Below are 48,790 nucleotides of genomic sequence, written 5' to 3'. Positions count from 1 at the left end.
GCTTGTAAGGCAGATGCTCTCCCAGCTGAGCTAAGACCCCATTGCTTCCGTCTGACGTTTCCGTCAAGCGCGATTGCTTTGACAGTTTAACCTATTTTTTCGAAATTGTCAACAGTTTTTTGAAATTTTTTTGTAATGGATTTTTCCTGTTCTATCTACACGATTTAAAAAAAAGACTGACATCTCCTATTTTTCTCTTGCATTCCCAATACATCTTGTTTATAGTATAGTGTATAAGAATCCGATTCGCGGATTCCAATAATATGAACCTGCACAGGAGGGATTGTAATTATGCCAAGAGGAAGAAAGAAGACTGACGTTGCTCCGCAGGATCTTTTAAATGAGGTCCTTGCTTCTATCGAAGAGACAGAGCAGAAATTAAAAGCATTAAGAACTCAGAAAAAGGACATTGAAAAACAGATCGAGGCCAAAGAAATGGCTGAATTATACGCGATCGTAAAAGAGAAGAACATGTCCATCGAGGATGTAAAAACGAAACTCGGCGCAGAATAAGTCTCGCACTTCTGTCTGAACATAAAAGGAAGATCCACATTTCCCGGATACCGGGGATGCGGATCTTCCTTTTTTATTCTATTTTACCTGTTCCACGAAACCAGCAGCCCACGCTGCTTTCAGGTACGTCCCGATCATTCTAATTCTTTAAAGATCGACTCCCCGATCATATTCTCCGCTTTCTTAAGTCCGAAGTTATCGAGCACCGTCGCGCCGATGACACCGAAGGTCTTCTGTTCCTCAAACATTCCCTTCTCTTTCATAGACGGGGAGTAGGCAATAAACGGAACCTTTTCTCTCGTATGGTCTGTTCCCGTGTAAGTCGGATCATTTCCATGATCCGCCGTGATCATCAAAAGATCACCTTCCCGGAGGTTTTCAAGGAGTTCGCCAAGCTTCGCATCAAAGCGCTCCAGCTCTTCCCCATATCCCACCGGATTTCTCCTGTGGCCCCACAGGGCATCGAAATCCACGAGATTCACAAAGCAGAGTCCCTTGAAATCCTTATCTTTGCAGATCTCGATGGTCTGTTCCATTCCATGGACGGAGCTCTTGGATCGGAATGCCTCCGTGATGCCCTGTCCGTCGAAGATATCACGGATCTTTCCGACGGAAATCACATCGTACCCGTTGTCCTTTAAGATATCGAGCGCCGTCGTTCCTGTCGGCTTTAACGCGTAGTCATGGCGATTGCTGGTGCGGACAAACTCTCCCTTTTTCTTTCCAACATACGGCCTCGCGATGACGCGGCCCACGCGCCACTCTTCCTTCATCGTAATCTCTCTTGCAATCTCGCAGCATCGATACAGCTCGTCGAGACCAAATGTTTCCTCATTTCCGCAGATCTGGAGAACTGAATCCGCGGAGGTGTAGACGATCATGTGGCCTGTGGCGATCTCCTCCTCGCCGAGTTCGTCAAGGATCGCAGTTCCGCTGGCGCTCTTATTTCCTATTACTTTGTGTCCGGTGCGTTTTTCCAGCTCTTCGATCAGCTCCTTCGGGAAACCGTGATCTGTGAAGGTCTTGAACGGTTTCGTCGTGTAGATCCCCATCATCTCCCAGTGTCCGGTCATGGTGTCCTTGCCGTTGCTGGCCTCGGATAACTTTGTGAAGCGGCCCGTCGGCTTTTCCACCGGGGCAACCCCCTTTAATGGTCTTAAGTTTGCGATTCCAAGCTTCTGGAGATTCGGGATATGAAACCCCTTCATGTGTTCCGCGATATGTCCCAAGGTATCCACGCCCACGTCACCAAACTTTTCGGAATCCGGCATAGCGCCGGTTCCCAAGGAATCTATGACGATCGTAAAAATCCGATTATATTTCGGCATCTAAATCTCCCCCTTTCTTTTTCGCCTGTTCCACAAGGCGGCTCGTTCCGAGACGGTCAGCGCCGAGGAGGACAAACTCCCTCGCGTCGTTGAAATCGGCGATTCCTCCTGCTGCCTTGATCTTCTTTCCGGCAGTCATATGGGCCTTCATAAGCGCCACATCCGGCTTTGTAGCCCCTGCGGCAGAAAATCCAGTGGACGTCTTGATAAAGTCCGCTCCAGAAGCAGCTACAGTCTCACACATCTTTATCTTCTCCTCATCCGTGAGAAGGCAGGTCTCGATGATGACCTTTAAAATGTGATCTCCGCAGGCCTCTTTTAAGGCATTGATCTCCGCCAGGACCTTATCGTACTGTCCCATCCTGACCCAGCCGATGTTGATCACCATGTCAATCTCTTCCGCTCCGTCTTTTAATGCCTCTTTCGTCTCAAAGACTTTCACAGCCGTCGTGTTGTACCCGTTCGGGAATCCGATGACGGTACAGACGGGCATCTTCCCATCCAGATATTCTGCCGCCTGCTTTACGTAGGACGGCGGGATGCAGACGGATGCGGTTCCATATTTTACCGCGTCATCGCAGATCTCCCTGATCTGTTCCCAGGTGGACGGCTGTTTTAACAGTGTATGATCAACTTTCTTCAATATATCTCTGTATGTCATATTTTCTCTGATACATCCTTTCCAGTGTGCCTTCTATTTTTCCAGTGCTTTCCCCGTAAAGCCTAACGGTAGCAGCTCTTTCAGGAGGTAATCCCGGATCTCCCCGTCCCCATTCATAAGGACGATCCGAAAGGTCTCCGGGTCGCAAAACTCTGCCATCACCTGGCGGCAGACGCCGCAGGGCGCGCAGAAATCCTTCGGTTCTTTTCCCTTCGGACCGCCCACGATGGCGATCGCCCGAAAGTCCGTATTTCCCTCGCTGACAGCCTTAAACATCGCCGTCCGCTCCGCACAGTTTGTCGCCGGATACGCCGCGTTTTCAATATTGCAGCCGCGAAAAACTGTTCCGTCCCCGCATAGAAGCGCTGCTCCCACCGCAAAGCCGGAATATGGGCAGTAGGACTGTTTTCTTGCTTCCAAAGCTTCCCTTACCAGTTCCTTATTTCTCATGAATTTCCTCCCTCCCGGTTTGAAAATCCGAATATATTTTCTTCCTTTAACATACCATAAAGCCGAAACAATGTCAAAAGTCTTACCGCCTTCTTACATTTCTAACGTCTTCCTTACTTTTCGATAAAAATTTACCACTGGGGGTTGAAACCCCACTTTTAAAGTGATATAATTTGGCAACGCAAGGGAAATGTGACAAAAGTATTACAAAGCAGGACTTTAATGATGATGCCTGTTCAGAAAGGAAAGGAGGTCATCCTTTTGAAAAAGCTGATAAGAAAATATGGGCACGTATGGATGCTATCCTATGCATTCATCTATATCCCCTGGTTTACAAGACTTCAGGAGAACATAAACAAACCTTACCACGTCATGCACACGGCACTCGATGATATGATTCCTTTCGAAGAGATCTTTATCGTACCTTATCTGATGTGGTTTTTATATGTAGCAGCCACCATCGCATTTTTCTTCTTTCGGAATCGTGATGACTATTACAGGCTCTGCACCTTCCTTTTCACAGGAATGACGATCAGTCTTCTCGTCTGCACCCTGTTCCCGAACGGAACGGACTTCCGTCCAGCGATCGATCCGGATAAAAATATTTTCTGCTACCTGGTATCGAGACTCTGGAGCATTGATCCGTGCATCAACGTCTTCCCGAGCATCCATGTATACAACTCCGTCGGTGTCCACATCGCGGTCTGCCACAGCGAAGAATTAAAGAAACATCCGATGATCATCGGGGCATCCGGCGTTCTGATGGTTCTGATCTGCCTGGCAACAATGTTCTTAAAGCAGCACTCCGTGATCGATGTGGTCGGCGCGCTCCTCATGGCATCCGTCATCTACCCGATTGCTTATGCACCGGAGGCGGAAAAGAAGAAAAAATACGAGACGAGCTTCTAAAATATAATAACTTCAAACCTGTGCAGGATAGTTTTTACGGCTGTCCTGCATTTTTTGTTGCTGTTTTTGCTGTTTTTCTAACTTTCATATTCACAGGAGACCTCTACCTCCTGCCTCTTTCGAATGCATGACAGCAAAAACAGCCGTCCTCTTTACCCGCCATATAAGCACACAAAAGAACAGCTGTCTTTACTTTTTATCTGACTATTGCTTTCTATATCCCGTCGTAAAATCCACCACATTCCGGTACGGCGTTCCGTTCGCCCAGGCCGCGAGATTTTCTCCCGCGATCCGGATGATCCGCTCAAATGTCTCCGGGAGGAAAAAATTACCTGCCACATGAGGCGTGATCACAAGGTTCTCAAGCTCCCACAACGGGCTGTCCGCCGGAAGCGGTTCCGGCTCCGTAACATCGAGACCACAGCCGCCGAGATGTCCATCTTTTAAAACTTTATAAAGTCCATCCGGATCGATGGCGTTTCCGCGACCCACATTGATGAGGTATGCGCCCTTTTTCATCAGGCGGAGTCTTCTCTCATCCATGATGTGGTTTGTAGCGCTTCCGCCCGGAAGGACCATGGCAACAATATCTGCCCGGCCTAAGAGCATATCCAGATCATCCATCGTGTGCTGCTCATCCAGGTAATCCGGCTTATTCTGGTTCGTGCGGCGGACACCGATCACATGGGCGCCCAGCGCGTGGACCTTTCTCGCGTAATCCCCGCCGATATCGCCCAGACCCAGGACAAGGATCGTGGAACCTTCCACGGAAATGATATTTCCCATGGCTTTCCATACATGCTCTGCCTGATTGGCATGATACTGGTTTAAACGTCTGATCAGGTCGAACGTAAGACCCAGCATATGCTCGGAGACCGCGAGTCCGTAAGCGCCTGTGGCGTTTGCGAGCACTGCTCCCTCCGGCATCACACCGGCCTTGATATAGAGATCTGCCCCAGCAGAATTTAACTGGAGCAGCTCCAGGTTCTTCGTGCCGGAGAGCAGGGATGGATCTACGTTTCCGATGATAACATTTGCCCGTTCCGCGTCCTCCTTTGTGACTTCCTCGCCGCTCACATATCGGATGCAGCAGTTCTTGTCACCTGAGGCAGCTTTTTCTTCAAGGAACTTTTTATGAGCCTCGTTTACCGGGATCACCACCAGAATGTTTTTCTCTAAATCCGCCATGTGTAATCCTCTCCAATCGGTCTTGTCGCTTCTTTTAACCACTCGTTCTCTTCCTCAGTCATATACGGGGAAAGCTTCTCGCAGACTTCTTTATGGTACGCGTTCAGCATTCTCACATCAGACGGCTCCATCACGGAAATATCCACCGCATCGAGATCGATGGGCGCGAATGTCATGTTCTCGAAGCACATGAACTGACCGTACTCATTCTTCTCCGCCTTTCTGCAGAGGGACAGGTTCTCAGTACGGATTCCGTGGCTGCCTTCGATGTAAAGACCCGGCTCGTCGGATGTCAGCATGCCCTCCTCCAGAACGCAGGAATCCTGACGCTCCGGAACGATGCGCCAGCGGATGCCGTTCGGTCGCTCATGGACAGCGGATAAGAAGCCAACGCCATGTCCGGTACCGTGGTTGAAGTCGAACCCCCGCTCCCAGAGCGGTCCTCTCGCAAGGTAATCCACATTGAGACCCCGGCAGCCGTATAAAAATTTCGCGTTCATCAGGCGGAGCATTCCCATCATGACAAGTGTAAAGTGTTCCTTCATCTCGTCTGTCACATGACCGACCGCGATGGTTCTTGTGACGTCCGTGGTTCCCTCATAGTACTGTCCGCCAGAGTCTACCAGATAGAAGCCATCTGTTCCCACCGGGCTCTCCTGCTCCTTTGTCGCATGGTAGTGGCACATCGCCGCGTTGGAGCCGAATGCGGAGATCGTCGTGAAGCTCGGTCCGAGGTAACCTTCCTGGGCCTTGCGGTAATCCTCCAGGCGCTCTGCGGCCTCTGTCTCTGTGAGTTCCACTTTTCCCGCGTTCTTCTTCATCCAGTACAGGAATTTCGTCAACGCCACGCCGTCCTTTAAATGAGCTTTGCGAAGGTTTTCCATCTCCACCGGGTTCTTCACTGCCTTCATCCGGGAAGTCGGGTTCATAGCCTCCACAATGCGGTTGGAGGCATCGATTTTCTTATAGAGGGCAAAGTTTACCTTACCCGGCTCTAAGAGGACCGTCTCGTTTCTGATCCCTGCCACCGCGTCGTAGATCGCGTCGTATTTTTCGATGGCGACATGATTCTCCTCAAAATAAGCGCGGAGCTCCGGGGAGAATTTGCGGCTGTTAATAAAAAGTCTCGCCTCATCCTCTGTGATCAGGGTGAATGCCGGTGCCAGTACATTTCCGTCGTCGGAATTTTTGCGGATATTAAAGAGCCATGCCACATCGTCAAGGCTTGACAGGATGTGCACGGTCGCGTGTTCCTTCTTCATCGCGGTTCTGAGGCGGGCAAGCTTCTCCGCAACGGTCTCGCCTGCGTACTTCACGTCGAGGACCCACACCTCCGGTGCCGGAAGGATCGGGCGTTCTTCCCAGACCTCACCCGCAAGGTCATCGCCGACGGAAAGTGTGGCATGTTTCTCTGCCATCATGGTCTCAAATTTTCTTCCCTGGGCAGCATTTACCACGCGGCCGTCAAAGCCTAAAACGCCGCCTTCCGGCATATGGTCCATCAGGTATTCCTCAATGGTCGGGACGCCCTCCTCGCCCATCGCCATCAGACGTGTGTCCTGGCCTTCCAGCTCTTTCTTCGCCTGGACAAAATATCTTCCGTCTGTCCACATGCCGGAAAAAGCCTGGGTGATCACCATGGTCCCCGCGGAACCTGTGAAGCCGGACAGGAATGCGCGGCATTTGAAATAATCCTCCACATACTCAGAATCGTGGAAATCAGAAGACGGAACATAGTACGCGTCCACATTTCTCACTTTCATCAGGGTCCTGAGTTCCCTCAAACGTTCATTTGCCATTTTTTTACCTCCATAAGCAGGAAAAGTTACCGCACACATCTTTGTGGACCGTAACTGTTTTCCTGAATATTTAATACCGGTCAGGCTTGCGCCGCCGGGTCGTTCTCATAATAAGTCTGTGCAGATCCGCATCCGCCTGCTGCTTACAGCAGCGGAATTCCCGCCTTATTCGCCTCCTCGCGGACCTCATCCGGCCACAAGGAAGACTGGATCTCACCGATATGGGCTTTTCTTAAGAAGAACATACAGATACGGGACTGTCCGATACCTCCGCCGATGGTGTATGGAAGCTCTCCGTTTAACAATGCCTTCTGGAATGCAAGCTTCTCGCGCTCCTCACAGCCTGCCGCCTTTAACTGCTCGTGCAGGGAGATCTCGTCCACACGGATACCCATGGAGCTTAACTCAAGGGCAATGTCGAGAACCGGATAGTAGACGATAATATCGCCGTTTAATTTCCAGTCATCATAGTCCGGAGCACGTCCATCGTGCGGCTCTCCGGATTTTAACTTTCCGCCGATCTGCTCGATAAACACAGCGCCGTGAAGCTTCACGATCTCATACTCTCTCTGCTTCGGGGTGAGATCCGGGTAGAGGTCCTCAAGCTCCTGGGATGTGATAAACTCGATGTGCTCCGGGAGAACACGGCCGATATAGTCGTACTCGTATGCCATATAGTCCTCTGTGATCTTTAATGCCTTATATACGGCACGGACAGTCTCTTCCAGTGTCTCGCGGGTTCTCTCCTCCTTCGTGATCACCTTTTCCCAGTCCCACTGGTCCACATAGATGGAGTGGATGTTATCGGTGTCCTCATCGCGGCGGATAGCGTTCATATCGGTGTATAAACCTTCACCCGGCTGGAAGCCGTACTGTTTCAACGCGTAACGTTTCCATTTTGCCAGGGAGTGGACAATCTCTGCCTTTCTTCCGCCTTCCTTAATATCGAAGGCAACCGGGCGCTCCACACCGTTCAAGTTATCATTTAATCCGGATTCCGGCGTTACAAATAACGGAGCGGAAACTCGGGTCAGATTTAACTGTTTTGTAAGTTCCTTCTGGAAGAAATCCTTCACGACCTTGATAGCGATCTGGGTCTCTTTTAAGTCAATATCCGGAGTATAACCGGCTGGTACAATAAAATTCATTGTCGTGCTCACCTTTCTATGCAGCATCCAATTTTCTGTCTTTTCCGCCGCCATAAAATGCCAAAACAGCGGCATTTTTCCTTTGCGCTTTATGCTGCCGGTATCCATCATATCATTATTTGGCGGAAAATGGAAGAAAAGTTTCATTCTTCCACACATTTCCCCAAAAACATGTTAAAATAGCTTTAACAGTTTAACATCAAAGGAGCGACCGAACATGAACATTGCGATCGTCGATGACCGAAAGACGGATTCTGACCGGCTTGTCGGATTTATTGATACATATGCGGAACAGCATAGGCTTCAGTGGGGGGCAATGGACCGTTTTTCCAGCGGGGAAGAGTTTTTGGGCGCGTTTACGGCCGGAAAGTATGATCTCATCTTCCTTGATATCTACATGGATGGCATCACCGGGATGGAGACGGCGAAGCGGATCCGGCGGGCGGATCATGGCTGCAGGATCATCTTTATCACCACCTCCCCTGAATTTGCCGTGGAGAGCTACGACGTGAGCGCATCCTTCTATCTCCTGAAACCTATTGAAAAGAACGGTGTGTTCGCTGCCCTCGACCGGTGCGGGCTCCAGGATGCTGAACGCACCAGGGCGGTGGAGGTTGCAACACATTTTGGAAAGACAGTTCTCCCGGTCCACGATATCTCCTACACCGAGTATGTCAGACGGCAGGTTCTCATACACCTTAAGAACGGGCAGGATATGGAAGTCTCCATGAGCCAGAAGGATTTCTCCGCCCTTCTGCTCCAGTATCCGTGGTTCTGCGACTGCATCAAGGGGATCCTCGTAAACTTTGAGGACGTGGATAAGCTTTTAGAAGACCGTTTTCTCTTAAAAAGCGGGATCCAGATCCCTATCAGCCGTCTGAAATACCGGAATGTGCGGGAGCAATTTCTTGAGTATTCCTATTCGAAAGTCCGGGGAGGTCAGTATGGCGGAACTGCTTATTAATGAATTTTTCAGCACTTATCCGTTCCACATGTTCGCGTATCTTCCGTTTCACACGAATCTGCGTTATCCGGGAAAAATAACGATCCTGCTCTCTGCCCTTGCGGAGATCATATATCTGGCAGTCTTCGCGATACTGGTCCATGCGGGGTTTCCAGCCGTATCTGTACAGTATCTTGCGATTCCCATTCTGGGATTTTTTCTCTACCATCTGGTTCAGGCAAACATCGGAATCGTCACGTTCCAGTACACCTTTGTCCTTGACTACCTCATGGTGATCCGCGCCTCCTCCTTTTTTATCTGCAGACAGTTTCTGCACTGCGGATTCTACACCTGGCAGTCCGGCGTCACTACGTTACTCCTGGTGCTCCTCACCACCCGGTTTATGATAAAGCGGCTCACAGAGATCATCGACAGTCTCTCCGCGATCCAGGCGCCTGCAATCTGGAAAACCGCATGGCTTCTTCCATTTTCCGCCACGATGATCATCTTCCTTCTCACCGGCAATATCCGGGATGGGAATTTTGATCAGGCAGACCTTTTCGCCAGAGTCCTGCTGCTCGTCTGCATGTTCCTCATCAGCCACACGCTGATCATGCTCCTGCGCTTCTTTAAGGACCAGGCAGAAGCCGCGGCAAAATCGGAGACCATGGAAAAGCTCCTGGAGATCCAGTCAGACCAATACAGCCTTCTCACCGCCAGGATCCAGGACAACCGCCGGGCAAGGCACGATTTCCGCCAGCATCTGGCCGTCATCAGGGACTGCGCCGACCGCGGGGATCTCGCCTCCCTGAAAAATTATCTGAACAATTACGAAAACATGTTCCCGATCCAGGAGGTCCGCACCTACTGCAAAAACTACGCAGTCAACGCGATCCTCTCCTTCTACGCGGAAAAGGCAGAAAAAAACGGGATCTCCATGCAGGTCACCATCCAGATGGCTGACCCGCCGGTGATCCCGGAAACGGAATTCTGTGTTCTAGTCGGAAATTTACTGGAAAACGCAGTGGACGCCTGCGCGGATACCGATGCGGAGATCCAGTCTTTCATCCGACTCCATGTAGTCCAGACCGGCTCCTCCATGCTCTCCATCACCGCCGACAACACCAGCTCCGGAAGTCCGAACTGGTCCGGAGATAAGCTGCTTTCCACAAAGCACTCCGGCTACGGCATTGGAACGGAGTCTATCCGCATGATCGCAGAGCGGTACAGCGGGGACGCGAGATTTAGGTGGAAAGACGGAATATTCTACGCGTCTGTGATGTTAAATCCGCAGGTTTGACCGCTGAGACCGGATTTTCGACCTCTGTTATCTCCTGATGACAATTTCATATCAGTACCTTCAGCTTTTATATGCCCTGAACGAATCATCCCGATTTTGGTCTTACATCCCCGGCACATACACGCCGCTCTCATTCACATAGAGCCCGTCCGGCGTCCTCCCGCTCTTATACATGGCTCCGCTCACCGGATCCAGATAGTAGGACTTGTTGTACAGGGTGATCCATCCTGTGGCCATATATCCGTCCTCCCGGAAATAGTACCACTTTCCGCTGATGTAGAGCCACTCTGCCGCCGCCCATGTGCCATCACCGTAGTCCCACCACCATCTGCCGTCAGCGCTCTGCTTCCAGGAGCCTGCGGCGTAGGATCCGATCTCCCCTGAGCGGACCCAGGCGCTCTTCGTGTTGTTTGTGGACTTCACGGAGCGGACCTCAAAGCTGTAGGATCCAGAGGTTCCCATCAGTCTCGAAAAATCGTACTTCGTTCCGTAGATCGTAAACTCGTCCCCCGTGAGACTGCCGTCCTTTAAGAGGCGGAGCTGGTAATATTTCGCCCCGCTGACCGCTGACCATATTCCCGTTCCGTAGGCGTTCGGAGACCAGGCCACACCTGTGGGCGCCTTGACGGTACTTGTGGTGGATGCGGTGGTTTTCTTATCGAATGTCAGGCGGAACGTCAGCTCGACGGTACTTCTGTCATTTTTCTTTACCGCCTTCACGTACTCCGCTTTTCCGTATCCGTTTTTTGCGGAATCGGACAGTGTCAGGCGAAAGTCCTTTGAGGCTGTCCCGGAGAAATAATAATGATCCTCGTCCGCTACCTCCAGCGTCACCGTGATCTTCGGTGGATTGGACTCCGTATAGCCGTTTCCGTCGTTATTTTCGATATAAATGTTATCTACATAGTAAAGATCTGTATTATCCCCGTAGGGCGTCACTGTGACGTCCTCAGAGTCATTTTTAAGTCCCACAGTGCTGTCGATGGTCAGGTATATCTTTCCGACCGCTGTCTTGCTGGCTGCAAAAGCCGGAAACGCCGCAGTCACTGCCAGAACCGCCGCCAGCAGAAATCCCGCAATCTTCTTTCCAAATTTTTTCATGTCTTCTCCTCCCCGTAAGAAGTTCTTCCACTCGCTTCTCTTTATCCCCTCATATACCAGTTTGTGCAGAAAAACGTCCATGCAGAACAATTCTGCCGTACATCCTCCTGCACAAATCCGTCAGATATTCTTTCATTATCTGTTCTTAAAGATCTCAATGATCGCCCTGACCATCTGGACCAGCATGTTCCACATTCTCTCAAGCGGGTTCACATCCGCCTTCGCTGTCTCCGCATCGAGAAGCTCCGCGTCATCGTCCACGCTGATCTCCTCGGTTCTCATGATGATCTGCAGGGTGTTCGGCTCCGCGTTCTCATCGGAAGTGAAGGAGACCTTCTCCGCGTTTGGATCCATATTTAAGAAATTGTTGTCGTCCTCCATGTCGTTCCACTCATTGTCCATGGTGTCCTTCATAGTCCGGCCGGCCTTTCTCATGGAGCTGGTGCTGTCGAGGACGCTTAAACTCTTGTCGAGGACATTCAAACTTCCCTTGATGGAGTCCTTCGCCGCCGCGTCAAGGCTGTCCGCGCTGGCACGGACGGTATTCTGTACCAGAGTCAGGGAATCCGTGCTCTTATTAAGGGCATCCGTGGTTCGGTTTACGAGCTCCCCGGAATCATCCAGGGCTGACTGGAGATCCGGGTAATACACATCCAGGGAGTCCTTTAACGCCTTCACATCCTCGATCAGATAGTCCATCTGGTCTGTGGTCTGTGCCAGGTATTTTGATGTATTGGATACATCGTCGAGCATATCTGCTGTATCTGCCACAAGGGCATTGCTGGAGGAAGCCACCTGGCGGAGCGCTTTCTCCTTCTGCTTTAAGATTCCGATAAGTTCCTGGGCATTCAGCATTCCCGCATGTCCGGCGGAGGTGTCTGCTCCCGCTGCTGCCGCTGCCAGTGCCTGGGTATCTTCATCCCCTGCCTCACCGTTGCAGTAATCTGCGATCGCGTCCTGCATGGACTCCTGGGCAGAAGCCAGGTTTTTGATAAACTCCAGAACGCTCTGCTGAAGCTGTGTGTCAAGCTTTTTGATCAGCTGAACGGAAGCGACTACGTTTCCAATACTGCCGGACGCGCCCTCAGAGCTATCCCTTAAGCCCCGTAAGCTCGTGTCCAGTCTGCGGATCGGCTCCTGCATGTTTCCGAGTGTGTTGACAACGTCTGTCATGCTGTTGTGGGCAACCTCGGAGGCATCCTTTGCAGTCTGGATATACGGAACGATGGTTCCAAGCTGCTCGGAGAGCGCCGTCAGGGAAGCCAGTGTCTGGTCATTGCTGTCCAGGATCTCGTCCTTGGAACCGCTGATGACGCCTCTCGCGCTCTCCGCCTCATTTAAGCCCTGGCGCAGCTCGTTGACGCCGCTTCTCATGGCCTCGACGGAAGCCGCCATCTGGTCCATGCTGTCGTATAACTGGTCACCGGCATCCTTCCAGGTGTCCTTGGCGTCCTTCAGGTCAACGATGTGCTCTAAGTCTTTCACCGTTCCCGGAACCATCGCCATGATGACACCGGAGGTCTCAAACTTGTCGCTGCCAATGCGGATCGTGTAATCGCCCTCCTCGCCCGGAAGCGCCGTGTACATGATCGCGGTCTGGGAACCGAGGCTCTGGGTCTGGGAATCTTCCGCTTCCACACTGTAGCACTTGCTCATATCAACAAGCATCGCTACCACTAACATCATATTGTTCTTATAGTAATCTCTCGCCGCCTCATTCGGTGTCGCTGTCACATGTACCTCCACCAGACCGGAAGCACCCGCAAGCTTCTCAGCGTCCGTCGGGACGCCGTTTAATTTGTAGGACACATCCATGGTCCACGGAAGTGTCACCGCGTCCTTATCGATCGCTCCCTTATAGTAGAAATATCCCTTGGTGTCCGCCGGGAGATTCCATGTGACCTTTCCGTCACTGATCTCCGGAGCTGTGTTGTTGGTCATATTTGTCACATCAAGATAATTTCCATAATCCGTAAAGCTTGTGAGACCATTTAAGCTCACACCCTTCACGACATTCACCTTATCAACGGAACCATAGTAATCCAGGTTCACGTACATCGCTTCATCGACGCTCACAGACGCCTCTGCCGCATAGACCGGCGCAGAAACAAGGCTGGTGCAGAGTGTGACAGCCGCCATGCCCGCTGCCATGATCCTTCTATTTTTCTGTCTCATCACCGTTCTCCTCCATTTCTTCTCTATCTGTCAATTCCGGCTCCGATTCCCTGCTGGCCGCCGCCTCGTTCTCATCGTCCTCGTAGGGATCTCCGCCTTCATCTGTACTCTCTTCTGTCTCGTCCCCGTTCTTTCCGGAACGTCTCTTCTCTCTCTGGTTCTTCACACGGCGGTGCAGGCGTCTCGCAAGAGCTGCCGCCGGTTTCTCGCCGACGATAAAATTGTCAAATAATGTTAACAGCAGCGGAAGCACCGTCAGTACCAGCACAAGGCTGAACAGTCCGCCTCGTCCGATCAGGTGTCCCAGGTCCGCGATGGCCGTTGTGGACGAGATCATATACACGATATATCCGGCCAGCGTGATGATGGATCCGGAAGTAAAAATCGAGGAACAGGACGCTGCGACGGCCTCCACACATGCCTTTTTCTTCGGCAGCGTCTTTCTCTTCGCCAGGTAGTTGTTTGCAAGCAGGATCGAGTAATCGACCGTGGCACCCAGCTGGATACTGCTGACGATGATATAACCCATGTACACCATCTCGACACCCTGGAAATACGGCATCGCCATGTTGATGAAGATCGCCACCTCGATGGGAATGATGACGAGGATCGGCATGACAGCCGACTTGAAGCTCATCATGACGACGAGGAATACGCCCGCCAGGGACAGAACATTTACATTCTCATAGTCCTTTACGATGAAGGACTTGATATCCTGGGTGGACGGAGTCTCACCGACGAGATAGCTTCCTTCCGGGTAATACTTCTTTACGATCTCCTGGATCGCGTCGGAGTCCTTGAATGCCTCGGCACTCTCGGTCTTCGTTCTCGTGTAGATCAGCATCCGGCAATAGCCGTCTTTATGTAAGAGCTCCACCGTGGACTTCGGGAGAAACTCTTCCGGGATCCCCTCCGGCAACGTATCCGCTAAAGCTGTAACGTTCTTTACATAGGATAGATCCTTGATCTCCTTCGCCATGGCCCGCTCATTGACCTCCGATGTGTTCGGATAGAGGGCGAGCAGCATGTTGCTTCGGCCGAAGATCTTCGTGATCTGCTGGTCATCTTCATAAACCTGTGTTCCCTCCGAGGCACCCATGGAGTCGTTTCCGTAAAGGAAATCGTTCAGGCCCTGGGCCGTGTATGCAAGCGGTGTCACGAGGACGATCACCGCGAACACGATGGGACGGATCCGGTAGATCGCTTTTCCAAGTCCGTGGAAATCCGGCATAAAGGAACGGTGCTTTGTCTTCTCATTGAGCTTCGCGAACTTCAGGATCATCGCCGGCATGAAGAAGACGACTGTCAGCAAGCTGAATACGATACCTTTCGCCAGGACAAGACCCAAGTCAAATCCGATGGAGAACTTCATCGTCACAAGGGCCAAGAAGCCGACGACTGTCGTCAGGCTGCTGGCGAAGATGGAATTGATCGCCTCCTGAACGGCGTTGATGATCGCGTCCTCCTCGTTCATTCCCTGCTTTCTGTAGTTCATGAACGCGTCAAGCAGGAAGATCGAGTAGTCCATGGATGTTGCCAGCTGCAGGATGATCGACACGTTTTCCGTCAGGAACGAGACGGTTCCGATAAAGATGTTCGTTCCCTTATTAAGCAGGACAGCGACGCCCATAACCAACAGGAATAATATCGGTTCCGTCCATGCCGTTGTCGTCACGGAAAGCACAGCGAAGATCATGATCACCGCCACAACGAGGATCCTGCTCATCTCGCTTGCCATGGACTCTGTCATGGATTTGTTCTGGACCGCCATGCCGACGTAGCATCCTTTGTCCCCTAAGAGATCCTTGATCTCGTCGATGGCAGTGGAGGTTCGGGTGGAATCACTCTCCTCCACAAATGTGATATCGTAGACCGCATTCCGGTCTTTGTAATAATCCTTGATCTCACTCTCATCAATGAAGTCTTCACCGGCATAGATATTTACCGTGCTGTCGCACCATAAGACCTGGTCCACGCCATCGATATCGGCGATCTCATCTTTATATTGCTTCGCCTCGTACAGCGAGACGTCCTTCACCATGACCCGCGCCGTTCCGGGATAACCGAACTTATCACGCATAACGTCAAGTCCGATAGCGGATTCCGCCGTTTCCGGAAGATATTTCGTCAGGTCATAGTTTACATTTACAAAGTTCATCGTCAAAAGCGAGAGCAGGCAGCCGATCACGAAGACCGACTCGATCCAGCCGCGTTTATGGATGATAAATGACGCGAGCATGTAGGAAAAGCCGCCGTTCTGGTTCTTTTTCTTTTCTTTATGCCCGCGGAACATGTTTTTTATTTTCTCTCCCATGTCTTCTCTCCTTATATTCCCTGTCCGTAACTGTTCAGTACCCACACAGGTCATTTTCCGTCACCGTCCACATTCCTACCGTTCCAGAACCACCATGTAATAGTCCTTTCCATTCTGGTTTTCATGGGCAATTCCCATTCTGCGGTAGTATTCCAGGGAATATTTTTTATCGTCCTTCCGGTCGAATTTTTCCTGCATCCGGATCATAACAGAATCATACGGATCGTATGTCTCCTCAGGGCCCCAGAGGTACATCTCAAAAAATGTGGCACTCTTTCGCTCCGGAAATGCTGTCTTTACGTAATCGCTTACGGTTCCCTCTCCCGGGATCGTATTTTTGCTCTTGGAATATCCCTTTTCCATAGCGGAAGAAAGTCTTGCCTTTGCGATATCGCAGAGATTCATGTCGAGGACAAATGTGGCGCGTCCATCGTAAAACTCCACATCCCCGTTGTCGTAATCATCCTCCGCCTCCGGATAAGTGTCAAAAAACAGGTCGCTCTTCTCATCATTCATATCATCAAAGAGTTCCTGTTCCTTCTGATCCAGCACGTATACAGGATACGCGCCGCCCTGCGTATTCGGGGTTTTCCGCGCATAGGACAGCGCCCCGTCCTTTGTAAACGTGTAGCATGTATTCTCATCTTCTATAAAATCTGTGCTCCAGGCACCGTTTTCCATAAGGTAGTACCACTTTCCCGAGATCTGATTCCATCCCGGTACCGCTCCGAATGGCTCCGGAGCTGCCGCATATGCGGGAACTGCTGTCATTCCCGTGATCATGCAGAGGATCGCTGCCATTCTTCGTACTTCTCTTCTTCGGATCATATGATCGCCTCCGCTTTTTTCTTTCCTTTTCACTTGCAATATTATCTATGTTTATGCTAAAATACTCAAGAACCAATTTTTGAAAAGTGTACCAAATGAGACAAATTATCACTTTTTGTCCAATTTGGAATGGATAGAGGAGTTTTGTAGTTTATGATAAAATTACCGATCCGGGAAGAACATGTTTCTGTCCGCAGGACCTACCTGCTTTTGATGAAGGCGCTCCTGGACCTTCTGGCGGAAATGCCTTTTGAGAAGATCTCCCTCACTGATCTCTGCCGAGTCTCCATGATCTCCCGGTCCACGTTCTACCGGTATTTTGAGGACAAATATGATCTTCTGCACTACTGCGTGAAAATGTATATCGAGGGACTCCGCCCGGTGGAGGATCTGATCTACTTTAAAAGCACCGATTCCCTGCGTCAGTTTTTAGAATATCTGATCGCTCAGGTGGATGAGAATATCACTCTCTACCGCCGGATCTACCAGACGAACAAAAACGGCTCCCTGATGTTCACGATCCAGGGAGACCTGGCGAAGATCCTCACGGAGAGCGGCTGGCAGGGCGAGAACCAGGGCGTTCGGTTAAAGATCCCGCTCCCACTCTATGTTTCGTTTATGTCAAGCTTTTATCTGACGACGCTAAGATCTTATTTAGAGCTGGCGGATGAATATGACGCGAAGACCTTCGTGGAAAGCGTCTGCCGCTTTGCGCTCAGGGATTTCTGGGAGAAGGCTGACGGCTGATCCGGCAGCCTCTTTTTCCACTGTCCGGAATCCGTTTCTACTTAATATAATATGGAAGCTTCCCGCAGGTCTTTTAACTGCCCTGCTTCCTGTACTTTGGTTCTGTTATTATCCGCATAGTAATGCCGCTCTGCGTTTCTTTCTGAATCCACCGGGCGGCATCTTTTTTCTCTTATTTCATCTTTGCCCGCTCATCCCACACCGTAACATCGATTCCGGCGATCTTTGATGTGAATGCGGTTCCATCGTTCTTTTCGAAGTGTTCCCATGCCCGGAGCACATACTTAAAGCCTATGTACTGTAATGGCAGGTTGCAGTATACCATGAGGATATTCGCGAAATCGCTGAGATCCCACAGGGCACTTAAGTCCATGCCCGCAATGTTCGTGATAACGCCGAAGGAGATGACTACCAGGCAGAGCACGCGGATCGTGTTAATAAAGGCAGGTCTCGTGGAGATCCGGTTCGCGCACATTTCCGTGAAGGACATGAATCCCACAAGGCAGGTAAACGCGAACAGACCGAAGCAGACGCTGACGAGCATCGTCACGAGGTGATAGATCGTTCCGTTCCCGGTGAGCGCTCCGCAGGATGCTAAGAACCTGTCAAGTTTTCCGAGTTCAAACCATGCTGCGCTGTCCTCCGTGAGCCACACTCTTCCCATGACAACGACGAATCCTGTCAGGGTGCAGATCACGATGGTATCTAAGAAAACGCCAAGCGCCTGGACACAGCCCTGGTCACAGGGATGCTTTGCGTCCGCCGCCGCTGCCGGCATGGTGATCGTTCCCTGTCCAGCCTCATTTGACATAAGGCCTCTCTTGATTCCCTGGCTCAGCGCGATACCGAAGGCACCGCCGAAGACTGCTTCCGGCCGGAAAGCCTCGGAGAATACTGCTCCGAAGAACCACGGGATTCTCGGGATATTAAATACGATGAGAAGAATGACTGTCAGGATATAGATCACTGCCATCACAGGAACTAAGAGGTCTGTAACCTTTGTCACCTTCTTGATTCCACCAAAGCTGATGACCGCCGTCGCCGCGATGAGGACCGCGAAGGAGATCCAGTACAGGGCGGAGTTTGTCTCGATGACGGTTCCCGTAAATACGCCCGCGATCGCTCCCACCGCGGAGATCGTGTTGAAGCCCTGGGCCGGGAAGCAGAGGAACGCATAGATAATGTAGAGGACACTGAGCGCCGCTCCTGCCCATGCCGCATTCTTTAAGAGTCTTCTTCCGTAATACGGCAGGCCGCCCACATACTCATCATCTTTTCTCTCCTTAAAGATCTGGGAGAGTGTCGCCTCAACGAAAGCTGTGGACATACCAAAGAAGGCGGAGATCCACATCCAGAGCAGGGCGCCCGGACCGCCGGTGGAGATCGCGCCGGTGACGCCTAAGATATTTCCGGGGCCGACACGCATGGCCGTCGACAGGAGGAATGACGCCAGGGATGAGATTCCTGTGCCGCTGCTCTTCTGTCTCATCAGGACATGGAGTCCGTGGCGGAATTTCCGCACCTGGATAAACCGGAGTCTGAATGTAAAATAGATTCCTGTTCCCACTAAAAGGATGATCGCCAGACTGAAGTTTCCGAGGATCGGGATATTCGCGTACCAGTCAAAGTTCGTCGGGAAATCCCAGAACAGGTTCGAGACGATCTGGATCTTTCCGCATATGACATTTACGGTCTGAAACAACGCTTCCATAGCTTTTTCCTCCTCATGATTCAATTTTTCTGTACTGTCGGAAATTTTTCTGGGATGATTCTCCGCAATGATCCCCGGCATCCCTCATTTGAATTCAGATTTCCATTAAGATTTAAAAGTATTTATGCCTCATCTCTTAAAAATCCAAGTTCTATTTTGTATATGTTTCTATAATATATCTCTTATTAGAAATTTTCAAGAAAATTTACATATTATTTCGGCAGACTGTCCGCCACGCAGAGCGCTCCATATCCCAGCCTCGGATTCGGATAGACCAGCTCAGAAGGAAGTCTTCTCGCTCCTTTTCTTAAGTACGCCTTCACCTTCTCCCCATAAAGATACGGATCATTCTCCCTGACGATCCCCCACTCCATGAGAAGCGCCGCGGCCCCGGTGACAAGGGGCGCCGCGAAGGATGTTCCGGTGACAGGGGAATAGCCGCCGTCCCGGTCCGGGGCCATGATTCCCACCCCTGGGGCGGCGAGGTCCGGCTTCTGGGCGCGATAGACCCTGGTGTCCCCACGGCCAGAAAACGGGGCATAGATTCCGGTCCCGCTGTCATAGGCGCCCACCGTCACCGGTCGGAACGCCGTGGAGGGAATCGTCAGGGTCGTATCCGGCGACGATTCCAAAAATTCCGTGTCCCGCCCGACTGCCGCCGCGGAGGGAAGCCAGAGATCCGCTGCCGTCTCCTCATCCCCTGTCCCGAGGAATCGGAATGTCCAGATCCCGCTCTCCACATAAGTTCTTTCCGGCACAAACTCAATATAGATCTCCTGGGCCGCATTAAAAGGGGACGGTTCCCCGTAATAGATCAAAAGTTCCGTCTCTCCGACCCGGATCCGGTCCGTTCCCCTCACCGGGACAAGCTCGATCTCCGCACCGCCAAAGGGATCCCTCAGAAAGATCCGCATCCCGTCCTCATAGTTTTTCCAAATCTGCATGCCGAATCCCGTCTCGTATGTCCCAACAGAGAGCCGGATCTCCGTGATCTTCCCGGGTTCGATCACAGGTCTCGCATGTCCCCCGGAGTCCCCCTCATTTCCCGATCCGGTGACGAAGACAAACTGCCCCATCTGTGCAAGAGAATCGAGGTACCGCTCTAAAAGTCCGCCGCCGTCGTGGGATCCATATGTATTTCCAAAGCTCAGATTCACTGCCATGGGGCGTCCCAGTTCCAGAGCTTTCCGCACCGCGAGATCCATCCCCCGCATGAGTTCCGTGGTTCTCGGAAATCCAACTGAATCCGGGATTCCGAGACGGACAATGATAAGTTCACTCTCATAGGCCGCCCCGCGGTACAGTCCGCCGCTTGTTCTCCCGTTTCCAGCCGCGATCCCCGCCACCGCCGTGCCATGGCCGCTGGTATCCAGGGAAAGACCGCCTGTTCCGCCGGATTTATTCTCTCCCCGCAGGATCTCATTGATCTCCCGCCTTTCATATGTTTTCCCACTGATCTGGTCATCCAAATACAGGATTCTCGTGGTTCCGTCCTCATTCCGGAAGTCTTCATGAAAGATGTCGATTCCCGAGTCGATCACCGCCACCAGGACACCTTTTCCCGTAAGCCCATCGGTCCCTGTCTGCACCGGAAGAAAACAGGAGGCCGCCCTCGCCCGGTTCAGGGCAAAAAACAGCCTCTTTGGTTTTTCCGCGTATTCAATTTCAGGAAGTGCGATCACCCCCGGGACATCCCGCTCCGGGACACGCAGGATCGCAAAGCTGCTTAAAAGGTATGTTCCGGAGACACCCGGAAACTGCTCATTCAAAGTGCTCTCCAGGTTCCCATGGTATTTCACGATGATCTCCCATGTCCGCTCCACCCTGTCATATCCCACGTTCAGCTCTTCTGTCCGCTCCCTCGTCTCCTCAGGGACAGAAAGTGCCAGATTCAATAGATTTTCCGCCTTCTGATCTTCCATCTCTGCCGCGCCACATCCATTCTATATTCTGTCTGTCCCGCATTTTTCCATGCCGTTTCTGAAAGACAGATCCCATTCTGAATATTTTATGCGGCATGCTTTATTTAAGACTTTCGTTTTCTCAAAAACAATATTAAAAAGCCCCCAGAGCCATCGGGGCCGGGGGCAAATGTCACGTCTTATTTAATTACTGTGCTGTTGTCATACTCATAACGATGCTGTTGAGAGAAGCTACATCTTTGGTTCTTCCAGTTGTCTGGACAACTACCATATAGCCGTCCTGCTTGCGGCAGTAGTACGTTCTTGATGTCTTCTTTCCGCTTACTGTTACCTTGGAGTACTGCTGGTTTGCGATCGTCACAGTCTCAGCTGTTGTAGCCTGACCTTTCTGACCTTTCTCGATTCCTGCAAGAGTATTTGCGAATGTCTGGGCATCCATATCCTGCTTGTCCTTCATATTAAGATAGTAGACTTCCACATCACCGAAGTCTGTGCTCATATAAAGATCATGTGTCAGGGACGGTCTTCCGATTGCCGCATACTCGCCGCCTGTGTACTGGTCAGCTGCCTCGAAATCAGCCTCTGTTGTTCCAATGATCTGCGGGATGCAGAGGTTAGACCATGTGTTGTAGTATCTTCCGCCTGTAACGTGTCCCTTCGGTGCTGTCTGGACCGGAGCAACCCAGCTTCCATCATCGCTGAATGTGTAGGATACGCCGTCGATGGTTCTTGTTGTATTATAGATCATAAGGTTTGTGGACGGATCGATATAATACCACACATCATTTCCGCGTCCATCACCATCTTCAGCCTTGATCCAGCCGCTCTTTAAGTTTCCGTTGGAATCATAGTAGCGCCAGGTATTTCCGTTGCCTTCCCAACCGTACTTTGCCTCTGTCTCGTTCTCATCCGCAAGAGCAGTCACCATATTTACACTGCCAATTGCTGCAGCGAGAGCTGCCATGAGCATAACTTTCTTTAATTTCATTTGAAATCCACTCCTTTATGGGTTTTTATCAGCTAAAGTCATTATACAGGGGTTTTCAGGATAACGCAAGCGCTAAGGGCTGGAAAAAGCACGGCTTCATGAAAACTTAAGAAAGAAGGCTTTTTAATAATCATTTGCTTTTCAGCTCCCGTTTTAAAAATGCCAAAAGATTCATTTTCGCCCGCTCTTCGGTATCTCTTCGCCTCGTCTTCACCTTTTTTACGACCTTTCCCTCCTGGTCGCGGCGGATGTGGTAGACGATGCGCAGGTATTCTCCGACTTCTTCCCAGGCTTCGCGGCTCTCCGGGATCAGGTCGAGGCCCATCTGGAAGACGTGGAACATTCCGTCATAGACGGAGCAGCGGACCTTTACTCCCTCTGCCCTCGCCTTCTTTGCGGCGGCCCTCGTGTCATCTAAGAGGACCTCGTAGGCGCCGACCTGCATCAGCATCGGCGGGAATCCCTCGAAGTTTCCGAAAAGTGGGGAAAGATAAGGGTCCTTCTTGTCCGCGTTCCCGATATAGCTGCACTGGTAGAGCATGTTTTCCTTCGAATTTCCGAACAGGGGATCGATCGTGTAATTCTCCTCATAGGACGCTCCGCTGAGGGTCACATCCGTCCACGGGGACATGGTGATGATGCCCGCAGGGAGCGGCAGGGCGTGGTCCTTCGCGTAGAGGCAGAGCGCCAGGGCAAGTCCGCCGCCCGCGGAGTCTCCCGCGATGACGATCTGTTCCGGGTCGTATTTCTTCTCGTTTAAAAGCCATTTGTAAGCGTAAACAGCGTCCTCAAGCGCCGCAGGGAACGGATGTTCCGGCGCGACGCGGTAGTCCGGTGTCAGGACATCCGCACCGAGACCCAGTTCCGAGTATTTTACCGCAAACCGGCGATAAATGTTTTTCATCGGACCAATATAGCCGCCGCCGTGGAGCTGTAAGACCACACGGCCTGTGACCGCCTGCTTCGGCTTTAAATATTCCATCACAAATTTCCCTGTGGGAACCAGTTCATAAATATAGTCACCCGGACATCTCCAGGCCGGTTCCACCGGATTTTTCCGGAACTCTCCCGTCTGGATCGGCTTCTTTAAGGATGTCTCCATCACATCCCTCATCATGTCCCGGGTCAGATTCCCGATCATGCTGACTTCTTTCCGGCTCATAGTTCATCTCCTTCTTTATTCTGCGTGTTTCTGGAACTGTTCTTTTTCGCTCTGTTCTTTCTCAAACATGAAACCGCCGGCGCAGTTCTCTCTTCACACTTCTATCTCCCAATAGAATCGTAAGCACCAGCGCGCTCACCGAGATTACCACCGATATCACCGTGAGCATCGGATGCTTCGTCCATCCGATTTTCAAGAACACCAGCGGCACAAAGCTTAAAAACGTGATCGCGATCTGGTACATGAAATAGCATTGCCAGTTCATGCGGTTTACAAGCAGCATGAGCAGGATCGCCGCCACCTCAAACAGCACCACACAAGGGATCGCGTAGTCCACGGACCAGCCGTGCAGCCCCGTCATCGTGTCGACCAGCAGCAGGATCGCCTGGATTCCCAGGCATTGCCGCACCAGGATCCCGGACATACTGGCGTGACGCATGACGGAAAACCGCAGCGTCATCGCCACATAGGCCGCCGCTCCCCAGGTGAGAAATGCCCATTTGAACGGGATCTGCCGGTAAGTGGCTAGATTTATGGCCCCCGCAAGAACCGAGACGACAGCCAGGGAAATATAGAAGAGCCTGACAGCCCTCTTTATCTTATTCTTATCGCCGCCGACCACCGGATACCGCCCTTTGTCATGTTCCCGGTCGGAAATCCCGTTGCTCTCGAGTTCCACAGGGATCCCCTGCTTTTCCAGAAACCGGAAGAAATACTCCGGCAGCCGGTTCTCCGCCATAGCGCTGGCAAAGGAGAGGCAGAGTTTTCCATCATAGGCAACCGCCCCGCACTTCATCCTCTGCTTCGGGGACGCGCCCACGAGGAGCTGGAAAGATTCCACTTGATCCCGCAGCTCCTCCCGGACATCCATCCGCCCGATATTTGAAAATGTCATTGTATGGGCGCGGGTGCTGTGCAGAAAGATCATCTGCATCGCCAGGTGCTTCACAAACAGTGGGATCGCCCGCACATACCATTTTTTCTCGTTCCCCACATTGTAGGAGATCGTCTTCTCCAGGCGCTCCTTCACGATCTGTTCGTCCATCTGGCGGCTCACCGCCTCCAGGACCTCCGAAAAGCTTTCCGGTGCCCGCCGCTCCGACCAGGAGATATTGATGACCGCAAAGAAATTTGCTAACGTCTCCGACTCGAAAAAACTTCTCAGATTCACCGGAAGATTTAACGCTGCCGGACGCTTCATCTCTTTTCCGTCTGTCTCGGTCTGGATGATGGACCACAAAAGGGCTGCCGCCAGGTATTTCGTGATACTGACTCCCACCTCTTTGCTGCGTTTCTTAAGGTCATCCACATGGAACGTCCCATGGAGCACCGCCATCTGGTCAAAGGGAAGAAACTCCCCGCTCACCTGGATCGCAGGCCGGCTCTCGTAGCGCTTGTGGGGCAGTTTTTTATAATAACGGAGATAATCATCCGCCCTCATCGGAGAAAACTCACGTTTCCTTATCTCCGTTGGAAGACCATTCTTTAATTCCAGATAATGTTCCGTGAGCCGCGAGACAAACCCCACCGCCCCAAGACCGTCTGTAAGGCCATGGAACACCTCAAAGTTGATCCGGCAGCCATAGTAACTCACGCGGAATGGAAACCTCCCGCCCCGGTGGGGATCGATAAAGCGGCAGGGCGCACTCTGCTCCTCCTCCACCACCGGATCCCGGTTATTTGTCTCAAAATAGTACCAGAAAAAGCCCTTTCGAAGCTTTACTCGAAAGTTTTCAAATTCCGGAAGCGTCAGAAGGAGCGCCTTATGCAGAAGCTCCGGCTCCACCGGCTCCTTTAAGACCGCCGCGATCCGGAACACACTGCTCAAGTCCTCCCCGGACACCGCCGCGAAGAGCTTCGCCGTGTTGTCCAGCCGCCGCCATGCGGCACCCTGGATCCGCGGACGCTTTTTCATCAATCCATTAGATAATTTCTTCAAACTGATCTGCCTCTTTCCCGGTATAAAAAAATAACCGGAAAATCGAAATTTTCCGGTACATCAGAAGCAGGGGAAGAGGGGCTCGAACCCCCATCTACGGTTTTGGAGACCGCTGCTCTACCATTGAACTATTCCCCTATATTTTGTTGCTCATCACTTAATGCTCCATTATAATAGCATGAAATGTTTTAATTGTCAACACTAATTTGAAAATTTATTTTGCCAGTTTGAACAGGCGGCATATGCTTCTTGTTTTCATTGCAAATGAAAACAAGAAGATCGCACCACCCAGCCAACATCAGATCAACTGTATCGCCTCTCTCACATTCTCCACCCCGATCAGCCTGATCCGTTTCTCATCCTTCAGCTTCTCCAGATTCGATTTTGGCAGCAGGCAGCTTGTAAAGCCCATCTTGATAGCCTCGGACACTCTCTGGGCTGCCTGGGAGACGCCTCTTACTTCGCCGGAGAGACCTACCTCTCCGAAGATCAGCATTCCAGGATCCACTTCCCGGTTTTTGAAGCTCGACACGAGTGCCATCACCACCGCCAGGTCCAGGGCCGGTTCATTCATCTTCATTCCACCTGCGATATTCACGTAAGCATCATACCGGCTCATGGCGAAGCCGCAGCGTTTCTCCAGGATCGCAAGCAGAATATTGATCCGGTTGTAATCCACTCCGTTCGCTGTCCGTCTCGCCATACCAAAATTTGTTGCGGTCACGAGCGCCTGGACCTCCAGAAGGATCGGCCTCGTTCCCTCTAAGGAGCAGGCAACAACCGCCCCCGACGCCTCCTTCGGCCGCCCGGAGATCAGCATCTCCGACGGATTCAGCACCTCCGAAAGCCCCTTCTCCTCCATCTCAAACACGCCGATCTCGTTCGTGGAACCAAAACGGTTCTTCACCGCCCGGAGGACCCGGTAGGCGTCGTTTCTGTCCCCCTCAAAGTAGAGCACCGTGTCCACCATATGTTCCAGCACCCGGGGACCTGCCACCACGCCCTCTTTCGTCACATGTCCGACAATAAAGATCGTCACCCCGTATCCCTTCGCGATCTGCATCAGAAGGTTCGTGGACTCCCGGACCTGGCTCACGCTTCCCGGTGCAGAAGAAATATCTTCCCGGAACATGGTCTGGATCGAGTCGATGATCACAATGTCCGGCTTCGACCTCTCGATGGCGCCATGGATCGTATCAAGGTTCGTCTCGCAGAGGAATAAAAGGTCTCCTGTGATCACCCCGATGCGGTTTGCGCGCATCTTGATCTGCTTTAAGGATTCCTCACCGGAGATATAGAGGACACGTTTTCCCGCCCCGGCGAGGTTTCTGCAGACCTGTAAAAGCAGCGTCGACTTTCCGATCCCCGGATCACCGCCGACAAGCACGATACTTCCCTTCACGATCCCGCTTCCGAGGACCCTGTCAAGCTCCCCGAAGCCTGTGGGCGTCCTGTCCTGCTCATCGAGAGAGATCTCCGAGATATGGACCGGGACCGCCGTCTTTCCGGCTCCCACCGCGGCGATCTGCCCCGACGGTGCCTTTTTCGCCTGGGCCACCGGCTCCTCAACAAATGTATTCCATTCCTTGCACACCGGACACTGTCCGAGCCACTTTGCGGACTCATAGCCGCACTCTTTACAGAAAAAAGCTGTGTTTCTTGCTTTTGCCACAATATTCTCCCTTTTTATAGCCAAAATGCCATGATACGTTTAGCTGCCTTACCTGACTGCCTGCACCAATCGATATTCCTGCGTAAATTCGCACGACCTTTGTGCAATGCTTTCTTGGTGAACAGAAATATTTCATAAAACAGGAAACGCTCCGAAGTTCATCCCTCGGAGCGCCATAAAATACTACCGTCCATACCCCGGCCAGCAGCAATCTTCAATTTCCTGATCACTTGCGAACAATCTTAACTTCTACTTCCTTGCCCTCATTGAGCTCAACAGAAAGACTCAGCTTGCCGCTCATATTTGTCTTCATTCCGCCGACGCCAACGCCGTCCTCGTAAATCTCGTACTCGCAGTCGTCCTCTAACTGTACGGTGATCTGGGCATCCTCAAAGCCCTCAACCTTGAAGGTAACGGTTGTATCGGTCACTGCAAATTCTGTTACTGCAGTTCCTGGAACGGACTCGTAAACGAACATTCCGTTTCTTTCTAACTTTGTGATTTCCTTAAATGTCTTAACTTTATAAAGATCACCTTCGTGCTCGAAGTCTTCTACCTTGGATTTTGCCGCGAGACTGTAGTTTCCGAAGCTTAAGGTTCCATTTGCCTCTGTGCGGATCAGTTCGTTGATTACTGACATAATGCTTACTCTCCTTTTGTGTGTTTCAACAAGGACTAAATTTTCCCTATTGCTATTGCTATTGTAATAGGTAACGGTCACAGGCAGCCGTCCCTTCTAACCGTTACGTCGTGCCTATGATTTTACCACACTGGCGGAAGTTTTTCCAGCAGTTTGTGGATGTCTTGCTGAAAATTTCAGTTCTCCGTCCTTGCAGGTGATCTTCACGGAATCGCCTTCCCGCACTTTTCCTTCCAGGACCAGCTCCGCGAGCTTATCCTCGATGAGGTTCTGGATCGTGCGCTTAAGCGGTCGCGCGCCGTATTTCTCGTCGTATCCCTTTTCCACAAGGTATTCCTTCACGTCATCCCCGGCATTTAAGCGGATGGACATCTGATTCTTTGTCCGCTTTGCGAGGACATTCAAGAGGATCGTCACGATTTCCTTCATGTGATCCTTCGTCAGCGGATGGAACACGATGGTGTCATCAATACGGTTTAAGAACTCTGGTTTGAACATCCGTTTCACTTCGTCCATGACGCCGGTCTTCATTCTCTGGTAGCGGACCTTCTCATCGTCCTGGGACATGAATCCAAGCTGCTTCGGCGCGATGATGTTCTCGGCGCCCGCATTGGAGGTCATGATGATAACGGTATTCTTAAAGTCGATCTTATGGCCCTGGGAGTCCGTGATGTGACCGTCGTCCAGCACCTGTAAAAGAATATTGAAAACATCCGGATGGGCTTTCTCCACCTCATCAAAGAGGATCACAGAATACGGGTTTCTGCGGACTTTTTCACTCAGCTGCCCGCCGCCCTCGTATCCCACATATCCTGGCGGGGATCCGATCATCTTGGAGACGCTGTGCTTCTCCATGTACTCTGACATATCAACGCGGATCAGGGCGTTTTCCGTTCCGAACATGGCCTCCGCAAGGGCTTTGCAGAGCTCCGTCTTTCCGACACCTGTGGGGCCTAAGAATAAGAAGGAACCGATCGGGCGCTTCGGGTCTTTTAAGCCGACTCTTCCGCGGCGGATCGCCTTCGCGACGGCAACCACCGCCTCGTCCTGCCCGACCACGCGCTCATGGAGAATGGATTCCAGCTTTAAGAGACGCTCCGTCTCGCCTTCCGCCAGCTTGCTCACCGGGATCTTTGTCCAGCCGGAGATCACGTCTGCAATGTCATTCTCGTCGACGGTCAGCTCCCGGCTCTCCTTCTCACTCTCCCATTTCTCCTTCAGCTTGCGGATCTTCTCCCGCTTTGAGACCTGTTTCTTCTTGATCTCACCGGCGAGCTCATATGCCTCGTCACGGATCGCGTCCTCTTTCTCTTTCTCGAGCTTCTTGATCTCCTCCTCGAGAGTCTTGATTCCCTTCGGCTCCACATAGACGGTCAGTCTCGTCTTGGAGGCCGCCTCGTCCACCACATCGATGGCCTTGTCCGGCAGGAACCGGTCGTTGATATAGCGGGCGGAGAGGCGCACTGCCGCCTTTAAGGCCGCGTCAGTGATCGTCACATGGTGATGTTCCTCATATTTCGGGCGGAGTCCCTTTAAGATCTGGAACGCCTCGTCCTCCGTCGGCTCCTCCACGGTCACCGGCTGGAACCGGCGCTCTAATGCCGCGTCCTTTTCAATATATTTCCGGTACTCTTCAAGCGTCGTAGCGCCGATGAGCTGGATCTCACCGCGGGCCAGGGACGGTTTCAAGATGTTAGACGCGTCTAACGCGCCCTCCGCTCCGCCTGCGCCGATGATCGTGTGGATCTCGTCGATAAATAAGAGAACGTTCTCCGCCTCTGTCACCTCGTTGATCACATTTTTAATGCGCTCCTCGAACTCACCGCGGTACTTGGATCCCGCTACCATGCCGGAGAGGTCAAGGATCACCACGCGTTTTCCGCGGATCGTATCCGGGACGTCGCCGGAAGCGATGAGCTGCGCGAGACCTTCGATCACAGCCGTCTTTCCGACACCTGGTTCTCCGATAAGGCACGGGTTGTTTTTTGTTCTCCTGCTTAAGATCTGGATCACGCGGCGGATCTCCTTCTCCCTGCCGATGACCGGATCCAATTTTCCTTCTTTTGCGAGGACTGTAAGGTCGCGGCTGTAGGCATCAAGTGTCGGTGTGGCGCTCTGTCCGCCCCGCTGCTGGCGTCCCTGGGCCAGGTCCTCTTTTCCTGCGTTTCCGTCCTCACCCATAGCGGATAAAAGGTCGATGTAGACCTTCTGAATGTTGATATTTAAGGTGTTTAACAGGCGGACTGCCACACAGTCCGATTCCTTTAATAATGCCATCAGAATATGCTCTGTACCGATTAACGGCGCATGAAACCGGACAGCCTCTTTATAGCTGTTTTCCAGCACATGTCTCGCACTTGGAGTGTAGCCGTCCCGCTCTTTGGTGGCTGTATTCTGATAGGAAGAGACAAGCTGCTCCACAAGAGCCAGCAGTCTGTCGAGCTTCACCTCGTTGGCCTCGAGGACCATGGCAGCGGTACCGCTCCCCTCCTCGATCAGCCCGACCAGGATGTGCTCCGTTCCGATCACAGGGGAACCCATGTCCTCCGCCGCTTCACCGGCGAGGACGAGAGCTTCCTGGGCTTTTTCTGTATATTGTGCCATCTGTTCTAATTTCCTCCTGAACTTTTCCGTCAACTGCGCAACCATTCAATCCATTCATAGTTACGAACATAACTCCATTCCAAATCAACTGCGCCGATTAAAATTATGCCTTCCTGCCTATGTTTTCTTTCGGTCGGTGCAGCAAAAGCGCAGATCTGCCGAACAGTCAACTAATTTTCTATCTCTATGATCTCCGGCAGCCGCCTTCTCAGGAACTCTGCCCGGGCGGCATCCAGCTCATCCTTGTCAAGCGGGCGATCCGCCAGACTCAAAAGGTTCGCAGGCTGGATCCCCAGCATCAGACCGTATACAGAGTACGGTTCCTTCACTTTTAAGATCCCATCCGTGATTCCTGTCATGATCTGGGACAGGAATTCCATTCCGTCTTTTCTCGTCAGCCGTCTCGCGTACTTTAAGACGCCGTAGGATTTATAGCATTCATCGGCCGCCTGCACCGGCTTTCTCTGACGGTATTCCCGGCGTACCCGCCGTTCCTGGGCATCTAGCTCCAGGGCTGCCTTCCTGACGATATCGATGATCTCCCGCTCCGTCTGTCCTAAGGTTTTCTGGTTTGAGATCTGGTACAGGGAGCCGAAGTTCTCCGCGCCCTCACCGTACACGCCCCGGACCTGGGTCCCGAACCGGCCCATATCCGCAACGAGACTGTTGAAATTTTTATTCTTGGACAGCATCGGCAAGTGCAGGACCACCGCTGCCCGAAGTCCTGTGCCCACGTTTGTGGGGAACGAGGTCAGGTAGCCGTATTTTTCATCGAAGGCGTAATCAAAACGCTCGCTGATATAGTCATCGATCTTATCTGCTCTCTCGTAAAGCTGCTCCAGGGTCAGCCCCGTCTGCAGCGTCTGGATTCGCACATGATCATCCCCATTTAGGAGGATCGCCGTTGATTCGTCCTCCGACAGGATCATTCCCGTCGGGTCTTTCTTCTTTATTACACTGCGGTTGATCGCCCGGCGCTCTAAAAGCGCTGTTTTTTCCAGGTCGCCCATCCGCTCTAAGTGTGTAAACCGATACTGCATCCGGTCCATGGACGCGATGCCGGTGAGTCCGCCGAGAAGCTTCTCCGAAAGCTCCGCGCTCTGCTCCTTGGTGAGGCGGCCAGGAAACGGATACTCTTTCAGATTTCGAACCAGACGGACACGGCTGTAGATCACATTTGTGCCTGCTTTTCCCGGTACTTCATACCATTTATCCATTCTGTCTCTCCTCTTTCAACGCCCGGATCTCATCCCGGAGCTTCGCGGCCTCCTCGTACTCTTCCCGGCGCACCGCGTCTTTTAATCTCGTCTCCATCAGGCGGATCTTCTCTTCCTTTGAGAGTTCCGGAATATTCACCGGATCCTCTCCAGTAGTTCCCGTCCCGTTCATTTCTTCCATCTCGGACCGGTATCCCGCCGGACGCTTTCCGACGTGCTTTTCGCTGCCCTGAAGATGACGGATATTGTCGCTGATCAGAGGATCAAACACGCTGTAGCAGTCCGGGCATCCGAACCGGCTGTCCTTTACAAATTCCTCATAAGTCGTTCCGCAGGTCGGGCACACGACGCCGGAGTACTTTTCATCTTCTTCCTCCGTCTCCTGGGTTCCAAGAAGTCCGGAGAGAAGTTTTCCTAACGGGAATTCTCCCTCAAAGAGAGCTGAGAACTGTCCAAGGTCCGCATGGGCGGCACACTGGGTACAGAGGTTGTGCTCTGTCTTCACGCCGTTGATCACTTCCACATATTTTACGGTTGCTTCCCGCTTTTTGCAATGTTCACAAAGCATACTGCCCCTCCTTTATGCCTGTCCGCCAAACTCATCATAGATCTGGTCTACAAGGCTGTGGATCTCATCTCTGCCGACATTTTTACAGATTCCCCGGGCAACGATCAGCGCGAGGTCGTTCTTCATCTCTTCCATCGTCCGCAGTTTATCCATATCCAGGGCGATCACGGCCCCGCGTCTGCGGTCCAGGCGCAGAAATCCTTCCTGTTTCAATACAGCATATGCCTTGTTGACTGTATGCATGTTAATTCCGATCTCATCTGCAAGCTGTCTGACCGACGGGAGACTATCCCCATCGTGAAGCACATCCATTGCGATGCCGCAGATGATCTGGTTGCAGAGCTGGGTATAGAGTGCTTCCTCACTGTCAAAATCGATCTTCAGTACCATTTGATCACCATCTTTTTTCTTAATATTTTTGATGCCGGGACCGTTTATGCGTTTCCAGTATCATAGTATTCCATTTGTTATATGTGTATAGTAACAGATTGTGTGGTGTTCGTCAAGTGAAACCAAAGTTTATTCGTACGTATGTTCTACTTTCATTTTTGCCTGCTTTGCAGTTTCGCCTCAAAGTATTATATTTTCCTACTCTAAGTCCAGACGTCCATCCGCCGACCGGTTATCCGCGATCCGCTCGATAGTCCAAGTAATATCTGAAGCTTTTGCTTTCAGCGCGTTCCAGGCATCCGGGTCCTGATATATATGAAACAGCGCTCCAAAGATCACGTCATACTCTCTCTTCGCGCCTTCCGGCAGGCCCGTCGCCTGGGCGATCTCCGCAAACCGGTACCTCGCCGCCTTTGGGAACTGGTCTTTCTTCATCTCATCCCCGGAATTTTCATAGACATACGCCCCGAATCCGCCCTTCACGGCATCTGTTTTCGAAAACCGGAGTTCTTTCTTCTCCTCATCCAGAGAATAATTGCAGGAATAGAGTACGTTTCCCCCCTTATCTTTGAAGGTTCTATATGCCCCGCCCGACGGACAGTACACAAACCTCCATCCGTCATCCCGGAACTTCTTTCTCCAACCATCCGGGAAGGCGTTGATATACACGGCGATCTCATTTTTCTCGGCCTCGCTCACCGTCTTCGCCGTTCCATCCGCGTTGACCGCCAGAATATCCCCCGCCGGATCCGGCTGTCCGTCGTAGTCGGTGTAGGAAAAGCCCGCGTACTCATTTACCCGCATGCTTCCATCCGGGCGGAACGCGTATGTCTTTCCTTTTATTGTGCGGACAGCTTCCTTGTTCATCTTTCCGTCCGAGTCAAACCAGTACCAGTTTCCCTTATCCTGAAACCACTGGATCTTCGCGTTCCCCGCGGAATCATAGTAGTACCAGTTTCCGCCGCCCGGACCGTCGTACTGCCAGCCCTCGGAGAGGGAACCGTCCTGGTTGAAATGGTAACGGATGTTTCCCACCGTCTTCCATCCGGTCTCCATGATTCCGTTTCTGTCAAAATGGTACCACTCGCCGTCGATATCCTCCCAGGTACCCCGGGCTTTGCGCCCATCCGAGTATGTGAAGGTGTAACCGGCATCCGTGAGCGTCCATTTTCCATCCGCAGCGAAAGATGTTATAGTCTGCACAGCAAGCAGGATGCCGACAGCGCCGATCAGGATAAGTGTTCGTTTTTTCTTCATGGTCACTCCTCCTTTCCGTTTTTATCAAATGCTGGTAACTATTCAGTACCTTCATAGTTACGCGCAAAAATCCATTCCAGATCAGCTTTGCTGATGGGATTTTTGTCTTCCGGCCTATGTTTTCTTACGATCAGCGCAGCAAGTGCGCAGACCTGCTGAATGGTTACAATATATTCTGTTCAAAAATCTTCCTTCCGGAACCGGAATTACATTCTTTATGCCTCATTATCTTGAATCCCGCTTTAAAATACCTTATACTAAACAGGAACTCAAAGTATGTACATGAAAGGAACCTAAATATATGAAACGATTTTTCGCCTGGGCCGGGATCCTCATCATCGCCGCGGTCTTCCTCGCCCTCATCGTCCTGACCTTCACCGGTGGCCCGGAGAATGTCATCCTGGCGCTCCTGTTCTGCGTCATCGTCATCCCGGTGATGCTCTACGGCTACGCGCTGATCTTAAAGTACGTCCGAAACAGAAACAAAAGGGATAACTAACAAAATCCGTAATCTTTTGCCATCTTTTCCAGACGGTCAGCAGCTGCCTCAAGCGTCTCTTTCCCTCTGGAAAAATGCAGACGGATGTAATTGTTTACCGGCTCCTTAAAGAAGCTGGAACCCGGCACAGCTGCCACACCGTAATTCTTTATCATCCATTCACAGAATTCCAAATCTGTCCAGCCGGTAAACTCCGGCTTCTCAAGAAATCCCGAGATATCAACGAGAACAAAATAGCTGCCCTGAGGTGTCGTGTGGAAAAGTCCCATCTGCTCCAACCTTCCACAGAGATAATCTCTCTTTTCTGTGTAGAGATCCTTTAACCATTGATAGTACGCTGGTCCAAATTTCAGACCAGTGACTGCCGCTTCCTGAAGCGGTGCCGCAGCGCCTACGGTCAGGAAATCATGGACCTTCTTCGCCGCCTCGATCACATGTTCCGGTCCGATCAGATAGCCGAGTCTCCATCCGGTCATGGAGTATGTCTTTGAGAGGGAGCTGCAGGTGATCGTCCGCTCATACATTCCGGGCAAAGCAGCCATGGAGATATGGCGGTTCTCACCGTAGATAATGTACTCGTACACCTCGTCCGTGATCACAAAGGCGTCATACCGCTTTGCGAGCTCCGCGATCTCCTCCATCTCTTCCATCGTAAATACTTTTCCACAGGGATTCGACGGATTACATAGGATCAGTGCCTTCGCACCGGCCTGAAACGCCCGTTCCAGAGCTTCGCTGTCATAATGGAAATCCGGCGGCACAAGCGGCACATAGACCGGATCTGCCCCGGAGAGGATCGCGTCCGCCCCATAGTTCTCATAGAACGGGCTGAACACCGCGACCTTATCTCCCGGATTGCACACGGTCATCATCGCCGCCATCATCGCTTCCGTTCCCCCGCAGGTCACAACGATCTCCTTTTCCGGATCGATCTCACGGGCAAATTTCTTTGTATACATTTCTGCCAGCGCGTCCCGGAAATTCTTCGCCCCAAAGGTGATGGAATACTGGTGCGGACCATGCTCCGCCGCTTCCTTTAACGCGTCCAGGATCTCCTGCGGCGGATCAAAATCCGGGAATCCCTGACTTAAGTTGATGCTTCCCGGTGTCATATTGTTGATCCTTGTCATCCTGCGGATGACGGAGTCTGTAAATGTCTGTACTCTTCTGCTTAATTCCGGCATATGTAAAACCTCTCTTCTATTGTCATGTATGATGTCTTTCCGGTATTCCGATCCTTCCGCGCGCACATCTCAGTATTACGTTCCGAATCGTCCCTCTGTTCTAATATCTTATCACAACTTTCATGACAGACCTATTGATTTTTCTTTACATTTCTATAAAACTTCCCCCGGATCATTTGTGTTGTCAAAACAAAAAGCGACAAGCCTGATTCATAAGCTCATCGCCCTTAATGATCACAGTTGGACCTGTTTACAGAGTTTTTCTCCCTCTTCCTCTCGGACTCTCCGCAACTCACTGCCAGGGCTTTGATGAAGAGGTATTCTTCTCCCTGATCCTCATACCAGCCTCTCTCCTTCCCTCTCGGCTGATATTTTTCCATCATCGGTCCATTCGCAGCCTACCGATTTCATGGTCTCCCCCGGCTGTATCAGCTCGATCCATGTCTCCAGTGCACTCTTCCGCTCTCTGTCTGACAGCGGCGTGTTGAAATTTTCTGTGCAAAACATATTCACACACCTATTTAACGATTGGTCCCTTACTCTTTTGTCATAACCCCTGAAAAAAGTAGCTTTTATAACGCAAAAAGACTCAAGTCTCTCGACTTGAGTCTTTCGTGCGGAAGATGGGACTTGAACCCACACGATGTAACCACCACAAGATCCTTAGTCTTGCTCGTCTGCCAGTTCCGACACTTCCGCGTATCGGGTGTTTCAAGATTTTGTATCTCTCACCGACGCATATTAATATATCATAGTTCTTTCTGTTTGGCAAGTACTTTTTTAAACTTTTTTTATTTTTTTAATAACATATTTTTTTCACTCAATTTGTACTATATTCTATCCCATGGCATAACCGAAATCCGCTAAAGAGATCATCTCCACAGTAAGACCCATCCCAAAGATATCATGCAATGATCTCTACGGCTATATCTCACAAAACATCTTCTGCAGTCATCCTTCAGAAATATCATCTATCTTAAATTTCCATCGCCTTTTCTCCTGCTCTTCCCACAAATGCCGAATATAGCGCTTCCCGCTGGTGCTCATCGCAACCGCGCTTCCTTCTCTCCATGTTACACTTTGCGTGGCATTTTCCTCAAAATACGCATTCATACATTAATTTGACAATTCCAGTACCATCACCTCAATCACCAGGCTCTCCACATCTATCGCTATTTTCTCTATAACGCAAAAAGACTCAAGTCTTTCGACTTGAGTCTTTCGTGCACCGAGTACGGATAAATCCGAACCCTCAACCTCCGCCAGCGTGATGGTCTTAGAACCGTCCTTATAGTTGAAAGTAAGGATTATCTTGTCCTCATAAAGATACACCGCATTTACAAAACTGTCAATCAGTCTTTGCCGCTGTTCCCGCTTTGTCACATCAAATTTGCGGAAACGGTAAATGAAAAATGCTATCTGTTCTCTTGTAAGCAGGGGCTTGTGCATTTCTTCCTGCAAAATGCTGACTTCAAGCTGGCTCTTAGTTTCCTCCAACTCGTCCAGCCTTTGCTTGGTAGACGGGGTAAAAATCCCTGCTTGAATGGCGTTGAGCATATTGTTAATACCTTTTTCCGTTTCTGCAAGCTGCTTTTTCAAAAGGGGCAAATCGGTGCTTTCTTTCTTCTGCAATTCCATTAGCGTATCAATCAGCCGTTCCATAACTTCATCATTCATAATTGCTTTCATGGTATAGTTGACAACCAAATCTTCAATCCAATCTTTCTTGACCGCTTTCTTGTCGCAGAGCTTCTTTTTCTTGGTATTTACACAGCGATAATAACGGTGTACTTTCATTGTATGGCTTGTGCCGCTTTCTCCCACCATAAAGGAGCCGCATTTCCCACAGTACAACTTCGTTGTCAAAAGGTAATCGTCCTCGGCTTTGTGACGGGCAGGAGCCTTTTTGTTCTTCGCCAGCCGTTCCTGTACCCGTTCAAATAATTCTTTTGGGACAATCGTCGGAATACCGTCCTCCTTGACTACATCACGATAACTGTACTCGCCCATATAGCGACGGTTCTTCAAAAGGTGGTTCATAATATTCAGCGTAATTTTCCCGCCACGAATGGAACGCATACCCCGACTGTTCAATAGATTAACAAGCTCCTGCATAGTTGCGCCCTCGCTGTACTTTGTAAACATTTCCAGCACTACCGGGGCAGTCTTGGGGTCGATTTGATAATACTGTTGTTCGTCAATATAATATCCCATCGGAACAGTACCGCCGTTGTACTTACATTTCAGCGCATTGTCGGTCAGTCCCCGGATAACCTTTTCAGAAAGCTCCGCAGAATAGTATTCCGCATATCCCTCCAACATGGCTTCCAGAATAATTCCCTCGCTACCCTCGGAGATATTTTCCCTTGCGGAAATGACTTTCACACCATTCTTTTTCAAAATGTTTTTATATCGTGCACTGTCGTAACGGTTTCGGGCAAAGCGGTCTAATTTCCACACAAGGACAACATCAAACAAGCCTTTTGCGCTGTCTTTAATCATGTGCTGAAATTCGGGGCGGTTATCTGTTTTTGCTGACAATGCCCGGTCAATATAAGTCCCTAAAATTGTTATATCGTTGCGCTCTGCATACTCCTTACATTCCCGCAACTGTCCCTCAATACTTTCTTCTCTTTGATTATCGGAAGAATAACGGGCATAAATCACACCTTTCATTTTCTTTCCACCTCCATCATTTCAAGAAGCGTCTGTTTTAATTTTTCATTCAGCGGGGATTGCGGGTCAAAACACATTTCAATAAACTGTTTCATTTCCTCGCTTCCCGGCACAATCTTCGGATGGTGTTCATATAGCTTGCCTTGCGGATTGTCTGTCCGGGCAAGCAGGTAATCCAATGATACATCAAAATAATCCGCATACCTTACAAGCGTTTCCAAAGAGGGGGCTGACTGCCCCTGCTCATAACGGTTGATACTGGACTGCTTCACTCCCAAAAGTTCCGCCATCTTTACCTGTGACAGCTTCACACTTTCTCTTAATCTCCGCAGGCGTTCTCCTAATTCTTTCATGGACTGTAACCTCCTTGTTTCCTCTATGCTTAGTATATCACTTTTGCGGTTTTCTTTCAACCCGTATTGAGCATATTTTCGATAAACATATTCGTAAATCGGATAGAGAAAACGGGGAGGGCTATAACAAAATAAGCGGTCAATCCGGCTGTGGTTTTACAGCAGATTGCAACCGCTTATTTTGCATTTTGGAGGAAGTGTGGCTACACACGACCACAAAATAGGGTTTCCAAAGGGTACCCCTTTGGCACACGACTTTGCTTGCAAAGTGTAGTGTGTTATACGCTCTGTCGGCGTTGCTGTGAAAATGAGGTTGCCGCCGGGTCGGGCAAGCACATTTGAAGCAGCAGGAAAACAGGGCTGTGATTGCGTGGCGTGGAGCCGCAAGCGCAGGACTGCTTTCATCAGCAGACAGGGCGTATATGAAAGCCCCCGTCCCTCGTCCCACGCCGGACTTCGGGACAAAGTGTCCCAAACTTGTGGGCGCACTCACGCAAAGCAGACAGATTTTTCTCTCAAAATTGAAATGGGCGGGAAGCCATTTTAGGGCTTTCCCGCCTTGATTGCCCATCAGCAAAGGCGGGTGGGACTGTCAACGGCGGCGCATTTGTGCGCCGTTCATCTTGACCGTTGACTGGCTCGGCTGACTTTGCTATTTATCCCCGATAAACTTGGAAGCTAGGCTTCTCCTCTTTGCTCTAACAAATCGAAAACTTCATCCATGTCCATTTCAAACATTACGCTATCTGCCTGTATCGGTGCAAAATAATAAGCCACCTTTTCTGAGCCAAATTCTTGTTCTAACTGCTCCCATTGTGAAGTAAGTCCAATGCAGAAAGCGAGCGTATCACTGCCGAGCGAATCCATATACCAACGCACTTGATACTTCGGAGATATATACTCTTGAATACTTTTCAAGGTTGTATCTCTATCGGTACAATCTTCTGCATAAGGAATTGTTGTTTTAACACCATTCTTGCACAAGAAAATATCAATTTCTCTCTCTTTTTCTATTTCCACACACTCGAACTGAATTTTATCTTCATCAGGAAGTTTATCATTGAAATATTTGATAATAGAGTCATCGAAATCTCGCCAGTCCACCCAGATAAGAAAATCACTTTCCCAAAAATCATCTTTGTTTTCATCTGGTGCCAATAAGAATTCCTTTACCTTCTCCATTTTGAGTTCCCTCCAATTCTGATTTGTTAATTTTTTCATTTCCTCTCCCTCTGTGGGAATGGATTTTTCAGCAAGTCAGACTTCTCCGAAATCCCTTTAATCCAGCTCTTAGAACTGGGCAGGAAGCCATTTTAGGGCTTTCCCGCCTTGATTGCCCATCAGCAAAGACAGGCGGGACTGTCAACGGCGGCACATTTATGTGCCGTTCATCTTGACCGTTGACTGGCTTGGCTGACTTTGCTATCTCCTCAACAGATGGTAATCATAGTTTACTCATAAGTATATCTATCTTAGGTACAAATTCTTTTGAAGCTAATTGTTCTAATGAACTTTGATAGGCTAAAACCGCTTGCCACGAATAATAATAGAAACTATAAAATAAATTGTCGGGAAATACATCTTCTTCCTCATACCGCATTTCATCTTCTTCCTCGTCATATTCCTCCGACCACAAATATTCTTCTTTTAATAAATCGGAGAATAGCGGAAGCGGTGCAGCGTGTTCCATTTCATTCCCATCATTGTAACATTGAAGAATACAGGTAAAAAAGTCCAAAAGTTCCCCAACTAAAAAATAAGCAACAGAGTTCCTCTCACTTTCAGCCAGAGCCTTTTCTAAAATACGGCTTAGGAACACCATACCAAAAGGCGTGGCGTGCCATAAAGTACTCTGATGTTCCATGTTTGTAGTCAACTCATAGAGGGCACTTTTGACCTGCTCTAAATCGTTCATCTTCATAAGTATTTCAAAGTGAGCTGGAAAAGCTGTCCCTCGACCATAGGCAGTAGTAAGGCGGTGCCATGGTATGTCATGAATATCCAAAGTGCTGATATATGCTTGATTTTCTTTTGTCATTTTATTTTTCCTCCTACTCCAATTTGTCTTTTTACTTCCGCCCCCGCTGTGGGTTTGGATTTTTCAGCAAGTCCGACTTCTGTGCAATCTTTTTCAGCCACTTCTTTTCTTCCTCGGACAGCTTTTTCAAATTCAGCTTGAGCCGCTTACAGATAAACGCCAAAGCCGCTTGCTCCGGGTCGCTGTCCGGGTTGGCAGTTTCGTCAACAGTCTGCAAGAAATCTTCCAGTGGGTTATCCTCTGGGACGCTGAAAAAATCGTCCTTATGAGCTTCTCGCAAGTCGAGGGCTATCTTGTTTATGTCCTGCTGTATCACATAGCGGCAAAAACTGTCATCGTCAATATGAGCGGCGATAAGCTGTCTTAACTGCGGGTCGGACAAGCCGGGATTGTGCTGCTTCATAATCGTTGCACTCACAGCGTCCACTATGGCATTTGCACTCTGCACCTGTTTGCCAGCGATACCGTTCACATAGATTTCGAGGTCAGCCATGAGTTGGGGGAAATCCGGGTGTGTCGCCAACTCACACAAGAGAGAATTATCCACCAGCCCACTTTTCAATAGTTCAATCATATCATCACTCAAACGCAGGTCTGCAAGATCGGCGTTTGGGTGATTTCTTGTTTGGGACAGCCCCAACAGATAATCGGCGGTCACGCCGTAAAACTTCGCCAGCTTGATAATGGCATAGTGGCTGATGTCCTTGAAGTCCTTTGCTTCATAACTTCCCAGCGCAGACTTGGAGAGATTTACCTGTTCTTCAAGCTGCTCCAGCGTCAGCCCACGCTCCACACGCAGGTCTTTCAATCGTTCTTGTATGGATAGTTCCATGCTCTCCCTCCTTGTCTACTTAATATATGACGACTTAACTTCCTAAACAGTTTATAATTTCTTCTATTTCCATACAAGCATCCTCAACCCTGATTGCTGTTTCCTCGCTAAAGAAGCGGCTTCCTCCCGCTAATTGGTCAATCAAGCTAATTAACACTTCAACATCACAATTCAAAATAAATCCCTGTGTTCTCCACTTTGGCATTTCAATAAGGATTTGATTTTTAATTTCTAAATATTTCGTTTCGTCAAAAGTATTTTCACATCTTAATTTTACCAGAAAACTATCTTCCGCATTTATTAAATCACTTAATTTTGACATAGAGCCCTCCCTAAACGAAAATGGCATTCTGTTTTTTCCATTTTACCACAATTCCGAGAGCGTGGAAATAGAGAGTTTTCTGGGCTGATTTCCGACCTTATGGATATACGGGGTGGGCGGTCATTTAGGTGTAGACTTAGGGTAGTTCATCGATGAGCTGCACCTTGAAAACAGAATGACCGTCCGAAAAGGAATACCCCGGCAGGGGAAGCACCGCAACGAGCCACTTCGGGACAAAATGTCCCGAAGTCCGGGGAGCGTGCCAACGCTGGAACACGCCGCAGAAATGGGGCAGGAAACCTTTTCAGGGAGAACGGCTAAGGAAAAATGGAGGGAACACATGAGAGAGAACCCATATAAACGACTGCCGCCCATAGAGCGCAAGCTGGACAGTTCCCTTTACCGCATGACACCAGCACAGAGGAAACAGGCAAACGCCCTGATCCGCCGGGAGTGCTGCTGTTATGAGGACGGTAACTGTATGCTCCTTGACGATGGGGACACCCACACCTGTCCCCAGACCATTTCTTTCTCGGTCTGCTGCAAGTGGTTCCGCTGATCGGTCTTACCGCAAATCGGAACGCTGGAAGCAGAGATTTTCCGGGATAAGGAGCTAAAACGCTGTGCGGTCTGCGGCAGAGTGTTCGTCCCAAAGTCCAACCGGGCGAAATACTGTCCCGGCTGTGCCGCCAGAGTTCACAGGCGGCAGAAAACAGAAAGTGAACGGAAAAGGAGGTCTTGTGTGGACAGTTAGGGGCTGAAAAGTCCTTGATTTACAAGGCTTTGCAAGCACAGAACAGGGACAGGCAATAGAAACTACCGTCTGCCCCAGAAAACGGGGTTCTAACCGTCCACAAAACACGATATGACAAACACCATTTATATCCATCAGCCAGAAAAGGCGGTCAGCTTTACCCGGCTTCCCAATTTTCTTTTTGAAGCCCCCACATTCACGCCACTGTCCAACGAAGCAAAGGTATTGTATGCCTTTATCCTACGCCGGACAGACCTGTCCCGGAAAAACGGCTGGGCGGACGAATATGGGCGCATTTACCTCTACTATCCCATCAATGAGGTAGTGGAGCTGCTCCACTGCGGGCGGCAGAAAGCGGTCAACACCCTGCGGGAGCTGCAATATGCCGGACTGGTGGAAATCCAGAAACAGGGCTGTGGAAAACCCAACCGCATTTACCCGAAATCCTATGAAGCGGTTCCAAACACCGACTTCAAGAAATCCGGTTATGGAACTCCGGAGGACTAAAAACCGCACTCCACAAGTACGATAATCAATCCTCTTGAAGTACGAAAACCAGACGGTATATAGAAATACAGAGATAAAAATATTGATTTATATTCTATCCATTCCCTTCCTATCCGAGATATTTTCTGCGGGATTTTCCTGTGGAAAAGTCCCGGAAAGGAACGGAATGGGGAAAGGAGTTTCATGGCACAACATGCAATTTTGCGATTTGAAAAACACAAGGGCAATCCGGCAAGACCACTGGAAGCCCATCACGAACGGCAAAAGGAACAGTACGCCAGCAATCCCGACATTGACACCAGCCGGAGCAAGTACAATTTCCACATCGTCAAGCCAGAGGGACGATATTACCACTTCATTCAAAACCGCATTGAACAGGCTGGCTGCCGTACCCGTAAGGACAGCACCCGGTTTGTGGATACGCTGATTACCGCCAGCCCGGAGTTTTTCAAGAAGAAGTCCCCAAAGGAGATACAGGAATTTTTCCAGAGGGCGGCTGATTTCTTAATCGGGCGGGTAGGGAAAGAAAATATCGTATCGGCGGTAGTACACATGGACGAGAAAACACCCCACCTGCATTTGGTCTTTGTCCCGCTGACAGAGGACAACCGCCTGTGTGCAAAGGAGATTATCGGGAACAGAGCCAACCTCACAAAATGGCAGGACGACTTTCACGCCTATATGGTGGAGAAATATCCAGATTTGGAGCGTGGGGAAAGTGCCAGCAAGACAGGCAGGAAGCATATCCCCACCCGTCTGTTCAAGCAGGCGGTCAATCTCTCCAAACAGGCAAGAGCCATTGAAGCCACACTGGACGGTATTACCCCGTTCAACGCCGGAAAGAAGAAAGAGGAAGCCCTCTCCCTGCTGAAAAAGTGGTTTCCGCAGATGGAGAACTTCTCCGGGCAGCTCAAAAAATACAAGGTCACGATAAACGACCTTTTAGCAGAAAATGAACAGTTGGAAGCCAGAGCCAAAGCCAGCGAAAAAGGCAAAATGAAAGATACGATGGAACGGGCAAAGCTGGAAAGCGAGCTGAAAGATATTCAGCGGTTGGTAGACCGTATCCCGCCGGAGGTACTGGCAGAACTGAAACGCCAACAGCGGCACACAAAGGAAAGGTGATTGATGACAGAAAACATTTCACGCCGCACAGCGGCATTGTACCTTGAAAACTGAATACAGAGAAAGGCAATATATGGCAAAAAAGCAACCGGACACAAATATCCCCCAGCATGAGATAGAAGCCCTTGCCCGGTGCTTACTTCCCGAAATCCAAAAATTCTTTGAAAGCCCGGAGGGTAAAAAAGAATTTGAAGAATGGAAAGCACAGAGGGCAAAGGAAACGGAAAAGGAAAGAAGCGTATGACAAAAGCGGCGGTATCACTCACGATACCGCCGCTTTTGCTTTAGCACTAAAGATATACTAAAAATCCGAAGCCGTCCCCGATTGGAACCGGGTTCGGATTATCATTATCTGGTGCGGAAGATGGGACTTGAACCCACACGATGTAACCACCACAAGATCCTTAGTCTTGCTCGTCTGCCAGTTCCGACACTTCCGCGTATCGGGTGTTTCAAGATTTTGTATCTCTCACCGACGCATATTAATATACCATAGTTCTTTCTGTTTGACAAGTACTTTTTTGAATTTTTTAAAAAAAATGTTTTTTTAGCAATATTTAAAAAACTCTTGACAAATCCCACGCCTTATACTATAATATGTTTTGTCAATGAGATACGTCATCTGACGAGATGCAGAAGTGGCGGAATTGGCAGACGCGCACGGTTCAGGTCCGTGTGATAGCAATATCATGAGGGTTCAAGTCCCTTCTTCTGCACGAAGGCTTAAGTCGAAAGACCTAAGCCTTTTTTTAGTTTCACATCAACAATCTCGCGATGCCGCGGCGCCCAAAGGGCCCCGCGTATCGTCTGGCTTCCGCCAATCCCATCTCTCCCTCCACACCCTTCCTTTTCCTTCCCTCATCCCGCCAATACACAGCGCCGACGGGCATCCGGGCACGGACGAGCCTGGGTGGAGGGAGCTTAGAGGAACCCTCCCGGAATCCCGTGAAGCGTCCGCGCCCGGAGGCCCGTCGGCGCGTAACTCCCACCACTATGAGCCTCTCCCCAAAAAACGCAAAAAAACCTCCCCGGCAGATCACTCCACCGGAAAGGTTTTTTCTATTCTCATCGACTAATTAAGCCAATTTTGTTTTTGCTAACTCAGCAAGCTTTGCAAAGCCCTCTGCGTCATTGATAGCCATATCGGATAATACCTTACGGTTCATAACAACACCAGCCTGCTTTAAGCCGTACATGAACTTGCTGTAGGAAAGGCCGTTGATTCTTGCTGCAGCGTTGATACGAGCGATCCAGAGCTGTCTGAACTGTCTCTTTCTCTCTTTTCTGCCAGCGTAGGAGCTTGTTAATGCTCTCATAACGGACTGTTTTGCTACTCTATACTGTTTGGAACGAGCTCCTCTGTAACCTTTGGCTAACTTGAGCACTCTGTTATGTCTCTTCTTGGCGTTTAAGCCACCTTTAATTCTTGCCATTGCTTAATTTCCTCCTTAATCTTACTTCCGAAACAAATTATAAATACGGTAAAATCTTCTTCATTACCTTGCTGTTTGTGATATCGGTAACGATGTCTTTTCTAAGATTTCTCTTACGCTTTGTGGATTTCTTAGTTAAGATATGGGACTTATAAGCTTTATTTCTCACTAACTGACCAGTTCCGGTCTTTTTGAAACGTTTTGCAGCTGCTCTGCTTGTTTTCATTTTAGGCATTGTTGTTTCCTCCTTAAAATTGTTCCCTTATCGTTTTGCAGTTAAAAACATTACCAGGCTTCTTCCCTCTACCTTGGAAGGCTTATCGACAACAGCGATATCGGAAAGTTTCTCAGCGAAATCATCCAGAATATACTTTGTCTGGTTCATATGAGCCATCTCACGACCGCGGAAACGAAGCGTAACTTTTACCTTGTTGCCTTTTTCGATGAACTTTCTCGCAGATCCGATCTTTGTATTAAGATCGTTTGTATCGATGTTCGGGGAAAGACGTACTTCCTTCACCTCGATCGTCTTCTGCTTCTTTTTCGCTTCCTTCTCCTTACGGATCATCTCATACTTGTACTTACCGTAATCAATGATCTTACATACCGGCGGCTTCGCTGCCGGAGCAATCTTTACAAGATCCAGTTCTGCGTCTCTCGCCATTTTATAAGCGTCTTTTGCAGACATGATTCCAAGCTGCTCACCATTTTCTCCAATTAAACGAACTTCCTTATCACGGATCTGCTCGTTAATCATTAACTCGCTAATAGCCGTACACCTCCAACTCTCATACTCTACATATGTCGATAGAAAAGAAAAAGCAGATAGGTAACTATCCGCTCGTAACTGCATTGGTTTGGCATGCTGCTGCATGATAAAAACCGATGTCTATGAACCCGGGTCACTTACTCGTGCCAGGGTGAGGCGGATACCTGCTTTCCTGTCAGTTGTTCTCACAACTTTTGTTATTTTACTATACCGCTATCGTTTTGTCAATCACTTTTCCCAGAATTTCCAATACTTTTTTCGGTTCAAGTGCACCTTCCATGATTCTGCCCGGTATTCTCCACAGACCTTTCATACTGCTCCCATGGATCTATCTTTGCAAAGACCCATATCGCAAATCCATAGTGCCTTTCTTTCAGGCAAAACAGCGGCTTTCCTGCTAAGTAAAAAAGGAACCGGCAACGGTCAGTCTGCTGTCATCAGCTTTCTCCGCAGCCAGTTCCTTCATTATTCCTACTTCTCCCTAAAGCTTGCACATTCCGTCTGCCCGACAGCCATGGCGCCGTCCCCGGCGATCGTGATCCGCTCTGCCCTGCACTGATGGTCATCATTGTAGAGACAGTTCGCTACATCACATTCCACCTCAAGCTTTGATTCCGGCGTCTTAAAAAGATTCTTAAAAAGACCGCCCCTGTTCTCCTCAAAGCTTCCGCAGCAGGTATCACAGCAGTTCTTCGCCTGCGCTCCCTCCACGAGGATTCCGCTCTTGCAGCAGCACTTCTCCGCATTATGGACACATGTCGTCACGGTACAATCCAGTTTTGTCATAAAATGGCCTCCTTTTTCCTGTTTCATCAGAGGTCATTATGCGCAGAAAGATCCCGAAGCATTCACTCTCCCGGGATTTTTCCTAAAACCAGCATAATTATTCAGTACCTTCATAGTTACGCGCAAAAATCCATTCCAGTTCAGCTTCCCTGATGGGATTTCTGCCTTACGCTTCCTCCACCGGATATTTCAGGCGTTTCAATCTCTCCATCAATGTACTGCTGTCCTTCATAAGCGGATAGATCGTAACGATGGACTGGTTATTCTTATCGATCAGCTCATAACTCACGATAGATCCCGTCTTTTTCTTCTTATAAACAACCGCTTTTTTCAGATCTGAAAACGGGACCACCTTTTTCTTTCCTATTACCGGGTTTACCTTGATCGTCTTGCCGTCAATCGTAGTCTTCCACAAAAGTCCCCACAGTGCAAATAAAATCCCCGCAATTCCGCAGATCACATAGAACGCCTTGATGAGCAGTTTTCCATCTGCCGCCGGATTCATAAAGAAGCTCCCCATAGTCAGCGCATCCACGATTCCCATGAACGGCACGACCAGCGTATATTTTAACTTCAATGTCGGCAGCTTTTCGATCTGCATTTTCTCTTCTTTTTTTATTTTCATCCCCAAAAGATCCTCTCCATTTAATTTTACACAGCTCCACCGTTCGGAACTATGGACTTCCATATAGAAATGGTCCTCCGTCCGTCTATACGTTTCTTACCTTCTCGATCACCTTATTGCACCGTTTTTCAAGGAAAGATCCGAATGTCTCCTTCTTTCCGCGGTAGAATCCCGCCTTCTCCACCGGGATCGCGAGGGATCTGTTCCAAAAGATCATATAATACTTGCTGGTCTCTTTGATCCATGCGATTCCCTCGTACTGGTACTCCGTGATGATGCCAGGCCGCTCCACCGTAAAGGTGTCCTCAAAAAAATTCATGGTGCATCGGTCACCCTTTAATCCAGAGCTCTCCAGAAGCTGCAGAGCCTGATTTTTATCGGCAGATACGGAATTCGCCTTCTTTCCGGAAGTCTCCCCGTTCTGTCTCTCATTCATTCGCCGAAGTACTACAGCCGCCACAAGTCCACAAAGCACCGCCTGCAGGATCCTCGTGGACTGATCAAGCTGTCCGAACGCCATGTAAACAGCTGCGCCCACAAGAAGCGCCATCAAAGTATCTTTCAGTCCGAAATCAGGAAGCTGGAACTTGATCTTCTTCCCATCGTTCTCCTTCGGCATCATCCGCGGCTTGGAAGCCACAACCTGGTGATAAAACATATCTTCATCATATGTAGATTTTACTGCGTATATCGGTTCCATCCCGCACCTCCTATCGTACTGCGATCTGTTCCATCGGAAGATGGCACTTTTCTGTCAGGAATCCTGCAAGCTCCGCGGAATTTCCCTGTACCGCGTCATCCTTCATGAAGTAACGCACCACATTTCCGCGCTCCACCAGCACATACATACCGGACATATCAATAAGGCGTCCCACGTTTTTATACTGCACACGGGATTTCTCATTCTTTCCGATAACCTCATATCCATCCTCGTAGAACCGGTATTCCCACTGATAGTTATCTTCCATCTTGCCCGCCTCGAACTGGAGATGGATCTGCTTTTTCGCGTCCAGCCAGCCTTTCAAAAGGGCATAGGTTCCAAACACGAATCCCATGGCACAGAGAATGCCGATCATCATGAGTGCGTCCCCGATCGTTCCGCCGATTACGACTTTTGCTGCCATGCAGAGCAGGAAAAGCCCAAGAAAGATCGACATGATCCTCTTTCCGCCGGACTGGAAACCGAGTTTCCGGACTCCCTTTTCCAGATGAAGCAGCTTTTCTTCCGTCACATGATGCCGGATGATAAACCGCGCGTCCTTTTCGTTCCGTAATTCCATTGTGTTCCTCCTTATTTTGTGCGATACAGCTATGCAGCGCCTCCGCGGTATACCTGATGCCGCCCTATGCACGACTATAAATTTCTTAGAAGATGATGATCGCCGCTGTCAGGCTCACGATTCCGAGAATGAT

At 50.1% G+C, this 48,790-nt stretch carries 47 protein-coding genes, 4 tRNA genes and 1 pseudogene (1 of these 52 only partly in view); 11 read left to right on the top strand and 41 right to left on the bottom strand.

Going from position 1 to position 48,790, the window contains the following annotated elements; all coding sequences use genetic code 11:
* Positions 1-291 precede the first annotated feature (291 nt).
* Positions 292-513 carry a hypothetical protein gene (locus tag DWY93_RS05710; protein ID WP_015554672.1) on the top strand — a complete coding sequence of 74 codons (222 nt, stop codon included), beginning with the start codon at positions 292-294 and terminating at the stop codon, positions 511-513.
* 134 nt (positions 514-647) lie between these two features.
* On the opposite strand, the gene DWY93_RS05705 is transcribed toward DWY93_RS05710, so the two are convergent.
* Genes DWY93_RS05705 through cdd form a run of 3 tightly spaced genes read right to left on the bottom strand, consistent with a single transcriptional unit; the run spans position 648 to position 2,952 of the window.
* Positions 648-1,841, bottom strand: a complete 1,194-nt coding sequence (locus DWY93_RS05705; protein ID WP_117469720.1) for a phosphopentomutase — start codon at positions 1,839-1,841, stop codon at positions 648-650.
* Positions 1,828-2,502, bottom strand: coding sequence for a deoxyribose-phosphate aldolase (deoC, locus tag DWY93_RS05700; protein ID WP_015554674.1), 675 nt, complete (start codon positions 2,500-2,502; stop codon positions 1,828-1,830). The genes DWY93_RS05705 and deoC overlap by 14 nt, the downstream gene beginning before the upstream one ends.
* A gap of 33 nt (positions 2,503-2,535) precedes the next feature.
* Positions 2,536-2,952, bottom strand: coding sequence for a cytidine deaminase (gene cdd, locus DWY93_RS05695; RefSeq protein WP_015554675.1), 417 nt, complete (start codon positions 2,950-2,952; stop codon positions 2,536-2,538).
* A 261-nt stretch (positions 2,953-3,213) separates the two neighbouring features.
* On the opposite strand from cdd, the gene DWY93_RS05690 reads away from it, so the two are divergent.
* Positions 3,214-3,861, top strand: a complete 648-nt coding sequence (locus tag DWY93_RS05690) for a phosphatase PAP2 family protein (RefSeq protein WP_347465709.1) — start codon at positions 3,214-3,216, stop codon at positions 3,859-3,861.
* 204 nt (positions 3,862-4,065) lie between these two features.
* Here DWY93_RS05690 and DWY93_RS05685 read toward each other — a convergent pair whose 3' ends face one another.
* From DWY93_RS05685 to asnA, 3 genes are all read right to left on the bottom strand, one after another.
* A complete protein-coding gene (locus tag DWY93_RS05685) occupies positions 4,066-5,049 on the bottom strand; it encodes a D-2-hydroxyacid dehydrogenase (protein ID WP_117469722.1) in 984 nt (327 codons plus the stop codon).
* The gene (locus DWY93_RS05680; RefSeq protein WP_117469723.1) at positions 5,037-6,848 is read right to left on the bottom strand and encodes an aminopeptidase P family protein; all 1,812 of its coding nucleotides are present in this window, start codon (positions 6,846-6,848) and stop codon (positions 5,037-5,039) included. Before DWY93_RS05680 ends, DWY93_RS05685 begins: the two co-directional genes overlap by 13 nt.
* Before the next feature lie 143 nt (positions 6,849-6,991).
* Positions 6,992-7,996: an aspartate--ammonia ligase gene (asnA, locus tag DWY93_RS05675; RefSeq protein ID WP_117469909.1), complete on the bottom strand. Its 1,005-nt coding sequence runs from the start codon at positions 7,994-7,996 to the stop codon at positions 6,992-6,994.
* Between the two features lie 217 nt (positions 7,997-8,213).
* Between asnA and DWY93_RS05670 the strand changes: the two genes are divergently transcribed.
* Both DWY93_RS05670 and DWY93_RS05665 read left to right on the top strand, forming a co-directional pair.
* Entirely contained in the window at positions 8,214-8,960 is a 747-nt protein-coding gene (locus tag DWY93_RS05670) for a LytTR family DNA-binding domain-containing protein (protein ID WP_015554680.1), read from the top strand.
* Positions 8,941-10,239: an ATP-binding protein gene (locus DWY93_RS05665; protein ID WP_181968499.1), complete on the top strand. Its 1,299-nt coding sequence runs from the start codon at positions 8,941-8,943 to the stop codon at positions 10,237-10,239. Before DWY93_RS05670 ends, DWY93_RS05665 begins: the two co-directional genes overlap by 20 nt.
* Positions 10,240-10,341: 102 nt before the next feature.
* Here the strand turns inward: DWY93_RS05665 and DWY93_RS05660 are convergent, their stop codons facing one another.
* The 4 genes from DWY93_RS05660 to DWY93_RS05645 all read right to left on the bottom strand — a co-directional run bounded on the left by DWY93_RS05660 (position 10,342) and on the right by DWY93_RS05645 (position 16,657).
* Positions 10,342-11,340 carry a hypothetical protein gene (locus DWY93_RS05660; protein ID WP_117469910.1) on the bottom strand — a complete coding sequence of 333 codons (999 nt, stop codon included), beginning with the start codon at positions 11,338-11,340 and terminating at the stop codon, positions 10,342-10,344.
* Between the two features lie 135 nt (positions 11,341-11,475).
* Positions 11,476-13,515, bottom strand: a complete 2,040-nt coding sequence (locus DWY93_RS05655) for a hypothetical protein (protein WP_117469725.1) — start codon at positions 13,513-13,515, stop codon at positions 11,476-11,478.
* Complete coding sequence (locus tag DWY93_RS05650) at positions 13,499-15,829, bottom strand: efflux RND transporter permease subunit (protein WP_117469726.1); 2,331 nt, start codon at positions 15,827-15,829, stop codon at positions 13,499-13,501. The genes DWY93_RS05655 and DWY93_RS05650 overlap by 17 nt, the downstream gene beginning before the upstream one ends.
* A 75-nt stretch (positions 15,830-15,904) precedes the next feature.
* Positions 15,905-16,657, bottom strand: coding sequence for a hypothetical protein (locus tag DWY93_RS05645; RefSeq protein WP_117469727.1), 753 nt, complete (start codon positions 16,655-16,657; stop codon positions 15,905-15,907).
* 153 nt (positions 16,658-16,810) lie between these two features.
* Here DWY93_RS05645 and DWY93_RS05640 point away from each other — a divergent pair, with 153 nt between their 5' ends.
* Positions 16,811-17,404 (top strand): TetR family transcriptional regulator, encoded by a 594-nt coding sequence (locus DWY93_RS05640; protein ID WP_117469728.1) that lies wholly within the window; start codon positions 16,811-16,813, stop codon positions 17,402-17,404.
* 172 nt (positions 17,405-17,576) lie between these two features.
* Here the strand turns inward: DWY93_RS05640 and DWY93_RS05635 are convergent, their stop codons facing one another.
* The 13 genes from DWY93_RS05635 to DWY93_RS05575 form a co-directional block, all read right to left on the bottom strand.
* Positions 17,577-19,115, bottom strand: a complete 1,539-nt coding sequence (locus DWY93_RS05635) for an amino acid carrier protein (protein ID WP_181968498.1) — start codon at positions 19,113-19,115, stop codon at positions 17,577-17,579.
* A 212-nt stretch (positions 19,116-19,327) separates the two neighbouring features.
* On the bottom strand, positions 19,328-21,037 hold the full coding sequence (locus tag DWY93_RS05630; protein WP_117469784.1) for a S8 family peptidase: 1,710 nt from the start codon (positions 21,035-21,037) through the stop codon (positions 19,328-19,330).
* Positions 21,038-21,224: 187 nt separating this feature from the next.
* Positions 21,225-22,025, bottom strand: coding sequence for a hypothetical protein (locus tag DWY93_RS05625; RefSeq protein WP_117469785.1), 801 nt, complete (start codon positions 22,023-22,025; stop codon positions 21,225-21,227).
* A gap of 130 nt (positions 22,026-22,155) precedes the next feature.
* Positions 22,156-23,187, bottom strand: a complete 1,032-nt coding sequence (locus DWY93_RS05620; RefSeq protein ID WP_117469786.1) for an alpha/beta hydrolase — start codon at positions 23,185-23,187, stop codon at positions 22,156-22,158.
* 61 nt (positions 23,188-23,248) lie between these two features.
* Positions 23,249-25,126 carry a DUF6320 domain-containing protein gene (locus tag DWY93_RS05615; protein ID WP_242990533.1) on the bottom strand — a complete coding sequence of 626 codons (1,878 nt, stop codon included), beginning with the start codon at positions 25,124-25,126 and terminating at the stop codon, positions 23,249-23,251.
* A gap of 67 nt (positions 25,127-25,193) precedes the next feature.
* Positions 25,194-25,264: transfer RNA gene (locus DWY93_RS05610), tRNA-Trp, on the bottom strand.
* Between the two features lie 160 nt (positions 25,265-25,424).
* Positions 25,425-26,798: a DNA repair protein RadA gene (radA, locus tag DWY93_RS05605; RefSeq protein ID WP_117469788.1), complete on the bottom strand. Its 1,374-nt coding sequence runs from the start codon at positions 26,796-26,798 to the stop codon at positions 25,425-25,427.
* A gap of 226 nt (positions 26,799-27,024) precedes the next feature.
* Positions 27,025-27,438 carry a hypothetical protein gene (locus DWY93_RS05600; protein WP_015554690.1) on the bottom strand — a complete coding sequence of 138 codons (414 nt, stop codon included), beginning with the start codon at positions 27,436-27,438 and terminating at the stop codon, positions 27,025-27,027.
* 114 nt (positions 27,439-27,552) lie between these two features.
* A complete protein-coding gene (locus DWY93_RS05595; protein ID WP_117469789.1) occupies positions 27,553-30,042 on the bottom strand; it encodes an ATP-dependent Clp protease ATP-binding subunit in 2,490 nt (829 codons plus the stop codon).
* Between the two features lie 170 nt (positions 30,043-30,212).
* On the bottom strand, positions 30,213-31,259 hold the full coding sequence (locus DWY93_RS05590) for an ATP--guanido phosphotransferase (RefSeq protein ID WP_117469790.1): 1,047 nt from the start codon (positions 31,257-31,259) through the stop codon (positions 30,213-30,215).
* Positions 31,252-31,827 carry a UvrB/UvrC motif-containing protein gene (locus tag DWY93_RS05585; protein ID WP_117469791.1) on the bottom strand — a complete coding sequence of 192 codons (576 nt, stop codon included), beginning with the start codon at positions 31,825-31,827 and terminating at the stop codon, positions 31,252-31,254. The genes DWY93_RS05590 and DWY93_RS05585 overlap by 8 nt, the downstream gene beginning before the upstream one ends.
* A 12-nt stretch (positions 31,828-31,839) precedes the next feature.
* Entirely contained in the window at positions 31,840-32,217 is a 378-nt protein-coding gene (locus tag DWY93_RS05580) for a GntR family transcriptional regulator (protein WP_015554694.1), read from the bottom strand.
* Positions 32,218-32,415: 198 nt separating this feature from the next.
* Positions 32,416-33,474, bottom strand: coding sequence for a hypothetical protein (locus tag DWY93_RS05575; RefSeq protein ID WP_117469792.1), 1,059 nt, complete (start codon positions 33,472-33,474; stop codon positions 32,416-32,418).
* A 301-nt stretch (positions 33,475-33,775) separates the two neighbouring features.
* Between DWY93_RS05575 and DWY93_RS05570 the strand changes: the two genes are divergently transcribed.
* A complete protein-coding gene (locus DWY93_RS05570; protein WP_015554695.1) occupies positions 33,776-33,973 on the top strand; it encodes a hypothetical protein in 198 nt (65 codons plus the stop codon).
* On the opposite strand, the gene DWY93_RS05565 is transcribed toward DWY93_RS05570, so the two are convergent.
* The 9 genes from DWY93_RS05565 to DWY93_RS05525 all read right to left on the bottom strand — a co-directional run bounded on the left by DWY93_RS05565 (position 33,970) and on the right by DWY93_RS05525 (position 41,378).
* A complete protein-coding gene (locus DWY93_RS05565; protein ID WP_117469793.1) occupies positions 33,970-35,157 on the bottom strand; it encodes a pyridoxal phosphate-dependent aminotransferase in 1,188 nt (395 codons plus the stop codon). The genes DWY93_RS05570 and DWY93_RS05565 overlap by 4 nt on opposite strands.
* Before the next feature lie 336 nt (positions 35,158-35,493).
* Complete coding sequence (locus tag DWY93_RS17120) at positions 35,494-35,664, bottom strand: hypothetical protein (protein WP_181968075.1); 171 nt, start codon at positions 35,662-35,664, stop codon at positions 35,494-35,496.
* Between the two features lie 108 nt (positions 35,665-35,772).
* A tRNA-Leu gene (locus DWY93_RS05560) sits at positions 35,773-35,856 on the bottom strand.
* A 417-nt stretch (positions 35,857-36,273) separates the two neighbouring features.
* Complete coding sequence (locus DWY93_RS05555; protein WP_242990532.1) at positions 36,274-37,833, bottom strand: recombinase family protein; 1,560 nt, start codon at positions 37,831-37,833, stop codon at positions 36,274-36,276.
* On the bottom strand, positions 37,830-38,186 hold the full coding sequence (locus DWY93_RS05550; protein WP_117469794.1) for a helix-turn-helix transcriptional regulator: 357 nt from the start codon (positions 38,184-38,186) through the stop codon (positions 37,830-37,832). The genes DWY93_RS05555 and DWY93_RS05550 overlap by 4 nt, the downstream gene beginning before the upstream one ends.
* Before the next feature lie 678 nt (positions 38,187-38,864).
* Positions 38,865-39,368: a glutathione reductase gene (locus DWY93_RS05540; protein WP_117469915.1), complete on the bottom strand. Its 504-nt coding sequence runs from the start codon at positions 39,366-39,368 to the stop codon at positions 38,865-38,867.
* 262 nt (positions 39,369-39,630) lie between these two features.
* Entirely contained in the window at positions 39,631-40,224 is a 594-nt protein-coding gene (locus DWY93_RS05535) for a hypothetical protein (protein WP_117469795.1), read from the bottom strand.
* 31 nt (positions 40,225-40,255) lie between these two features.
* Entirely contained in the window at positions 40,256-41,056 is an 801-nt protein-coding gene (locus DWY93_RS05530; protein ID WP_117469796.1) for a helix-turn-helix transcriptional regulator, read from the bottom strand.
* 34 nt (positions 41,057-41,090) lie between these two features.
* Complete coding sequence (locus tag DWY93_RS05525) at positions 41,091-41,378, bottom strand: hypothetical protein (RefSeq protein WP_025486815.1); 288 nt, start codon at positions 41,376-41,378, stop codon at positions 41,091-41,093.
* A 340-nt stretch (positions 41,379-41,718) separates the two neighbouring features.
* On the opposite strand from DWY93_RS05525, the pseudogene DWY93_RS05515 reads away from it, so the two are divergent.
* From DWY93_RS05515 to DWY93_RS17115, 4 genes and pseudogenes are all read left to right on the top strand, one after another.
* Positions 41,719-42,132: pseudogene (locus tag DWY93_RS05515) on the top strand (cysteine-rich VLP domain-containing protein).
* Positions 42,133-42,243: 111 nt separating this feature from the next.
* Positions 42,244-42,639, top strand: coding sequence for a replication initiator protein A (locus DWY93_RS05510; RefSeq protein WP_007889413.1), 396 nt, complete (start codon positions 42,244-42,246; stop codon positions 42,637-42,639).
* A gap of 183 nt (positions 42,640-42,822) precedes the next feature.
* Entirely contained in the window at positions 42,823-43,764 is a 942-nt protein-coding gene (gene mobV, locus DWY93_RS05505) for a MobV family relaxase (protein WP_117469797.1), read from the top strand.
* Between the two features lie 73 nt (positions 43,765-43,837).
* The gene (locus tag DWY93_RS17115) at positions 43,838-44,008 is read left to right on the top strand and encodes a hypothetical protein (protein WP_181968497.1); all 171 of its coding nucleotides are present in this window, start codon (positions 43,838-43,840) and stop codon (positions 44,006-44,008) included.
* A gap of 109 nt (positions 44,009-44,117) precedes the next feature.
* Here the strand turns inward: DWY93_RS17115 and DWY93_RS05500 are convergent.
* Positions 44,118-44,204: transfer RNA gene (locus DWY93_RS05500), tRNA-Leu, on the bottom strand.
* Positions 44,205-44,396: 192 nt separating this feature from the next.
* Here DWY93_RS05500 and DWY93_RS05495 point away from each other — a divergent pair.
* Positions 44,397-44,480 (top strand) — tRNA-Leu (locus tag DWY93_RS05495).
* 360 nt (positions 44,481-44,840) lie between these two features.
* Here DWY93_RS05495 and rplT read toward each other — a convergent pair.
* From rplT to DWY93_RS05450, 8 genes are all read right to left on the bottom strand, one after another.
* Positions 44,841-45,197: a 50S ribosomal protein L20 gene (rplT, locus tag DWY93_RS05485; RefSeq protein ID WP_015554698.1), complete on the bottom strand. Its 357-nt coding sequence runs from the start codon at positions 45,195-45,197 to the stop codon at positions 44,841-44,843.
* 37 nt (positions 45,198-45,234) lie between these two features.
* Positions 45,235-45,432 carry a 50S ribosomal protein L35 gene (gene rpmI, locus DWY93_RS05480; protein ID WP_021906099.1) on the bottom strand — a complete coding sequence of 66 codons (198 nt, stop codon included), beginning with the start codon at positions 45,430-45,432 and terminating at the stop codon, positions 45,235-45,237.
* Positions 45,433-45,459: 27 nt separating this feature from the next.
* Positions 45,460-45,954: a translation initiation factor IF-3 gene (gene infC / locus DWY93_RS05475; RefSeq protein ID WP_015554700.1), complete on the bottom strand. Its 495-nt coding sequence runs from the start codon at positions 45,952-45,954 to the stop codon at positions 45,460-45,462.
* A gap of 483 nt (positions 45,955-46,437) precedes the next feature.
* A complete protein-coding gene (locus DWY93_RS05470; protein WP_015554701.1) occupies positions 46,438-46,752 on the bottom strand; it encodes a DUF1540 domain-containing protein in 315 nt (104 codons plus the stop codon).
* Positions 46,753-46,918: 166 nt separating this feature from the next.
* Entirely contained in the window at positions 46,919-47,377 is a 459-nt protein-coding gene (locus DWY93_RS05465; RefSeq protein WP_021906097.1) for a DUF6560 family protein, read from the bottom strand.
* A gap of 85 nt (positions 47,378-47,462) precedes the next feature.
* Positions 47,463-48,077, bottom strand: a complete 615-nt coding sequence (locus tag DWY93_RS05460) for a YcxB family protein (RefSeq protein ID WP_117469800.1) — start codon at positions 48,075-48,077, stop codon at positions 47,463-47,465.
* A gap of 10 nt (positions 48,078-48,087) precedes the next feature.
* The gene (locus DWY93_RS05455; protein WP_117469801.1) at positions 48,088-48,657 is read right to left on the bottom strand and encodes a hypothetical protein; all 570 of its coding nucleotides are present in this window, start codon (positions 48,655-48,657) and stop codon (positions 48,088-48,090) included.
* A gap of 85 nt (positions 48,658-48,742) precedes the next feature.
* Positions 48,743-48,790: the end of an AEC family transporter gene (locus DWY93_RS05450; RefSeq protein ID WP_117469802.1), read on the bottom strand. 870 nt of this gene lie beyond the right edge of the window; the window shows 48 of its 918 coding nt (coding positions 871-918); its start codon lies beyond the right edge, outside the window; its stop codon occupies positions 48,743-48,745.

This window comes from Clostridium sp. AF28-12 (genome assembly GCF_003435225.1).
GTDB classification, from domain to species: Bacteria; Bacillota; Clostridia; order Lachnospirales; family Lachnospiraceae; genus Pilosibacter; species Pilosibacter fragilis.
Note: the sequence above shows the minus strand (reverse complement) of the source record. Positions and strands in the feature narration are given on the sequence as shown.

What these genes read in the sequence shown, in the direction of transcription:
- DWY93_RS05525 (WP_025486815.1), bottom strand. Translation starts at nt 41,378, where the DNA reads ATGTCAAAATTAAGTGATTTAATAAATGCGGAAGATAGTTTTCTGGTA.
- DWY93_RS05575 (WP_117469792.1), bottom strand. Translation starts at nt 33,474, where the DNA reads ATGAAGAAAAAACGAACACTTATCCTGATCGGCGCTGTCGGCATCCTG.
- DWY93_RS17120 (WP_181968075.1), bottom strand. Translation starts at nt 35,664, where the DNA reads ATGTTTTGCACAGAAAATTTCAACACGCCGCTGTCAGACAGAGAGCGG.
- deoC (WP_015554674.1), bottom strand. Translation starts at nt 2,502, where the DNA reads ATGACATACAGAGATATATTGAAGAAAGTTGATCATACACTGTTAAAA.
- infC (WP_015554700.1), bottom strand. Translation starts at nt 45,954, where the DNA reads ATGATTAACGAGCAGATCCGTGATAAGGAAGTTCGTTTAATTGGAGAA.
- DWY93_RS05465 (WP_021906097.1), bottom strand. Translation starts at nt 47,377, where the DNA reads ATGAAAATAAAAAAAGAAGAGAAAATGCAGATCGAAAAGCTGCCGACA.
- DWY93_RS05585 (WP_117469791.1), bottom strand. Translation starts at nt 31,827, where the DNA reads ATGCTTTGTGAACATTGCAAAAAGCGGGAAGCAACCGTAAAATATGTG.
- DWY93_RS05680 (WP_117469723.1), bottom strand. Translation starts at nt 6,848, where the DNA reads ATGGCAAATGAACGTTTGAGGGAACTCAGGACCCTGATGAAAGTGAGA.
- DWY93_RS05625 (WP_117469785.1), bottom strand. Translation starts at nt 22,025, where the DNA reads ATGAAATTAAAGAAAGTTATGCTCATGGCAGCTCTCGCTGCAGCAATT.
- DWY93_RS05655 (WP_117469725.1), bottom strand. Translation starts at nt 13,515, where the DNA reads ATGAGACAGAAAAATAGAAGGATCATGGCAGCGGGCATGGCGGCTGTC.
- DWY93_RS05470 (WP_015554701.1), bottom strand. Translation starts at nt 46,752, where the DNA reads ATGACAAAACTGGATTGTACCGTGACGACATGTGTCCATAATGCGGAG.
- DWY93_RS05580 (WP_015554694.1), bottom strand. Translation starts at nt 32,217, where the DNA reads ATGGTACTGAAGATCGATTTTGACAGTGAGGAAGCACTCTATACCCAG.
- DWY93_RS05535 (WP_117469795.1), bottom strand. Translation starts at nt 40,224, where the DNA reads ATGACAAAAGAAAATCAAGCATATATCAGCACTTTGGATATTCATGAC.
- DWY93_RS05590 (WP_117469790.1), bottom strand. Translation starts at nt 31,259, where the DNA reads ATGGATAAATGGTATGAAGTACCGGGAAAAGCAGGCACAAATGTGATC.
- DWY93_RS05455 (WP_117469801.1), bottom strand. Translation starts at nt 48,657, where the DNA reads ATGGAATTACGGAACGAAAAGGACGCGCGGTTTATCATCCGGCATCAT.
- mobV (WP_117469797.1), top strand. Translation starts at nt 42,823, where the DNA reads ATGGCACAACATGCAATTTTGCGATTTGAAAAACACAAGGGCAATCCG.
- DWY93_RS05600 (WP_015554690.1), bottom strand. Translation starts at nt 27,438, where the DNA reads ATGTCAGTAATCAACGAACTGATCCGCACAGAGGCAAATGGAACCTTA.
- DWY93_RS05530 (WP_117469796.1), bottom strand. Translation starts at nt 41,056, where the DNA reads ATGGAACTATCCATACAAGAACGATTGAAAGACCTGCGTGTGGAGCGT.
- rpmI (WP_021906099.1), bottom strand. Translation starts at nt 45,432, where the DNA reads ATGCCTAAAATGAAAACAAGCAGAGCAGCTGCAAAACGTTTCAAAAAG.
- DWY93_RS05685 (WP_117469722.1), bottom strand. Translation starts at nt 5,049, where the DNA reads ATGGCGGATTTAGAGAAAAACATTCTGGTGGTGATCCCGGTAAACGAG.
- DWY93_RS05555 (WP_242990532.1), bottom strand. Translation starts at nt 37,833, where the DNA reads ATGAAAGGTGTGATTTATGCCCGTTATTCTTCCGATAATCAAAGAGAA.
- DWY93_RS05650 (WP_117469726.1), bottom strand. Translation starts at nt 15,829, where the DNA reads ATGGGAGAGAAAATAAAAAACATGTTCCGCGGGCATAAAGAAAAGAAA.
- DWY93_RS17115 (WP_181968497.1), top strand. Translation starts at nt 43,838, where the DNA reads ATGGCAAAAAAGCAACCGGACACAAATATCCCCCAGCATGAGATAGAA.
- DWY93_RS05670 (WP_015554680.1), top strand. Translation starts at nt 8,214, where the DNA reads ATGAACATTGCGATCGTCGATGACCGAAAGACGGATTCTGACCGGCTT.
- DWY93_RS05510 (WP_007889413.1), top strand. Translation starts at nt 42,244, where the DNA reads ATGACAAACACCATTTATATCCATCAGCCAGAAAAGGCGGTCAGCTTT.
- DWY93_RS05705 (WP_117469720.1), bottom strand. Translation starts at nt 1,841, where the DNA reads ATGCCGAAATATAATCGGATTTTTACGATCGTCATAGATTCCTTGGGA.
- DWY93_RS05460 (WP_117469800.1), bottom strand. Translation starts at nt 48,077, where the DNA reads ATGGAACCGATATACGCAGTAAAATCTACATATGATGAAGATATGTTT.
- DWY93_RS05570 (WP_015554695.1), top strand. Translation starts at nt 33,776, where the DNA reads ATGAAACGATTTTTCGCCTGGGCCGGGATCCTCATCATCGCCGCGGTC.
- DWY93_RS05630 (WP_117469784.1), bottom strand. Translation starts at nt 21,037, where the DNA reads ATGGAAGATCAGAAGGCGGAAAATCTATTGAATCTGGCACTTTCTGTC.
- DWY93_RS05665 (WP_181968499.1), top strand. Translation starts at nt 8,941, where the DNA reads ATGGCGGAACTGCTTATTAATGAATTTTTCAGCACTTATCCGTTCCAC.
- DWY93_RS05710 (WP_015554672.1), top strand. Translation starts at nt 292, where the DNA reads ATGCCAAGAGGAAGAAAGAAGACTGACGTTGCTCCGCAGGATCTTTTA.
- cdd (WP_015554675.1), bottom strand. Translation starts at nt 2,952, where the DNA reads ATGAGAAATAAGGAACTGGTAAGGGAAGCTTTGGAAGCAAGAAAACAG.
- DWY93_RS05635 (WP_181968498.1), bottom strand. Translation starts at nt 19,115, where the DNA reads ATGGAAGCGTTGTTTCAGACCGTAAATGTCATATGCGGAAAGATCCAG.
- DWY93_RS05660 (WP_117469910.1), bottom strand. Translation starts at nt 11,340, where the DNA reads ATGAAAAAATTTGGAAAGAAGATTGCGGGATTTCTGCTGGCGGCGGTT.
- asnA (WP_117469909.1), bottom strand. Translation starts at nt 7,996, where the DNA reads ATGAATTTTATTGTACCAGCCGGTTATACTCCGGATATTGACTTAAAA.
- rplT (WP_015554698.1), bottom strand. Translation starts at nt 45,197, where the DNA reads ATGGCAAGAATTAAAGGTGGCTTAAACGCCAAGAAGAGACATAACAGA.
- DWY93_RS05640 (WP_117469728.1), top strand. Translation starts at nt 16,811, where the DNA reads ATGATAAAATTACCGATCCGGGAAGAACATGTTTCTGTCCGCAGGACC.
- DWY93_RS05550 (WP_117469794.1), bottom strand. Translation starts at nt 38,186, where the DNA reads ATGAAAGAATTAGGAGAACGCCTGCGGAGATTAAGAGAAAGTGTGAAG.
- DWY93_RS05540 (WP_117469915.1), bottom strand. Translation starts at nt 39,368, where the DNA reads ATGGAGAAGGTAAAGGAATTCTTATTGGCACCAGATGAAAACAAAGAT.
- DWY93_RS05645 (WP_117469727.1), bottom strand. Translation starts at nt 16,657, where the DNA reads ATGATCCGAAGAAGAGAAGTACGAAGAATGGCAGCGATCCTCTGCATG.
- DWY93_RS05565 (WP_117469793.1), bottom strand. Translation starts at nt 35,157, where the DNA reads ATGCCGGAATTAAGCAGAAGAGTACAGACATTTACAGACTCCGTCATC.
- DWY93_RS05595 (WP_117469789.1), bottom strand. Translation starts at nt 30,042, where the DNA reads ATGGCACAATATACAGAAAAAGCCCAGGAAGCTCTCGTCCTCGCCGGT.
- DWY93_RS05620 (WP_117469786.1), bottom strand. Translation starts at nt 23,187, where the DNA reads ATGAGCCGGAAAGAAGTCAGCATGATCGGGAATCTGACCCGGGACATG.